Genomic DNA, 57,671 nt, shown 5'->3' with positions numbered 1-57,671 from the left:
ATAAAAATAAATCTTCTTTACTTTTAAAGTGATAATAAATACTTCCTTTACTTCGCTCTGTAATTTCACAAATCTCTTCCATAGATGTAGCTGCGTAGCCCTTCTGTGAAAATAGATTTTCTGCTTTAGATGCAATTTCTTTCTTTATCTCTTCTGCGCTTCTTCTCATATTCACACCTCTTTAAACCGACCGTTCAGTTTAATAATAACAAATCAAAAACCTCTATCGCAAGAGGCTATATTCCTTATTTAAGAAAACGTACTTTCAAACCAAGTTCGAATCATATGTATCGTTCCAAATTTAAATGCTAATTTAACAAGAAATACGCCTCCCGCAGCTAATAAAAATAACACTACTTTCCCCTTATTTTTCACTTTCGGTTCCCTTTTCATTTCCATTCCCCTTAGTATGTTAAAAATATTAATCAAACGTTTGTTTAACTGTGTTTATGCATATGTAAGCCGACTAATCAAACGTTTGTTTAAAAAGAAATACGCCTATATAAGGCGCATTTTCATCAATCACCACCGCCACCGCAGCTTCCTCCGCTATCTCCCCCAAAAGACCCTCCACAATCATGTGAGCCGCCATCATGCGAGCTATCATTATCAGATCCAGCAAAGAAAAATAATGGTGATGAGCTGTTAGATGAATTATGAATGTTATTTTGTTTTGTAAGATTTACCTTCTTTTTGTTCGATCGAACTGCTGTTACGATTATTCCAACTACAACAAATAATAGTATGACAATAATAAATTCCATATAAAAGCCTCCCTTATTCCTCAAATAATTGAATGGTTCTCTCTAGATTTTCAAGTGAAATGAAGCGCGATTCCCGAAGGATCTCTTTTCCATTATAAAATAATAAAATTGTCGGTCCTGTAAATACGGCATATCGCCCCGCAATCTCTTGCATGTCTTGTAGTAATATCTCTATTTTCTCTACGTAATCATAATTCTCTAATACGCAATTTACTTTTCTTAGCATAACATCACAAACACCACAATTTTCCGTTTTAATAAACAGAAGTACCAATTGTTGTTCTTCAATATATGTCGCTAATTCTTCTATCGTTTTAAATTTATGCATCTTATACCTCTTAACGCAATTTATGAAATACTCTATCTTGATACATACGAAAAGCTGAACTATCTTTAATCTTTCTCTTTTCCATTACTTGCTGAAAACGAAGCGTTTTTGCTGTTAACTCTTCTCGTAATTTCTTTCTCTCTTCTTCATCATAACAGCAAGCAATTAGATCCTCTATTTTTAATATATCTTTTTGTAGTTCCATTTCTGGTGGAATCATTCCCGCATTTTTTAAAATTTTATAACTCATTCTAAGTTCTGGAGGTACCATTGAAAAATCTTCTAATTGTAGTGGTTTTCCTTTTCCCGGAAGATAATCAAGATCACCATTCCGTATTGCTTGTCGAATTTTTTCTTCAGCAATGTTCAAAAACACATCCACACCATTCCCTCCTTTACATATTTTTACTATTATTTTACATGATATTTCCTTATCTTTCTACGTCTTTAATAATTGACTCCAAACAATTTTTTCTCAAATTTATTTATAATGAGCTTTTTCCTCCCATACCGATCTTTCATTTTCATATATAGTTTGTATTCAAGCCTTTTTGTATTGAGAAAGTATGTTTTAACTTAATAAAGCGTTTACACTAAATCTTACATTTGTTACGATTTAATCACCCCCAGCTCCCTTGTATAGACTTCGTGATGTCTGATCATTTTATCTAGACGTTTCATACGTCTAGATTCATTTTGATTTATTGGCGTATGCCTTTAAATATATTTTTTATTTTGAAAGGAGAAATGGCTATGAGGTCTCAAAAATTCACACTGCTATTACTATCTCTACTACTTTTCTTACCTCTTTTTCTCACAAATTTTATTACTCCAAATCTCGCATTAGCAGATTCACCAAAGCAAAGTCAAAAAATTGTTGGGTACTTTCCTTCGTGGGGCGTTTACGGACGTAATTATCAAGTTGCTGACATTGATGCATCAAAACTTACTCACCTTAACTATGCTTTCGCGGATATTTGTTGGAATGGAAAACATGGAAACCCTTCTACTCATCCTGATAATCCAAATAAACAAACGTGGAACTGTAAAGAATCTGGTGTGCCATTGCAAAATAAAGAGGTTCCTAATGGTACTCTCGTACTCGGTGAACCATGGGCTGATGTTACCAAATCGTATCCTGGCTCAGGGACAACTTGGGAAGATTGCGATAAATATGCCCGTTGCGGAAATTTCGGAGAACTAAAACGATTAAAAGCTAAATATCCTCACTTAAAAACAATTATTTCCGTTGGTGGCTGGACTTGGTCTAACCGCTTTTCTGATATGGCCGCTGATGAAAAAACAAGAAAAGTATTTGCTGAATCTACAGTATCTTTTCTTCGTGCATATGGGTTTGATGGCGTAGATTTAGACTGGGAATATCCGGGCGTTGAAACGATTCCTGGTGGTAGTTATCGTCCTGAAGATAAACAAAATTTCACTCTCCTTCTTCAAGACGTCCGAAATGCTTTGAATAAAGCAGGTACTGAAGATGGCAAACAATATTTACTAACAATCGCTTCAGGTGCAAGCCAACGCTACGCTGATCATACAGAGCTAAAGAAAATTTCTCAAATACTCGATTGGATTAATATTATGACATATGATTTCCACGGCGGATGGGAAGCTACTTCTAATCATAATGCAGCTCTATATAAGGATCCAAATGATCCAGCAGCAAATACGAATTTTTACGTAGATGGTGCTATAAATGTTTATACAAATGAAGGTGTTCCAGTCGATAAACTAGTATTAGGCGTACCCTTTTACGGACGTGGCTGGAAAAGTTGTGGCAAAGAAAATAACGGACAATATCAACCTTGCAAACCAGGTAGCGATGGGAAACTTGCTTCTAAAGGTACTTGGGATGATTATTCTACCGGTGACACAGGTGTGTATGATTACGGTGATTTAGCAGCCAATTACGTTAATAAAAATGGTTTTGTACGCTACTGGAATGACACAGCTAAAGTACCTTACTTATATAATGCGACTACAGGCACATTTATTAGCTACGATGACAATGAATCTATGAAATATAAAACAGACTATATAAAGACGAAGGGTTTAAGTGGGGCAATGTTTTGGGAACTAAGCGGGGATTGCCGTACAAGTCCAAAATATAGTTGTAGTGGTCCAAAATTACTTGATACGCTAGTAAAAGAATTACTTGGTGGACCTATTAGTCAAAAAGATACTGAGCCACCAACGAATGTTAAAAATATTGTAGTTACGAATAAAAATTCAAACTCAGTTCAATTAAACTGGACTGCATCTACTGATAACGTAGGAGTTACGGAATATGAAATTACTGCTGGAGAAGAGAAATGGAGTACAACAACAAATAGCATTACAATTAAAAACTTAAAACCTAATACAGAATACACATTTTCAGTAATTGCCAAAGATGCTGCTGGAAATAAATCACAACCTACCGCTCTTACTGTCAAAACGGATGAAACTAATACGACACCTCCTGATGGAAATGGCACTGCTACATTTTCAGTCACTTCGAATTGGGGCAGCGGTTATAACTTCTCGATTATAATCAAAAATAATGGAACGACTCCTATTAAAAATTGGAAATTAGAATTTGATTATAGCGGCAATTTAACACAAGTTTGGGATTCTAAAATTAGTAGTAAAACAAATAATCATTATGTAATTACAAACGCAGGATGGAATGGCGAAATTCCTCCTGGTGGATCTATTACAATTGGTGGTGCAGGAACAGGTAATCCTGCCGAAATTTTAAATGCCGTCATTAGCGAAAACTAGACGTAATATCCATTAATTATTTCACTAAAGTTTGAATTTAGGTTCGAGCAAGACTTCCTAAATTCAAACTTTTAATTTTATGAAAAATCAAAAATATCACAATAACCTATTATAATTATATTTAGTTTCTAATATGAAGTTTATATGAAGTTTATTTGAATTTTACATGAATTTCCTTTAATTTCTATTGTCTTCCTATAATATCCACATTATCCTTTACATATAGGAATTATTTTCATTCCGTTTTGAACTATCTATATATATATAAAGAAAGATAGTCACCTGTTAGGGAAAGGCTTTCGTATTATTATAAATATAACAAAAGAAAAAGCACGCTTATAAGCGCACCATAAGAGTGCTTCTTCATACAATTCTCATGTAAGAGTTCTCGAAAATCATGTTAATCACAAAGAAAAGGCATTAGCTCATAAAAGCTAATGCCTTTTCTTTATTCATATTGTTCAGCATTCCAATCTTCTATATTCCATACTTTTGTTATCCACGATTCATAGAAAGAAGGTTCATGTGAGACAATTAAAATCGTTCCTTTGTATTGTTGTAACGCTTCCTGTAAAGCCATCTTAGTTTCTACATCCAAATGATTAGTCGGTTCGTCTAAAATTAAAACATTGCTTTTCGTTACGATAAGTTCACATAAACGCACTTTCGTTTGCTCTCCACCGCTTAATAAACGAATAGGTTTTAATACGTGTTCTTCTTTCAATCCACACTTCGCTAATGCTTGGCGCGCTTCTTTCTTTGTCATATCTGGTCGTTGTGCCCAAACTTTCTCTAATGGTGTTATTTCTGAAGCAAACTCTTCCTGTGCAAAATAAGCAGGATTTACTCGGTCCCCAACAAAAATCGAACCGCTTAGCGGCTTTATTTGACCTAATAACGTTTTTAATATTGTCGTTTTTCCAATACCATTCTGACCAACAATAGCTATCTTTTCTCCTTTTTTCACTTGTAAATTCAAGTCTGGAAATAACGGCTCACTATAACCCACTCTTAGTTTCTCAGCCTGTAATATACGACTTACTGGTTCATTATAAACAGTAAAAGCAAAACAGGACTGAGGTACATTATTTACCTTTTCAACCCTTCGCATTTTCTCCAATACTTTCTCTCGACTTTTTGCCTGTTTTGCTTTTCGAATTTTATTTTTTTGAATAAATGTTTCTAACTGAGCAATTTCTTTTTGTTGTTTCACATACGCCGATTGTAATTGTTTCCTTTGCACTTGATAACTTTGTAAAAACTTTTCATAATCCCCTACATATCGCTTAACTTTTCGTTCTTCTAGATGGTAAATGACATTCGTAATATTGTTCAAAAACACTTCGTCATGCGAAATGATAATATAAGCTTTTTCATACAACTTCAAGTACGATTGCAACCATTCTATATGTGCTGTATCTAAATAGTTCGTTGGTTCATCTAGCAATAAAACATCAGCTTTTTCTAGAAGAAGCTTTCCTAGTAATAACTTTGTCCGCTGTCCTCCACTTAACTTTGAAACATCCTTTTCCAATCCTATTTCAAACAGCCCTAAACCAATTGCTACTTCTTCAATTTCTGTATGAATTTGATAGAAATTAGAGTTTTCCAATATAGTTTGTAACTCTCCATACCTTACTAACAATTTTTCTACTTCTACTGCCTCAGTCATCTCTTTTGCAATTTTTAACATTTCGTATTCAATTGCATACAAGTTAGAAAATGCACTTTGCAAGTATCCTTCAATTGTTATCCCTTCTTGTAAATCTATATGCTGCTGCAAAAATCCAACCTTCACATGTGGAAACCATTCAATGTTCCCATCATCATGTATAAGTTCTCCTGTTAAAATTCTTAGCAGTGTTGATTTTCCAATCCCATTTTTCCCTACTAACCCAACATGCTCCCCCTTTAATAATCGAAAGCACGCATTATATAAGATGGTTTTCTCACCATACGAATGACTTAAATTTTCTACTGTTAATATACTCATTTTTTTCTCTCCTTTACTTATCGTCCATAAGCTAAATAGAGAGACCAACAGTATGAAGCCTTATTTAATTATGCATATAAAAATGGGTAAGGTGAATACACCTTACCCATTACATATTATCGTAAAAAAGGATTAAGGTTCTTTACCTGCTGTCTTCAATTTAGCTTAATCTTAAAAAATGGGCAGACTTCTCCCATATCAAGCTAAAACCATTTGAAGAACAGTTGATAAAGTCATTTTATCCTTTCACTCCTTTAACATTTGTTATATTAAGAGTATAAACTACTCTGTTATATTCTATTCTCTATTTTCCCTTTTGTTCCTTCTCCATCTTTTCATATTCTAAAAAAAGCCTCTTAACAGTAATTATACTAAAAACTGTTAAAAGGCTTTTTCTATTTTTTCATATAAGGAGCTAACACACTTAAAATCTCTTCTTTATCCTTTTTTAATTCGAGTGATGTTAACATATCCATCGTTCTCGGTCTAGGTAATTTCACTTGTACCTCGCCAACAATTGACGCTGGTCTTTGAGATAAAATAAATACGCGATCTGAAAGCAAGATTGCCTCATCTAAGTCATGTGTCACCATAACGATTGTTTGCTTCTCTTGATGCCAAGAGTTTAAAAGCCAGCTATGTACTTCCATTTTTGTAAATGCATCTAACTTTCCAAAAGGCTCATCAAGCAGCATAATTGGCTTTTCACATAAATATGTGCGCAGAAAACTAATTCTTTGACGCATACCACCAGACAATTCATCTGGATAATGGTCTGCATATTCATCTAGTTCGAACTGCTTTAATGCTTCCATTCCTTCTGTCAGCCTTTGTTTTTTCGGCTTTCCTTCAATTTCTAACGGAAGAACGATATTTTGCAAAGCTGATCGCCACGGTAGTAATAAATCTTGTTGTGGCATATAACTAACAACATCTTGCTCTTGTACTTGCTTATCTTTATACATTACGTTCCCGCTTGTTGGTTTTCCAACATTTGCAATCATGTTTAATAATGTGCTTTTCCCGCAACCACTCGGTCCTACAAAAGAAACAAACTCTCCCTCTTGTATAGAGGCACTAATATTCTCTAATACATTCTTTCCGTCGAAAGATTTCACTATATTTTTTATTTGTAATCCGCTCATTTTTCACTTGGAAGGAATTCATTTGTAAAAGCATCTTTTACATCGATTTTCTTTTTAATAACTTTGTTGTCATATAAGAAATTCATGTAATTCGTCCAAATTTCTTCCTTCTGTACTCCCCATGCTTTCGCATCATCTTGATACTTCGTACTTAACCATTTCTGGCTTTCTTGAACTAAATCTTTATTTACATCTGGAACAGCTTTAATTAGAATATCAGCAGCTTCTTTCGGTTCCTTAATTGCAAAATTATAACCTTCTGTTGTTGCACTCATAAACTTTTTCACAAAGTCTTTATCTTGCTTCGTATGTTTTTCACTCGTAATAATAACAGGACTATAGAAATCAAGCGCTGGATCTAAGTCTTTCACCATAATCGTATTTAACTCTTTTCCTTGGCGCTTCGCTTCAATACCATCCCAACCGTAATAAATCCATTCAAAATCTGCATCACGGCCGATTGATTTAAAGAAATCTGTTTGTCCTAAGATGATTTTTTCAACTTTATTAAAATCAGCTTGATGCTTATCCATAATCGTCTTTAATGTCGCTTCTTCCGCTGGTCCTCCCCAGCCGCCATAACGTTTACCTTCAAAATCTTTCGGTGACGTCATATTATCTTTCTTAAGCGATGCAAACGCTGAAGTGTTATGCTGAATAATCGCTCCTACAGATACAACAGGAATTCCTTCCACACGAGCTAATGTTACATTTTCTTGTGCGCTTATTGCGAAGTCTGCTTTTCCTGATGCTATCATTTGCTCTGCTGTTACATTGTCACCTGGTTGAATAATTTCTACATCTAATCCTTGCTTTTTGTAATAATCTTTCGTTTGCGCTACATACAAGCCAGTATGATTCGTATTTGGAAACCAATCTAATACTACTTTTACTTTTTGATCTTTACTTGCACTTTCTTCTTTCTTCGCCGGATTACATCCAGCCACACCTACCGCTACTAAGGCAGCTAGCATAACTTTCAAACCTTTTTTCATTTTCTGCCGTCCTTTCTATATATCCATGGTGCTGTTATTCTTGCCATAAACTCTACGATAAAATACAGGCATAATGTCACTATAACGATGATTGCTGCAACACCAAATACTCGGGCAGTCAAAAAGGATTTTGTAGCCCTCGTAAGCATAACGCCTAATCCTTCACTTGCACCGAGCCATTCTCCGATAATTGCCCCCATTACGCTATATGTAACTGCAATTTTTAAACCGGAGAAAAAGTATGGAAGCACTGCTGGAAATTTTACTTTCTGGTAAACTTGCCATTTTGTCGCCTTCATTGTTTGTAACAGTTTCAGCATGTTTTTATCTACTGTTTGAAAACCTTCTAAAATACTAAGCGCAATTGGGAAGAAACAAACGAGTATTACGACCATTACTTTCGGCAACATCCCATATCCAAACCAAATAATAAATAGCGGTGCAAGTACAACAATTGGAATTGTTTGCGAAATAACGAGCAATGGATTTATTAGAATACGAAATAACGGTATAACGTCCATAATAATTGCGATGCTCGTCCCCAATAAAATCGCAAAGAATAGTCCAATTATAACTTCCTGCAGTGTTTGCATTGTATTTGGTAATAGTAAATCTTTCATCCCAATTAATTCTTGAACAATGGCAGAAGGCTTTGGTAAAATCCACGGTTCGATTTTAAATAATGAAACAGATCCTTCCCATATCGCAATGAGAAGGATAAGCCAAATAGTTGTAATAAGTTTAGATTGCTTCTGGTTTTGCATATTCATCACGGTACTTCCAAACCTTTTCATCTATCGTTACACCAGTGCTTGGACGATAATGGATTTTAATAGAAGTAATCACTTCTTCTGCTCCAGCATCGACGCAAGCTTGTTGCGCACGTTTAACGACATCAAGAAGTACATCTAATTCTCCTTCCAAAGTTGTTTCCATTGCCCCTACTTCATAACGAACTCCCGATTGTTGCACAACTTCAATTGCTTTATCGACAACAGAATATACATCTTTCGTTTTCGCTTGTGGTACTACTGAAAATGACATTGTAACTTGTTGTGACATAATAAAATCCCCCTTATAAAATTAAATTTCAAAAATAAGAAAAGGCTTTCCTACTGCGTAGGAAAGCCTTGTATGCAAGTTATTATAGAATAACATATGCTACATCACTTTAAGTAACTCCCTACGCTGGCATTATCCAGATCAGGTTGAGGGTCGATGTTTACTTACATCCTCTCAGCCAATTGGCTCCCCGGTCCTTAATTCGTTTTCATTGTAGCATGATTTATTTTATTGAACAAACAAAAGCATGCATAATCATTTTATTATTTTTGGAAAATAACCAACTTTTTCACCATGAGCTAATAACTGCTGAATAAATTCTTTATTAATTGTTGGTACTATCAATTCTTTTTTCTTAATCCATTCATTCGTTCTACGCGTACCCATTACAATTTCAGATTGCTGCGCTCCATCTCCTGCAACTTGAGAAGCAATTAACTCTGCTATTACTTCATTTCCCTTTGCTAATTCAAGTCCGGCATTTTCATATTCTGAAAGTGGAACCATTTCAAGATTGTATCCACACACTCCAATTAGCTGTATAAATTGTTCAAACTCAATTTGATGTGGATGACAGATGTGCAATGTTTCTCCATCTATTTGTGAATCTTGTACATACGTTACAATTGATTTACTAGCAAAATCAATTGGTGTGAAATCAACTTTCCACTTCACATTTGGTGCTTTTCCAATTAATAGCATTGTTTTAATAAGACGATAAAATGCGTTTCCTTCAATATTTTGTTGGAACGAACCTGTTTCTGAATGACATGCTAAATTACCTGCACGATAAATATTTCCGTGCAAACCATTTTTCATTGCTTCACGAACAATGTTTTCCGCTTGTAGTTTACTATTTGAATATACATTCTCTAAGTCTACACTGTAATTAAAATCACCAGTTTTCATGTATGTATCCCATTGATCTACTGCTAATTCTAACGGGATACCAATTGTAGAAATAAAATGGAATGTAGCATCTTTTTCCGCTAATGCTAGCATACGGCTAGTTCCTTGTACATTTATATTTTCAAATTGTTTTACATCTCCAAAATGTCTTACATCTGCACCGCAATGAATTATCGTATCCATCTTAGAACTGATGAACATAAATTCTTCTTCGCTCATCCCAAGATACTCTTCTCCCAGATCGCCAGCTACGGCCTGTATACGCTGTAACCATTCTTCACATATATCATTAAAGTAGCCTGTTAATGTATCTATAATTCTTTGCTGCACATCTTTGGTTGGTCTTACTAAACAATAAATAGTAGCAGATGTATCTCTCAGCAATTCATATAATATGTGTGATCCTAAATAACCAGTAGCTCCTGTTAAAAAAATATTTGAAATCTGGGTTTCTTCCAAAGCATTTGCATACGTAATAGTATCTGGTTCGTGAATCACTTTATATTCACGAAATACTTCTTCTTTCTCTACTTTTACTTCTCGCTCAATTCGAGCTAATCCATATATCGTTCTTTCTTTAAAGAAATCTTGAATGGTTAAATGTGAGAAATCTTCTTTTAACAATGTTAGGACTCGTAATACTTTTAATGAATGTCCACCAATTGTAAAGAAATCATCATGCACTCCAACTTTTGAAATTCCTAATACTTCCGCCCAAGCGTTCGCTATTTGTTTTTCTGCTTTATTAGAAGGTGCAACATATTCTTGTAGACGAACCGGTTCATACTTTTCTTCTAACTGAGCTAACTTCTTAACATCAATCTTTTTATTAGGTGTAAGTGGTAATTCATTAATATAAATTAGTTTAGATGGCACCATATAATCTGGTAATTGCTCTTGTAACTGATAAACTAATTCTGGTATTTCTTTTTTATTTAAAGTTGTATAGAACGCGATTAAATATTGGCTACCTTCCTTACTCTTCTTAGCAAAAACAGCATTTTCTTTTATATTATGATTTTGAGAAATTTTACTTTGGATTTCTCCTAGTTCAATACGATGTCCTCTAATTTTTACTTGATCATCTTTCCGATGTAAAAACTCTATATTTCCATCCTCTAGCAACTTAACGATATCACCCGTTTTATATATATTAACTATAGGATTAAAAGGGTTCGGAATAAAAGCTTCAATTGTTTTATTAGGCTTATTAAAATACCCTTTTGCTAATCCTACTGAATCTATATATAATTCACCAGGTACACCTATTGGACAAAGATTCATATTCTCATCCAAAATCATAACTTGATAATTAGAACATGGTTTACCAATGGGAATACTCGCAACATCCTCATTTAACTGACTAGGTATTTTATAAGTTGTCGTCACTACTGTACATTCTGTCGGTCCGTATACATTATGAATTTCAACATTTGTACCTATTCTTTCTCTCCACAATTTAATAACCTCTACAGGCAACATTTCACCGCCAATCGCAATTCTTTTTAGGGAAGCTAGCTTATATATATCTTCTTCTGCTAAATAAGTTGCTACTTGTCGAACAAAAATTGTTGCTAATGCCAAGATCGAAGTTGCTTTCACTTTATAGATTGCATGTGCAAATGCTTCTACAGACAATCGCTCTTCCTCTAATAATACATACAAGTTTCCTCCGCAGAATAAAGAAGCAAATGACTCCCATACAGAAGCATCGAAACTAAAGGAAGGAAATTGGGCAAATACATCCTCTTCTGTCAATTCATATTGCTTTTGCATCCAAGTGTACAGATTAACAACGCCTCTATGTGCTAACATCGTTCCCTTTGGATTCCCTGTTGAACCAGATGTATAAATCATATAAGCTACATCATCACAATGAATAGACAACTTTACATCTATATCTTCACAAGTTTCACTATCATACATTGAAACTGTTTGAACCCCATCACATGTTATAGGCGTCTCTTTCATCAATATAACTTTCGCTTGGCTATCTTGAATAATGTACTGTATTCTACTTTCCGGATAATCTGGATCAATCGGAACATACGCTGCACCAGCTTTTAATATAGCTACCATACTTACTACTGTGTCTATGCTACGTTTCATAAATATTCCAACATAGTCTCCTAATTGGACGCCGTTTTTAATTAACATATGAGCTATTTGATTACTTTTTTTATTTAGCTCCTCATAAGTTAAAGTACCTTCCCTTGAAGATAAAGCTATACGATTTGGAAATTGAGTAACAGTATTATAGAACATATCGACGATACTTTTCTCAGGATATACTGCTGTCGTATCATTCACTTGACTATAAAGTGCCATCTCGGCCTCTGTAATAACATTAAAATTTTTTATATAATTATTCGTATTTTGTGATGTATCGATTAAAACACCTTGTATTTGTTGTACATAACGAGTAATCGTTGTCTCTTTCCAATTAACACTATTAAATATTATTTCTACGCTTTGCATATTTTTACTAAATACAAATTGTAATGTATTCGTGTCTTGTAGCTCATAATATGTTTCACCAATAATAATAGGTGACATTTCATATAATGTATTACCGTTTTGAAACTCTTCTATTTCTTCCTCATTCATTTCTTTAATTTGTTCCAGTTGCTCTTCAATCTGTAAATTCAAACTTTCATAGGAGAGAAAATTAGAAATTTCAATAGTAATCGGAAATAAACTTCCTCTTACATGATAAAGCACGACAATATGTTTTTCTTTAGAAATATGATATAACCACGTTGCAGTCGCTCCTATTAAATCTACAATGTGAGTCAAATTTGGAAATAGTTCAGTTTTTCTTTTTACCCCAAATTCTGTTCCTTGCACATCTTTAGGTATTTTAATACTTCCTTCTACTTTTCCTAAAAATTCTTTTACCATCTCATTATAAGAAATTGCTAATTTCATATTTATGTAAATTCCTCTCTCAAATATAATAAAGGTGTGAAAATTCACACCTTTTTCATCCCTTATTAACGGGCAAATTAGTTCAATTCATAATCAAAGGGGGGGATCCCCCTTTGATTATAATTGATCTTTCTTCTTATTCACTTTTAAACTCACCAATTAGCTCTTGTAATTCCTGAGAAAGCCAACTTAAAGAAGTCGCTAATTCTGCAATATCTTGTACTGATATTTCTTGCTCTTTCATGCTTTCTTCAACATTACTACTGCTGCTGGCATAAGTATTTGCAATATGTGATAATTCATTTACGACTTGAACAATATTCTGGCTATTTTGTAAAATGTCACTCGAATTACCAGAGACAGCTTTTACTTGATCTGTAACAGATTGCGCTGATTTTGAAATTTTTTCAAAGAAATCTCCACTACTTTGAACAAGTGAAATTCCAGTTTCTACTTCTTTTGAACCTTTTTGCATTGAAACTACAGCATCTTCTGTCTCAGCTTGTGTTTCACCAATTAATTTCGCTATATCTTTTGCAGACGCTTCAGTTTGTTCTGCTAATTTTCGTACTTCATCAGCAACAACTGCAAACCCTCTTCCAGCTGCTCCAGCACGTGAAGCCTCAATAGAAGCATTTAAAGCTAATAAATTTGTTTGATTTGAAATACCTGTAATTACAGTTACGATATCACTAATTTCTTTTGACCTTGTTTCTAACGAATAAATGATGGAAGATAAATCCTGTACTGCATTTTGGATTAAACTCATTTGATTAATAATTTGTCCAATCACTTCATTACCTTCAATTGAATGTTGCTCCATACCTTCAGAAGCAACCGCAACTTGTTTTGCAGCCCCAGTTATCTCTTCTACCTTATCTTCCATTCCATGTACAATTCCTAAACATTGTTGTACTGAAGTTTTTTGAGACTGTGCCCCTACTCTTAAACCTTCAATAGAACTTGCAATCTCTTGAACTGCCATACTGTTTTCCTCTGTACTCGCCGACAATTCTTGTGAAGAAGAAGAAACTTGCTCAGCAGTTTGCCTTACTTTATCTATAATCCCTTTAAATTTTTCAATCGTGTTATTGAAATAAACATTAATAATTCCAATATCATCTGGTCTTTCTTTTAATTTAATACTTAAATCACCTTCACCAATTTTACGTAATCCTTCTCGTAAATCTTTTAATGGAGCTAGCGAGTGACGCACGATAAAGAATTGAGTAATAGTCGCAATTGCTAATGAAATAATGATAAAGAGTAAGCCCTGTATCATAAACTTCTCTTTTGTAATAGGAACAATGGAAGCATCTAAGTCAGCCGCAATAATTGCAACAATATTGTTTTCTCCATCTGTAATTGGTTCTAATATTGTCACCCACGAACCTATTTCATCTTCATATACTTCTGTCATTTGGGCCTTTTTCGTATCAATGACCTTATCGTATGCCTTCATCCAATGAGCGGGTTGTTCATAATAATCTCCCGGCTTTATAGGGAATGCATTTGTTAACTCTGTAGTCAAACCAACGAGTTGTAATTCTCGCTTTTCATTCGGCTTTGCTCCTGTAACATACGTTTGTCCAACACTTTTCAATTCTTTTGACACTTCATCTAATTTCTCTGTTAACTTTTCTTTTTTCACTTTTTCGGCTGTAGGATCTTTCGCCATGTCTCTAACTAATTCTACATCCAATTTTTTCAACACTATTTCTCCTGTTTCAATAGACTGTCTTTCAAATAAAGACATCATACTATTTTGAAACATGTTGAAACTTAACGCGCCCATACTTCCAACAAGTGTCAAAATAACTAATACGGTTAATAAGACGTTCTTTTGAAGGAACGATAACTTATGCCAATATTTTTTCATTAATATCCACCTTCCTTAATGATTCTAAACAAAAAAACAAAATATATGAATATTTTGTTTAAAGATGTTTCTCAATATGTTCGAGAATAAAAAAAAGCCAATGTAAACGCATTGGCCAAGACCAACCCTATCCGTCCGGTAACTGGCTAGCATAGCCTTTCGACCTTAGCTCCTGTAGTTTTGCGTCCTCATGTTTCCATCAGTTTGCCTTTCTCGCTGAACGAGTTGAACGATATGGGAGTTCTATGAGAATCATATATTCTCTATCAAAGGTTACAACATATAAATCAAAATGTCTACTTATTTAGAGATATAAATACAAATTTTTAACGAATTGCTTTTTCGAAATAATTTCAAAAAGTACGTGAATGTTACTTTTTTTGTGTTATATAATAAAAAATGTATAAATAACAAGGATTTCTTCGGGTATTTATTTAATTTTCATTCAAATTAAACTATTCGAATATATCTTAACTAATGAATTTCGGAGGTAGTTTATCATGTTTTGGCTACAATTTCTTACCTTGTTACTCTGTATTTTTATTGGTGCACGCCTAGGCGGAGTTGGTTTAGGAGTAATGGGTGGAGTTGGTATGGCAATACTCGTTTTTGTCTTCCACTTACAACCGACCGCGCCTCCTATCGATGTAATGCTTATGATTTTGGCAGTAATTACAGCCGCTGGTGCTTTGCAAGCCGCTGGAGGAATGGACTACCTTGTTCATCTAGCTGAAAAGGCATTACGAAAAAATCCAAAACGCATTACATTCTTTGCTCCAATTGTTACTTATTTATTTACACTTTGTGCAGGAACTGGTCACGTTGCTTATTCTGTACTTCCTGTTATTGCAGAAGTCTCTCGTGAATCAGGGATTAGACCGGAACGCCCAATGTCGATTGCCGTAATCGCTTCTCAACAAGCAATTACAGCTAGTCCAATTTCAGCTGCCACAGTTGCTCTTTTAGCAATGTTAGCTGACTATAAAATCACTTTATTAGATATTTTAAAAGTGAGTATTCCTTCTACTTTCATTGCTTGTATGTTAGCAGCATTCGTTGCTAGTAAGATGGGAAAAGAATTAAATGAAGACCCTGAATACTTAAAACGATTAAACGAAGGAATGATTCCTAAGCTTGAAGAGAAAAAAGAATTTGTAGGTGTAAAGGGCGCAAAATTATCAGTTATCCTTTTCCTTGTAGGAACCTTCCTTGTTGTACTTCTTGGTTCATTTGAAGCACTTCGTCCAGGATGGATAGTTGATGGGAAGTTAGCTCGTCTTTCCATGCCGAACACAATTGAGATGGTTATGTTAACTATCGCGGCTCTTATTATTATTTTCTGTAAACCAAATGTAGAAAGCATTGTGTCTGGTAACGTCTTTAAAGCAGGTACAACAGCAGTTGTTGCTATTTTCGGTATCGCTTGGATGGGAGATACTTTCTTTAATGGAAACTTAAATATGATTCAAGGATCCATTCAGCATTTAGTAACAAGTGCCCCTTGGCTATTTGCCATCGCACTATTCATTCTATCTATTTTACTGTACAGCCAAGCAGCAACAGTTCGTGCCTTAATGCCACTTGGACTATCTCTTGGCATTCCACCAGCGCTACTGATTGCGATGTTCCCTGCAGTAAATGGATATTTCTTCATTCCAAACTATGGAACAATCGTTGCTGCCATTAACTTTGACCGTACTGGTACAACAGGTATCGGTAAATACGTATTAAATCATAGTTTTATGATTCCGGGCCTAATTGCAACATTTACTTCTATCGGAATTGGAATGCTCTTAATTTCAATTATGTTTTAAAGAAAAAGCACAAACCTTTATTTAAAAAGGTTTGTGCTTTTTTAATCAAATGTTTGTTTAAATTTTGGGGCAGTCTATTTCTCCATGTAGCACTTAAAATACTACACGTCCTTCTCTACAAACTTCTCTTTACTTCTTCAGCTAATTTTCTCGTACTTTCATACGCAGATTCAGCTAAACTAATTGCTGAAATAACTGAAACACCGTCCGCACCCGCTTCTATAACTGCCGCTGTATTTTCAATTGTAATCCCACCAATACCAACGATTGGCACTGTAATTCCTTGTTCTCTAAAATAAGCTAATCCTTTCGTTCCTTGAACCGCTTTTGTATCTTTTTTCGTACTCGTTGGGAAAATAGGTCCAACGCCTAAATGATCTGCTCCGTTTTCGATTGCAAAGCGTGCTTCTTCAATTGTATGAGCAGATACGCCGATAATTTTATCTCCCATTTTTTCACGAACAGATGTAATTCCTTCATCATCTTGTCCTACATGAACACCATCTGCATCTAATTCAATGGCTAATTCTACATCATCATTTACAATGAAAGGAACACTATATTCCTTACAAAGCGTCTGCAATTCTTTTGCAAAGCGCACTCTATCTTCTCCGATTAAAGAACCTTCCCCCTTCTCGCGAAACTGAAAAATTGTCACTCCACCATCTAACGCTTCTTTCAATACAGCTAAAGGATCCCTCGTGCAGTTATTACTTCCCATAATAAAATACACTTGCAATAGCTTAGACATTTTATCTATTTCAATGCGTGCCATTTCTTTCACTCCCTCTTACTCTAACTCCTCAATCTTTCCATACTTCTCAATATCACCAGAAGTAGTATTCGCTAACTGATTTAAAAATTCAATTTGGAAACTACCAGGTCCCTTTTCCACTGTCTTAGCAGCTGCCAGTTCCGAAGCTACACCATAAAACGTTAATGCGGCTACTGCTGCTTTTACATAATCTTTTTCCACTGCTACAAATGCTCCTATTACAGAAGTTAGTAAACAACCTGTTCCCGTAACTTTCGTTAAAATAGGGTGACCATTTCGAATAACAATAGTTCTCTCTCCATCTGTAACAACATCTTCTTTTCCAGTAATGACCGCAACTGTATTTAGTTCATCTGCTGCCTGCCTTGCAATACTTACAACATTGCCATTTCCAGTACCAGCGTCTACCCCTTTAATTTCCCATTTCTCATTAATAACATTTGCTATTTCAGCTGCATTTCCGCGGATAATTGCTAAATCGATTTCAGCCGGAATATGTCTCGCAACTTCTGTTCGATACGAAGTTGCTCCTGCACCAACTGGATCAAATAGTACTGGCACATTGTTCGCATTTGCTGATTTACCCGCGAGTAACATCGCTTCTACTTCTTCAGGACGAAGTGTCCCCATATTTAATACTAACGCTCCAGCAATGCTAGCCATTTCTGCTACTTCTTCTTTTGCATACGCCATTACAGGCGATGCCCCAAGTGCCAACAAACCGTTAGCAGTAAAATTTGTTACAACAACATTTGTAATATTATGAACAAGCGGATTAGATTCTCTCACCAAATCCACTACTTTACTAATTTCTTTCATATTCATCCTTTTCATCTCCTAACTATAATGATGGGAGATACACAAAAAGACACTTTGCGCGTACGCAAAGTGCCTGAACATGTGCTTTTACACTCTCCCTACGCTGGCATTATCCAACAGGTTCAAATGGTCAATGACGGACTAGTAGTCATACTCTCAGTTTGTATCCACAAACTCCCATGTGTTTCTTATTCATCTATTTCAAAGTCTACTCTTATTCTAGTAAAATAACAAGTTCTTTACTTTTCAATACGGAAAACAAAGAGTGCTAGGAAGCTCGTCCTATCACTCTTTTACATTATTATTTTAGACCTTTTGATATTTCTTTAACCGTTTCTGATACAGAGTCAAGTCCGTCAACAACAGCGCCTCTATCTACTACAAAGATATAATCAGGATTTTTCTCAAGAATGTATTCGAATGAAACTTTATTACCATGTGTATCTGCTTTAAGGTCTGCTTCAACGCATACACTTAAAAATCTGAAATTTATATCAATCTTATTTTTATATTTGTAAAACCCTTGTTGTTAATTGAAGCAAGAAGCATACAAACCTTGAGGACAACTGAATCTCAAGAAGATGTATGCTATATTTAACGTATGGAAATTTGAAAGGATGTTTTTAATATGTCAAAAAGCGTTGTAATCGCTGAAAAACCTTCCGTTGCACGAGATATCGCTCGTGTACTGAAGTGTGATAAAAAAGGAAACGGCTATCTTGAGGGTAATAAATATATTGTAACTTGGGCTTTAGGTCATCTCGTTACATTAGCTGATCCAGAAAGCTATGATGTGAAATATAAACAGTGGAATTTAGAAGATTTACCGATGCTACCAGAGCGTTTGAAATTAACAGTGATTAAACAAACTGGTAAACAGTTTAATGCTGTAAAGAGTCAGCTACTTAGAAAAGATGTAAATGAAATTATTGTAGCAACAGACGCTGGACGTGAAGGAGAATTAGTCGCACGCTGGATCATCGATAAAGTTAAGCTAAGCAAACCAATCAAACGTTTATGGATTTCTTCTGTAACCGATAAAGCAATTAAAGATGGTTTTGCAAATTTAAAACCAGGTAAAGCCTATGACAATTTATACGCTTCAGCAGTTGCACGTTCAGAAGCTGACTGGTATATCGGTCTTAACGCAACTCGCGCTTTAACGACTCGCTTTAATGCTCAGTTAAATTGCGGCCGTGTACAAACGCCTACTGTCGCTATGATTGCTAGTCGTGAGGATGAAATAAAGAACTTCAAAGCTCAAACTTACTACGGCATCGAAGCTCAAACAATGGAGAAGCTCAAACTTACTTGGCAAGATGCAAATGGCAATAGCCGTAGTTTTAATAAAGAAAAAATCGATGGTATTGTAAAAAGTTTAGATAAACATAATGCTACTGTTGTGGAAATTGATAAGAAACAGAAGAAGTCATTCTCTCCTGGTCTTTACGATTTAACTGAATTGCAACGTGATGCAAATAAAAAGTTCGGTTACTCTGCTAAAGAAACATTAAATATTATGCAAAAATTGTATGAACAGCATAAAGTACTAACGTACCCTCGTACAGATTCACGCTACATTTCATCTGATATCGTTGGAACACTTCCAGAACGTCTAAAAGCATGTGGTGTTGGAGAATACCGTCCCTTCGCACATAAAGTATTACAAAAGCCTATCAAACCTAACAAATCATTTGTTGATGATAGTAAAGTAAGCGATCATCATGCGATTATTCCAACAGAAGGATACGTTAACTTCTCAGCATTCACAGATAAAGAACGCAAAATTTATGATTTAGTTGTAAAACGTTTCTTAGCTGTTTTATTCCCAGCATTCGAATACGAGCAACTAACATTACGTACCAAAGTTGGTAGTGAAACGTTCATTGCACGCGGAAAAACGATTTTACATGCTGGTTGGAAGGAAGTATACGAAAATCGATTTGAAGACGATGATGTAACTGATGACGTAAAAGAGCAGCTTCTGCCTCACATTGAAAAGGGCGATACATTAACTGTAAAGTTACTTATGCAAACATCAGGCCAAACGAAAGCACCTGCACGCTTTAATGAAGCAACTTTACTTTCAGCAATGGAGAATCCTACAAAATATATGGATACGCAAAATAAACAACTTGCTGATACGTTAAAATCGACTGGTGGATTAGGTACTGTAGCGACACGTGCTGATATTATCGACAAGCTATTCAATTCGTTCTTAATTGAAAAACGTGGCAAAGATATTCATATTACTTCAAAAGGCCGTCAGTTACTTGATTTAGTACCAGAAGAGTTAAAATCCCCTACACTAACTGGTGAATGGGAACAAAAACTTGAGGCTATCGCAAAAGGTAAGCTGAAAAAAGAAGTATTCATTTCTGAAATGAAGAACTATACGAAAGAAATTGTTTCTGAAATTAAATCGAGTGATAAAAAATATAAACATGACAACATTTCAACGAAGTCTTGTCCAGATTGCGGTAAACCAATGCTAGAAGTAAACGGCAAAAAGGGAAAAATGCTCGTATGCCAAGATCGTGAATGTGGTCATCGTAAAAATGTATCTCGTACAACAAACGCTCGCTGTCCACAATGTAAGAAGAAACTAGAATTACGTGGTGAAGGTGCAGGCCAAATTTTCGCATGTAAATGTGGCTATCGTGAGAAATTATCAACATTCCAAGAGCGACGTAAAAAAGAATCTGGAAACAAAGCCGATAAACGCGACGTTCAAAAATATATGAAACAACAGAAAAAAGAAGAAGAACCATTAAATAACCCGTTCGCAGACGCATTAAAAAAATTAAAATTTGATTAAACAAAAAGGTTCCTACCTCTATCGGTAGGAACCTTTTATTTTAGTGAATGATTTTACTTCCTTTTGCATTCTCAACAAATTTTTCACTTGATTTGTTAATTGGTGTTTTCAGTAATAACGCAGCAACAATCATAACTACTACGAAAGCACTTAACACAAGTAAATCTCGCGTTACGATATCCCATAGCATTCCGCCTACTGTTTCACGAATTGCACTAATTGCATATGTGAACGGTAAGAACGGATAAATTGCTTGGAAGAACGCTGGTGTCATTTGGATTGGGAATGTTCCGCCCGATCCTGCTACTTGTAGTACAAGTAAAATGATCGCCATCGATTTCCCAACGTTTCCGAAAATAGAAACGAGTGAGTATACGATACAAACGAAGACTCCACCAATAAATAAACTAAATAACACAAACCAGAACTTATCGACTACGTACGTACCGAGTAAGAATATATCTCCCATCGATACGATAAACGCTTGTGAAAGACCTATCGTTAAGAATGTTAATAAACGTCCGAAGTAAATTTCATGGCTCTTATAATTCGCGCCCTCTTCGTGTACTTCTACTGTTAATAATGAAACCATTAATAATGCGCCTACCCATAATGCAAGCACTGTATAGAATGGTGACATTGCTGAACCGTAGTTCGGCATCGCAAATAATTTATTCTCTTTTAAATTTACTGGATTCGCAAAGTAATCACTTTGCTTTTCAACATCATTTTTCAATAAACGTATGATGTCTTTTAAATCCTCTTCAGATTCAAAATCACGAATTTTATCTGCTAATTCTTTAATCTTTTTCTCAGTAGCTGGCATTTCAGCTTTAATGTCTGCTAATTTCTTTTTACCATCTACTAAGCCTTTTGATGAATCTTCTAGTAATTTTTTAACATCTGGAAGCTTTTTGTCTGCCTCTTTTAAAATTTGAGATGTGTTTTTAGACATCTCTTTTGTGCGAGCAATTGCTGCATTGAAATTTGGAGTGATTTCTGAGTCATATTTAGCTAAAATGTCACCAATTTGACCCGAAACACTTTTAGACACTTGATTAATACTTTCAATAACATCAGCTGCTGGTTTTTGACCTTTATTAATAGCGTCAATTCCTTTATCAGTTAACTCCATTCCTTTTTGCAAACCATCTTTTGCTTTATTTAACTTAGAAATTGTACCATTAAGGTTTTTATCACTATTCACATCAGCTAACACTTTATTTGTACTTTCCAGAACTGGAATCATGTCATTAACTAAATTCCAACTTGCTTTAAACTGCCCATTTAATTCATTTAAGGCTACTTTTGTAGAATCTAAGCCGTTAACACCTTTATTACTTAAATCTTCTTTTGCCTTTTCAAGACTGGTTTTTAGTTTTGCATAATCCGCTACAGCCTGATCATAGTTCTCTCTACCATTGTTTAATATCTCATTAGCCTTATTTATATCTTGATTTAAATTGCCTCTAAGCTGCTGAGCATCTTCTTTTACATTGTCAGCCTTATTTTTCAATTGCTCAGCTGTGCTTACTGCTTTTTCAAAATCTGCTACAAACGTCGCATTATAATCTGCTTCTGCTTGATTTACCAAGTTATTTATTGCATCTAACTTTTTATTAGCAGCATCTCTGACATCTTGTTTCACTTCTTGCCCTGTACCAATAATATTAGCGATATCTTTAACGCCGCCATTTGCATTTTCTATAGCTGATTTAAGATTCGTTAATTTATCTATTCGTTTTTGGAAGAAGTCTTTTCCAGAATCAGTTGGTGCAAATTCCTTAAATTTAGTAAAGACATCAATTAAATATGAAACACTATCTGCACGACCTTGAAGATTTTCAGAAACCTTATTAAGGTCTTGTTTTGCTTTTTCTGGATCAAAATTACCATTTTGCAATCCGTTTATAACGCCTTGTGCATAAGTTGTTCCGACACGTATTGAACTAAAAACATTATTTACAGTTTGATTAATATTTTTAGCAATATTTTTATATCCCTCGCCATTCACTTGCGGTAACTCTGGAAGTGTTGGTATTTGCGGAATGGTTATATTCGGTAAGTCTGGGAACTTGGATGGATCTGGAAGTGCCAGATTGAAATCCAATGATGGATTCTTTAAGAAATCCGTAATTGCCGCGGCACCATCTAAACCTTTTTGCATTACCATTAAATTATTCTTAATAGTTCCCGGAGCGCGATTCAATGTTTCATCATTTCTCGCAAAGAATTTATCTAAATTCCCTAACGCTTCTTGCCCATCATTCATAACACTCTCTACAACTGGCAACTCTTTTTGCGCTACTTTCACAACATCTTCTGCTCGAGTTGCATCATCTAATGCCTTATCCATAAGTGTATTCATTTCTGGGAACTGCGCTTCTAACTTAAATACAAGATCTTTTACTTTTTCGATACTTGGTAAGTTTGTTTCTAAATCGATTCCAAGGTCATTGAAAATTTTAAAAATCTCACCGTTTGCTGTTTTTACAAAGTTTTTACTAATTTCTTCTGTAATACCTGATGCACCTTTTGCTGTAATCTTCGGTGCAATCGCGTTTACTTTTTCATTCACATAGTAATCCAGTTCTGGTTTTTTAGGATTTTCATCCAGAACAGTTGCAATTTTTTCAGAGAAGTCTTTTGGAATCGTAATACTTGCATAATAATCCCCACGCTCAACTCCGTAAATCGCTTGTTTTTCATCTACAAATTTCCAGCCAAGATTTTTGTTTTTCTTAAGGGAGTCTACAATCTCTTTCCCGATATTAATATCTTTCCCTCTTAAATTAGAACCTGCATCTTGGTTAGAAACTGCAATGGGAACCTCTTTTGTATTTCCATACGGATCCCAAGAAGCTTTAATGTTAAACCATGCATATAACGATGGTAAAATCATTAATCCTAAAACAATAACAATTGCAGCCCAATGTTTGGCTACATTCCGTAAATCTGTCTTATAAATACGCCAAATCTGTTTCATAGAAGTTATCACCTAATTATATATTTTTCCTTCTTTAGAAAATGATACATGCATTTTGCAATTATATCACTTTCTACATCGTGTATTAACCAAAAACGTACTATTTTTTCCCATTAACTTTCACTTACTTTATTATATAACGAAGTGAGTCAAAGTATGAATACAAAATGACCAAATCGGTTTTACATTCAATAATAACAAATATATATGAAATGTCATAAAAAATACAAGTATTTTCTCTTGGAAATACTTGTATTCCTAAAAAAAATCCTCACAGCTTTTATTCTCTGTGAGGATTTCTTCTATTATATATCCAATTGAACCTCTACACCGAAATGATCTGAAATTACATTTCTGTTTGTACCATTAAAAATAACTTTTGAAGAATGAACTTTTTTACTTTGGTTACACAATATTAGATCTATTCGCAAATTATGTTTATTTTCATCCCAACCAGCAATCTCGCCTTGGACAGTCGTTCCTTCATCCTTCTCTATTGCTAATTCATATGTGTCATACAACCCTTTTTGCATCATATACTCATAACCTTCGCCTTCCAAGCGAGCATTGTTATTAAAATCCCCCATTAAGAAGGCGAGCTTATTGCTATCTACACGCCCCATCAAACGATTGATTTGACCTTTGAATGACTCTTCTTCATCATTCCACCAACCGAGATGGCAAGAGTAAAACGTTATATCTTTACCATTATAAGCAATTGTTGTACTTACAATTTTACGCGTTTTCCAATACGTTGTATCCTCGTTTTCTGAAATGAAGAACGTATCTTCTTTTATAATATTATGCTTCGTTATAATCGCTAATCCTTCTTCGTACACGTCATAACCAATATGAGAGAAATCCCAAGTAATATTGTAATCTTTTACATGTAGCGCTTTTAACTCTTCTAATAGTAAAAGTCCAAAATTATCTTCTTTCTTGTTACCGCATACATTTTCAGCTTGTATGGACTGACTTACTTCTTGCAATGCGATGACATCGTACTCTTCTTCTTGAATTACTTTAGCAAGGTATTGTATCTTTTCTATTTGATTCTCTTCTTGCCAAGAATGACAGTTTAAAGTTAGCAATTTCATATTATTACGCACCTAACATATCTTGAATGTCTGACTTTAATACGTCAGCTTTCGGACCATATACCGCTTGTACACCTTTATCTTTTACAATAAGCCCTAAAGCACCATTTTGTTTCCACTGTGCTTCTGGTGCAACAACATCTAAATCTTTTACTGTTACACGTAAGCGTGTCATACAAGCATCTACGTCAGCAATATTTTCTTTTCCACCTAATAAATCGATAACTTTTGTTGCTAATGAACCGTCTTGTACATTTCCTGTTCCTTCTGATGCCTCATCTTCATTATCAATATAGTTACCTGCACGCCCTGGTGTTGGTAAGTTGAATTTTTTAATTAAGAAATTAAATAGTGTAAAGTTAAGACCGAAGAACAATAATGAAACAATAACAAAGTTGATTAAGTCTCTTGTTAAACCTGCGTTAACCATCATTGGTGTACGAGTAATTAACTCAATAAATCCAAATGCGTGAACACGTAAGTTAATTAAATCAGCTAGCGCGAATGCAAGTCCTGTTGTAATAGCATATACAACATATAATACTGGAGCAATAAACATGAACATGAATTCAATTGGTTCTGTTACACCTGTTAAGAATACTGCTAATGCTGCTGATAAAAACATTGGTTTATATTTTGCACGCTTTTCTTTATCAACGTTACGGAACATCGCAAATGCAATACCCATTAACGCTGCTGTTGAGCCGATAACTTGTCCAGCTTTGAAACGAGCTGGTACAACGTTATTTAATAAATCGTTATATGCCTTCGTATCTCCATTTGCTAATAAATTATTTAAATCTGTAATCCATGCAAGCCATAATGGATCTTGTCCTGCTACAACTTGTCCAACTTTTGAACCAGTTAGCATCGTATATGTTCCGCCTAGCTCTGTATAGTTCATCGGAATCGTTAACATATGGTGTAAACCAAATGGTAATAATAAACGCTCTAACGTTCCATATACAAACGGTGCAACAACTGGTGCACTATCTTTTGAAGCTGCAATCCAGCGACCAAATTCATTTAACCCACTTTGGATGAATGGCCATAGAAGTGATAATACAATTGCAGTAACTGTAGACCAAAGAATTACAACGAATGGTACAAATCGTTTTCCATTAAAGAATGCTAATGCCTGTGGCAGTTTATTATAGTTATAATATTTGTTATATAGATTAGCTCCTAAGAAACCTGTGATAATCCCCACGAAAACTCCCATGTTTAATGCTGGTGCACCAAGTACAGAAGTAAAGTAATCTTTTACAAGTAAATCTCCTGCTATTACTGAAGAAACTGTCGCTTTTGAATCCGCTAACATTTGAGCGTTTACTCCAAATATAGCTCCTGTAATTCGGTTTGTTAAGACGAATGCTAATAGCGCTGCAAATGCACCACCTGCACGATCCTTCGCCCAAGATCCCCCAATTGCTACTGCGAATAAGATGTGTAGATTTGTAATGATTGCCCAACCGATGTCTTCCATTACGCGAGCGATTGTATGAACTGCGTTAACATCCCCAGCAGACATCCCAATTAACTTACCGATGGAAATCATTAAACCAGCTGCTGGCATTACAGCTACAACAACTAATAAAGCTTTCCCGAACTTTTGCCAAAAATCAAAAGACGTAATTTTCATCTGTTCTTCCTCCCCTTTATTTATAAAAACATAATGATTTAAATTATAATTTCTGTCCCTTTCATGAAAACGATTCCTTATATCACTTTTCTCTCTTTACGCAACCGTTTTCATAAATCTATTTTAATAAAAGCGTTTTCACATTGCAATAGAAATTTATTTTTTTTCATAAAAAAAGATGCTCAAAGAGCATCCTTTTTTATTACGAAATGCGATAAATCCTTGTTTCATAAGGTTTTAAAGCAATTGTTGTTACTTCTTCATGTTCCGCAACTTCATAGTTATTTAAAAGCAAACGTTTGCGTTCTAGTGCAAATGAACCCTCATTATACACAGCTTCCTCTTTTGAGATATTACTAATTACAATGACTTTTTCATCCTGTAACGTACGTGTATATGCATAAATTTGTGGGTCGTCTTCTAAAAGTAAATCGTACGTACCATAGTTCAGTACATCGTGCTCTTTTTTCAGGGCAATCATTTTCTTATAGAAATTGAAAATAGACTTTTCTTCATTTTTTTGCTTTTCAACATTAATTTCTTTGTAATTTGGATTCATGCTAAACCAAGGTGTACTTGTTGTGAAACCAGCATTCACCTCATCATTCCACTGCATAGGTGTACGTGAATTATCGCGGCAAGAAGCCCATATAATCTCCATCATATCTTGATGTGGTACACCCTCTGCAATTTTCTCGCGATATAAATTTTTAATTGCTACATCATCGTAATCTTCAATATTTGGTAACTGAACATTTGTCATACCAATTTCTTGTCCTTGATAAATAAACGGTGTACCGTGCATAAAGAAATACATCGCTCCTAGAGCTGTTGCACTTTCACGCCAATATTGTTTATCATCTCCCCACGTTGAAACGATACGTGGTTTATCGTGATTCTCAATATATAAAGCGTTCCATCCTTTATTTTCTAATCCTTTTTGCCATTTCGTTAATACTTTTTTCAATCCTACAACATCAAGGTCTTTCTTCTTCTCTGCATCCCATAAACTTAAATGTTCAAACTGGAATACCATATTGAACTTACCTTGCTCTTCTCCAACCCAAAGCTCAGCATCTTCAACCTTAACGCCATTTGCTTCACCAACAGTCATAATATCGTACTTAGAGAATGTATTTTCTTTTAGCTCTTCTAATAAAGGTTGAATACCTTTCACATTCATATGTTTATCAAAAGATGGCACATATTTTAACTCTTTTGGATTGGGCATATCCTTGAGGCCTTCTTCTTTTTTAATATGACTGATCGCATCAACACGGAAACCATCAATACCTTTATCAAGCCACCAATTAACCGTATCATATAGTACTTCGCGAACTTCTTTATTCTCCCAGTTTAAATCTGGTTGTTTACGTGAGAATAAATGTAAATAATATTGTTCTGTTTCTTCATCATATTCCCATGCCGAACCATTAAAAATACTTTCCCAATTGTTTGGCTCCGCACCATCTTTACCATCATGCCAAATATACCAATCACGCTTCGGATTATCTTTAGATGAACGTGATTCAATAAACCATGGATGTTCATCACTCGTATGATTAATAACTAAATCAATAATAAGCTTCATATCACGCTTATGAACTTCATCTAGTAAAGCATCAAAGTCTGCCATTGTACCAAACTCATCCATAATATCTTGATAATCACTAATATCATAACCATTATCATCATTAGGTGACTTATACATTGGACAAATCCAAATTACATCTATACCTAAATCTTTTAAATAATCCAGTTTTGCAATAATACCTTGTAAATCTCCAATACCATCACCATTTGAATCCATAAAGCTTCGTGGATAAATTTGATAAGCAACTGCTTCTTTCCACCATGTCTTATTCATAGTCCTTCTCTCCTTTTGCATCCCATCGGAATTTTATGCAAACGTTTTCGTAACACTATCATAACAAAATATGAACAGTTTGCAACTGTTTTCATTGAACTCTATGTAGATTCTTTATTCTTATGCTTTATTTATTTCTCACAAAGGTAAATCTCATTCTTCACCTCTCCTTGTCCACGCGTATTACAGACATTTTTCATATATTAATAAAAAATCTCTGATTATTTTAGAAAGGAGTAATAAATTGAAGCAAACAAAATTAACAGGTCGTATCGTTGTTCCCGCAGATTCTGACTACGACGTAGCCCGAATGAATTTAAATTTAAGTATTCCAAAACTCCCTTGTATTATTGTTTTTTGTCAAAATAACAAGGATGTCTGTAACGCCTTAAGATGGGCACGTGAACGTCATATACCATTTCGGTTAAGAAGTGGACGTCATAGCTATGAAAATTTTTCTCTTTTAAATAGAGGACTTATTATTGATGTGAGTGAAATGCATCGCATTACTGTTAATACAGAGAAATTAACAGCAACAATTGAGGCTGGTGCAAATCTTGGCACTGTTTATAAAGAACTTTGGAATTACGGTGTTACAATTCCTGCTGGTACAAGTGCAAGCGTTGGCATTGTTGGATTAACACTTGGTGGTGGCATCGGTATGCTTTCGCGCTTATTGGGATTAACATGTGATCAATTAATGGAAGTGGAAATGGTACAAGCGTGCGGAAAATTTGGTGCAAAACTCATTCGTGCAAACGAACAAGAAAATTCTAACCTTTTTTGGGCGTGCCGTGGTGGTGGTGGTGGAAACTTCGGAATTGTTACTTTCTTAACTTTTCGAGTCCACCCTATAAAAAATGTATCAATTTTCTCAATCACATGGGAATGGGAAGACTTTATTGATGCATTTCAAGCGTGGCAAAACTGGGCACCTCATGTAGATGAACGTCTCACTTCATCGATCGAATTATTCGCCAAACAACGAAATAAAATCGAAGCACAAGGCGAGTTTGTCGGTTCTCCCTCTGAACTCTATTCCCTATTATCCCCTCTTCTTGAAACTGGTAGCCCCTCTCTCTTTATAGAAGAAGTTCCTTATATAAAGGCTGTTGAATTTTTTAATGGCGGTAACATCCCTGAAAATTTCAAGCGCTCTGGTTCCTATGTCTATAAACCTATTCCCCTTAAAGGCATTCAAATCATGCAATACTTTCTTTCTCATGCCCCAAATAAAGATGCTAGTATTTGGCATCAATCGCTCATAGGTGCTGTTGAAAATATTTCGCCGAATGAAACGGCTTATTTTCATCGTAAAGCAATTATTGCTCAAGAATACATTACCTCTTGGAAATGCGATGATGAAGAAAATCGAAATATACGCTGGGTTAAAGATTTACGAGAAAGCTTAGATCCTTATACACTAGGTGACTATGTGAACTGGCCCGATATCAACATTAAAAATTGGGAAACTAGTTATTATGGCTCTAACTTTCACAGATTGCGTAAAGTAAAAACCATGTATGATCCTTTTAATGTTTTTCATTTTCAACAAAGTATTCCTCCTTTTCATACGTGAAAAAAGGGGATAACATAAAAAAAATCACCCAATATACAGTTACCTCGCAGTATGTTGGATGATTCAAGTTGATTTTCTATATCGTTTCAAATCCTTGCTCCTACTCTTAAACTTTTACTTACAGATTAATTGTATTTCGTATCATTTTCATGCAATGAATGTAATTTAATATTTGGTACTTTATCTTTTTCAATACCTCTATTATAAGAAACAGGAACTTGAAATTCGAATTGCTTTGTCTCATGTTTTTGTAAATAGACTGGTTTCGGTACTGGATAGCTTTTTGAATTCTCGTTTGCATTATCATATAAAACAACTTTTAATGCTTGTGAATGATTACGATAATTTTTTAAAGTAACAATGCACTTCGGTTGGATATTCTCTCCATTTTTCTCCATTCTACACTGGCTATCTTCTTTTTTATATTCTATTGCTTCTACCCCTGTTTTTCCTGCGTAGTACCATGTTTTATTCAATGTCTGGAGGATTGTATTTAAAATAAACGGCATCATTAAAATCAAAATACTAATGCCTACTACTTTTATCTTATTCATTTTTCTAAATGTACTAGACTCCTTTTTTCCTAGCCATTTTAAAAATAATATAAATGCAATTACATGTAGTATGAAAGAAACAATCCATATATTTGAGACTTTATAATCCATATAAACATACGTATGTATCGGAATCTTATAGACATTGAATAGTTTTTCCCCAATTAATTCATTATCATTTGGAATTTTTAATAATAACAAAACCCCTATACTGTAACAAATAGCTACTAATCGATCATACTCAATACGAATCATTCTTTCTCCCCTTCACTTTGTTTTTTATTATCGATTTTAGCTATTATTACCATACTATACAATCTTTTTATAGAGGATAACGTAAAAAAGTTCCTTATAAATATATAAAGAACCTTATTAATATACATTATGAATTAAAAAATCAATATACAATATTCACATAGAGATTTCTTCAAAATATGTTGGATCATGTATTGTAATTTTTTTATCTAAAATTGTAACAATGCTATCATTTTTTAATTGTTTTAATACGCTGCTAACTGTCTCTCGAGATGTTCCAGATATTTTGGATATTTCAATTGTTGTAAGTGGACATGAAATTACAATCTTTTCCCCACTCTGTTCTCCTAAATCCTGCATTAAATAATTTAACGTTTGGATAACCCGATCTTGTGCATTAGGAATTGTAATATTTTGCACTCGATTTTCGTTCAATTTTAATATAGATGATAATTGCTGAACAACGTACATCAATTGCGTTCTGCTGGATTTTACCATATCTTCAAAGATTACCGTTGGAATATAATATACTTCCACATCCGTCATTGCTTCTGCTGTATAGTTATATCCTCTGTCTGTAAACATACCACCATAAGGAAAAATAGAATACCGCTTTACATAGTCATCGTATAATAAGTTCCCATTTTGATTAACCCGCTCTAACTTTACAAACCCCTCTAACATGAAGTAAATTCTTTCCCTTGAATCTCCTTCTAAAAATAAAAATTGACCTTTTTTATAAGTTCGCCAATAAACAAACTCTGTTAAGCCTTTCAATTTTTTTTCTGTTAAATGAGCAAATAATTCGAACTGCTTTAAGTCTTTCACTACGTTCCGTCTATTCATAAAATTCCCTCTCTCTTGCTGTATGTTGGAGCGACAAATCAAGAAAGCGTATTCAATTTGAATTTTATCATAATTAACTTATATATTCAGATTTCATCATGAAAACTTTATGAACAATGAGTACAAAAAATATTAATAAATAAAAAGAATGAAGTTATTAACCTCATTCTTTTTTTACTACTAAGTAGCGTACATAATAATTTAAACATACATGCATATATTCTGTTTTGAAATAATAGTACCAGCTTTTTCTTCTAGTGCTTCATATACTTTTTCTAAAGACGTAATAATTGTTTTTCTTTTTGGATTTGTATTAACAAAATTAATAGCAGCTTCAATTTTTGGAAGCATGCTTCCCGCAGCAAATTGTTGTTCTTCAATATATTCTTCTAATTGATTCACTGTGACATGCTCTAATTTTTTTTGATTCGGTTGATTATAATTTACATACACATGATCAACTGCAGTTAAAATAACGAGCGTATCGGCATCTACTAATTCTGCTAATTTCTGCGCAGCGAAATCTTTATCGATAACCGCTTCAGTTCCTTTTAACCCTTCTTCGGAATCAATTACTGGAATTCCACCTCCGCCAACAGCTATCACTATGTTTCCATCTTCGACCAAAGAATTAATCACTTTATGTTCATGAATACTTACAGGCTTCGGTGATGGAACAACACGTCTCCACCCTCTACCAGCATCTTCTTTAAACACTGCTTTTGTTTCATCCATTAATCTTCTGGCCTCTTCTTCTGTATAAAAAGGACCAATTGGTTTAGTTGGATTTTTAAATGCCTCATCTTTTTTATCCACAACAACGCGTGTTATAACCGTTGCTACATCTTTGTTTATATTCCGTTTTTTCAATGCCTTTTCAATCGCATTTTCCATCCAATATCCAATCATCCCTTGGCTCATTGCCCCACAAGTATCTAATGGCATTGCAGGTGTCTTTTCCGTTTCTGCAGCTTTTTGCTGTAATAAAATATTCCCCACTTGTGGGCCATTTCCATGCGCAATTACTATATCCACATCATTTTCCATTATTTTCACAAGTTGTTCCGCCGTTTTTTCCAACGCTTCTTGCTGCGCTCCCGCAGTAGCTTCTCCAGACTGTATCGCATTTCCCCCTAGTGCAACTACAATTTTTCTTCGTGCCATATTTCAGCCCTCCAGTTGATTTCGCTTTCACAGCGCTTTATAAAGTAATACTGCCTGTAATTAATCCATAAATCGCAAAGAATGCTAAAGCACCAATTGCTACGGATGATGCTAATTCCACTCGAGTAAATATTTGCTTCGAACTCTTTTGCTTTTGAACATTGTAAAAAATAAAAATACCTGGCGCATATAAAGTCATTGTTAATAATAAATACTCTAAACCAGCTGCATAAACTAACCACACACCATAAATACTTGCTATCAAACCAATTATTATATTTTTATTTCGATCTACTTCTTCAGATTTTAAGCTATGCTTCAGTTGATAAAATGCTGAAAAAGCATATGGGATTAAAATGGCTGAAGATGCTAAAGAGAATGCAAAGTTATACGCCTGATCAGAAACGACGAATGTTAACAAGAATATTTGAATTAAACCATTTGTTATCCATAATGAATTTACTGGAGCCTTATTTTTATTTTCATTTGCGAACCATTTTGGAAATACTCCATCTTTAGCCGCTAAATATGGAATTTCAGAAGCGAGCAAAGTCCAACCTAACCAAGCACCTAATACAGAGATGACCAAACCTAAATTTATAAAGATAGCACCCCATTTTCCAACAACACTTTCAAATAAATAAGCCATAGCTGGATTTTTCAAACCAGCAATATCTGCTTGCTGCATAAGTCCAAGAGACAATAATGTGATTAAAATGTAAATGATGAGTGTACCAATTAAGCCAATAACCGTTGCTTTCCCTACATCACTTCTATTTTTTGCTCGACTGGATAAAACAACAGCCCCTTCTACACCAATAAATACCCATAGAGTTACAAGCATTGTACTTTTAACTTGGCTGCCAACTGCTCCCCATGAAAAAGAACCAGTTTGCCCCCAAAATCCATCTAAGAACGTATCAATATGAAACGCGAAGATTCCTATGACAATAAATACAAATACAGGTACTAATTTTGCGATTGTAGTTACTAAATTCACAAGTGCTGCTGATTGAACTCCACGTAAAATTAACATGTGAACACACCACAATAATACGCTTGCACCAATAATGGATTCTACATTTTGACCGCCTTCAAAGATCGGGAAGAAATATCCTAATGAAGAAAATAATAATGTACCGTAAGCTACATTCCCAAGCCAAGCAGATAGCCAGTATCCCCACGCACTATTAAATCCCATAAAATTACCAAATCCTGCTTTTGCATAGCTAAAAATACCACCATCTAAATCTGGCCGTCTTACAGTTAGATTTTGAAAAGATAATCCAAGTGCAATCATCCCAATTCCTGTTATAACCCAGCCAATAATAATGGCTCCAGCACCAGCACCTTTTGCCATATCACTCGCTAAATTAAAGGCTCCACCGCCAATCATAGACCCAACTACAAGAGCCGTTAGTGTAAACAACCCTAATTTCTTATCTTCACCCATTCCACTCACCTCTCTTTAATTGCAATAACAATACAAAAGCAATAGTGAATGATAGTGTCTAAAGGAGGAGAAAGAAGAAAGGAAGACTCCCTTTCTTCTTTACTCCATGTTTCCTAAAGTAGCTGCCATAACCGCTTTAATTGTATGCATTCTATTTTCAGCTTGATCAAATACTTTTGAATGTTTACTGCGGAATACTTCGTCAGTTACCTCCATTTCTTTCAATCCATATTTCTCATAAACTTCTTCGCCATACATCGTTTCAACATCATGAAATGCAGGTAAACAATGTAAGAAAATCACGTTTTCATTCCCTGTTTCTTTAATCATTTTCATATTTACTTGATAAGGTTTCAATAACTCGACACGTTCAGCAAATTTTTCTTCTTCCCCCATAGACACCCATACATCTGTATAAATTACATCTGCACTCGCAACAGCTTCTTCCACATTACTTGTTATCATTACCTGTTCATTATATTTTTTTGCTAAATCAATTACTTCTTGTGCAGGCCATAAAGATTCCGGTGTACAAATACGTACATCCATTCCAATGATTGCTCCACCAACTAGTAAGCTATTAGCAACATTATTTCGTCCATCTCCAACGTAAACGAGCTTCACATTTTTTAATTTCCCTACATGTTCTCTAATTGTTAATAAATCTGCTAGTGTTTGTGTTGGATGCCACATGTCTGTTAATCCATTCCAAACTGGCACACCAGAATTTTGTGCTAAAGATTCTACAGTTTCATGACTAAATCCACGAAACTCAATTCCGTCAAACATACGCCCTAACACTTTCGCTGTATCCTCTACGGATTCTTTTTTCCCAAGCTGAATATCACCTTTCCCTAAATATTCAGGATTCGCCCCTAAATCTGTACATGCTACTGTAAATGCACAGCGCGTACGAGTGGAGGTTTTTTCAAATAAGAGCGCTACATTCTTATCTTCTAAATAATGATGCGGGATACCATTTTTCTTTTTCTCTTTTAATTCTGCTGCCAAATCTAGAAAATATAACAATTCTTCTTGTGTAAAATCTTTTTCTGCTAGAAAGCTTCTTCCTTTTAAATTTGGTCTAGTCATTAACATACTTCATCCCTACTTTCTCCATTATTTATACTAAATATCTTTACGAACAATTGGCATACTCATGCAACGTGGACCCCCACGCCCACGAGATAATTCCGAACTTAGCACCTCAATCACTTCTATACCGTGTTCCCGTAATAACGTATTGGATACATAGTTGCGATCATATGTAACAACTACACCTGGCGCGATTGCTAATGTGTTCGAGCCATCATTCCATTGTTCACGAGCAGAAGCAATTACATCTCCTCCTCCACATGGAATAAGAACTAATTCACTTAAGCCTAATACCTCTTTTAACGCTTCCATTAAAGAATTACGATGTGTAATTTTAAGAGTTTCCTCATCTGTTCCTTTTTCTAAAATATAAATATTCATATTCCCTTTTGGCCCTTGAATGGCTGGGTGAATTGTAAACTTGTCATAATCAACCATTGTAAATACTGTATCTAAATGCATAAATGCTCGGCATTTTGGAATTTCTATTGCTAACACTTTCTTAATTTTATTTTGTCGGCTAAAGAGATTTTTAGCTAAACGTTCAATTGCTTTAGCTGAAGTACGAGCAGATACTCCAATCGCAATTGTTTCTTCATTTAAAATTAGCTCGTCGCCACCTTCAATTGGAAATTTATAATCACGATCTAACCAGATTGGTACATTATGTTTTACAAATCTTGGATGATATTTAATGATGTACTCCATGAATAATGATTCACGTCTACGCGCTGGTTCTCTCATCTTATTTATCGTTAAACCATCGCCCACGCTAGCTGCTGGATCACGAGTAAAATATAAATTAGGCATTGGATCTAAGTAAAACGGATAGTGATCTTCCATTAATTCATATAAATGTGTCTTCTTACTTGTTTCAATTTCGTTTTTCCGTACACCGCCCATAATTTTTTGAATTAATTCTTCATTTGAAAAGGAGAGTAAATATTCTTTTAAAGTTTGATGTGCAACATTTACGTCGGCCTGTCCTTCTTTTAAAATACGATCAACAAATTCTTCTCGAAGTTTTTTATCTACTAACGCCTCAGCAGCTAGTTTTTCTAAATATAGAACTTCAACACCCCGATTGCGTAACGTTTGTGCAAAATAATCATGCTCTTTTTGAATAATTGGCAAGTATGGAATATCGTCAAATAATAATTGCTGCAAATAATCTGGCGTCAAGTTTTCCACTTCTTTACCCGGTCGTTTTAATAAAACCGTTTGTAATTCCCCAATTTCTGAAGTAACATGTATCGGATGTTTCATTTGTTGTACCTCCTTTTAAATATGTTTGATGTCTTACAAGTACATAATAAATGCTCTGCACTTTCATCTTTGTGAAAGCATCCACATTATCATTGTGAAATATTAAACAAGTAATTTTTTTAAAATCATACGAATATGTATTTTTATAACAAACTATCTCGCTTTCTCAATAAAAAATACATATATTACGCATATATGTTGAATATTTAACTTCCGTATTTAAACAAAAATCCTGTTTTTAATTTTATTAAAAACAGGATTTTTTTATCTAAATAATTAAATTTAATCTTTCTTCTATAATCTCCCTATCTGATTTCGACTGTGAAATTATAAGGCATGTATCATTTCCACATATACATCCTATTTTTTCTTTCCAATCTAACTCATCAAATAAAACACCAATAACATGTGCATTACCAGGTAATGTTTTAATAACCATTAATTGATCTACACAATCAATTTTTACAACAACCTCTCGTAATTTTTTCTTTAACTTTATATCAGTTTGTAAATGCTCTTCTGTGAAAACTTTATATATCATTAATCCTTCTTGAGAAGGTACCTTCGTTAAGTTTAACTCACGAATATCGCGAGAAACCGTAGCTTGTGTTACTAATACATCTTTTTTTGCTAACAATTCTACTAATCTTTCTTGCTTATCTATTTCATACTCCTTTACAAATTGTTTAATTAACCGTTGTCTTTTTTCTTTTTTCATAAAAGACACCCCTTTTAATATTATAGCTCGCTATAATTTTCATCCGAAAGGGACAGAAAAGAATGTTGCGGAAACGTTCATAGTTTAACTGTAAATATTAAATCAAGCTAAATAAAAAAGAGAAGAACAGCATTCTGTTCTTCCTTTTACATCGAAAATCGTTCAATTGTTTGTTTCAAATCAGTTGCTTGCTTCTCTAAATCCTTTAATAATTGATCGATTACTACCATATTTTTAGACTGTTGTAGCGTCACACGCGCCACTTCTTGCGAACCGGCTGACGTTTCTTCAGCAATTGCTGCTACAGCTTTTGTTTGTGCTCCTGTTTGATGAATGTGGCTCACTTGTTCATTCATATAACTACTGATTTGCTGAGTTGCATCGGCTACTTCCATAACACTTGATGACATTTCTTTTAAAATTAATTCCGTAGCTTCCCCACGTTTCGCCTCTTCTTTAGCTATTTTCACTTGTTCTGTCATTTTCATTGCAACTTGTTGTACTTCATCTTGCATATTTCGTAATAACTGCGATATGTTTCTTGCAGAATGATCGCTTTCATCAGCAAGTTTCCGTACTTCTTCCGCAACAACCGCAAAGCCTCTCCCATGCTCTCCTGCGCGAGCTGCCTCAATAGAAGCATTTAGTGCTAATAAATTCGTTTGGCTAGCAATCGCACTCACAACAGACACAATATGTTCTACTTGTTTCATTCGTTCTTCTAACTTCTGTACATTTTGCATTGAATCTTCATTTTCTTTTGCCAATGTTTGAATACCTTGAATTAAAGACGTAAAGACACGAGTACTATGCCCTAAAGCTTGAACCATTTCTGAAGACAACGTATCAGACTGCTTCGCTTTTTCTTCTACTTCACTTGCAATAGACGTCGTTGTATCAACAGCAGAAACAATTGCTTGAATTGATGCCGCTGATTGCTCAGCGCCTGAAGAAATCTCTGCAAGTGTCTCAGATACACCTTGCGCTTGTCTCGTTGCTTCGCCTGTTTGTTTTCTAATCTGCTGTACTTGATTATTTGTATACGAAAATGTTGTATCAATATTTTTTACCATGCCCCTTAAGTTTCCTAACATCATATTAAATGCAACACTTAAAGATTTAATTTCATCATCTGTCTTCGGTAATGGAACATCTTCACGAATATCACCCTCAGCTGCTTTTCTTGCCGCTTCCTCTAACTTGCGAAGTGGTTTAATTAAAAATACGGCTGCTCCATATGCTAAAATTCCAGACCATACTACCCCTAATAACATAACGATAATATTATATACAGTTTGACTTACATAACTTTGAAAATAATCGTATATCACGTAAATAAAAAATATACTTGTTGAATATGTAATGAAAGCTAAAACTGTAGTGAATAGCATAAGTTGTGTACGTAATCCAAAAGAAAATGTTTTCCTTTCTTTTTCCATCTTCCCTTTCCCCCTTTTTATAAGCAATATAAATACTACCTATATATTATTATCCATATTTTCATTATAGAAGGATATAGAGATTTTAAAAAATATTATTTCTTTGAATATCAAATTGCATGAAAAAAATAAAGGATTCTGACAATTTATGACTAATAACAGAAATAAGGGGCAACATTTGTAAAATATATTTTTAACTGGGGGATTTGTATGATTCAGGTTCGAAATCTAGTAAAGTCATTCGGTTCACTTGATGTGTTAAAAGGAATTGATTTAGAAGTAAAAGAAAAAGAAGTTGTTGTTTTAATTGGTGCCAGTGGTTCTGGTAAAAGTACATTACTTCGCTGTCTTAACTTTTTAGAAATGTACGATGAAGGTGAAATCCACTTACAAGGTGAGCGAATTGATCCAAAGCATTCAAATTTAAATAAAGTCCGTGAAAATGTCGGTATGGTTTTTCAGCACTTTAACCTCTTTCCTCATATGACCTCACTAGAAAACATCATAGAAGCACCTATTCACGTAAAAAAATTAGAGAAAGCAAATGCAAAGGATATTGGAAATCAACTTCTCCAAAAAGTCGGCCTTCAAGATAAAGCGGATGTAACTCCTCATCTTCTTTCAGGTGGTCAAAAACAGCGCATTGCCATTGCACGAGCTCTTGCAATGAGCCCTAAGATTATGCTATTTGATGAGCCTACCTCAGCTTTAGACCCTGAACTTGTTGGAGAAGTATTGCAAGTTATGAAAGAACTTGCTGAAGAAGGGATGACAATGGTTATTGTTACTCATGAAATGAATTTCGCAAAAGATGTAGCTGATCGCGTCATCTTTATGGACGATGGAAAGATTGTAGAAGATGCTCCGCCAGCACAATTCTTTTCAGCTCCATCACATGAACGAGCAAAACAATTTTTACGCAACGTTTTATAATGTAACTTCTGTTTCAAACGAAAAGGAATACATTCATACGGTGCACAACTAATCATCCAAATAAAATATTTCAATAACATACTGAAAACCATCCGTATGATCAATATATAGGAGGGGTTTTATGAAAAGAAAACTATTAACCATTGTTGCGAGCATTACACTATGTACATCCTTCATACTAGGAGCTTGTAGCAAAGAAAGCTCTACTACTTCATCAAATGGTGAAAAAGAATTTCGCTATGCGATGAGTGGATTATACAAACCTTTTAACTATAAAGAAAATGACGGCAAACTTGTCGGCTTTGATGTAGAAATCGGTGAAGCTCTTGCTAAAAAGATGAACATGAAGGCTACGCCAGTTACAAACCCATGGGAAACGCTAATTCAAGGTCTTCAAGCGAAGAAATATGATGTAATACTGGGTAGTATGGCAATTACAGAGGAGCGCTTAAAAGCTGTTAGTTTCTCAAATCCGTACTATCGTTCTGGCGCCCAAATTTTTGTGGCTAAAAAGAATACCGCTATCTCTTCTCCAGAAGATTTAAAAGGTAAGAAAATTGGTGTTGTAAAAGCTAGTACCTTTAAAAATCTTGTTGCAAAATATACAGATCAAATCACAGAATATGACAGTGATATTACTGCTCTTATGGATTTAGAGCCTGGGCGTGTTGATGCAGTAATTACGGATCAAATGGTTGGTCTACGTATGATAAAAGAAGGAAAATCGAATATAAAAGAAGCCGGAAAACCATTAAATCTTGATGAAATGGGAATTGCTATTCGCAAAGATGATAAAGAAATGGTTGAGAAAGTAAATAAAGCGTTAGATGAAATCATTAAAGATGGTGCGTATGAAAAGATCAGTAAAAAATGGTTCGGGCGTAATATTCTTGGTGAAGAGGAAAAAACGAAGTAAGTTAGCCATTCAAAAGATTCATAAACAGTGCCCCACTGATTAAGTGTTCATTTTATGTGGGGCATTTCATTCTCTACTAAAATCTATACAATATGAGGTGAAACGCATGTTTGAAATTTTTATCTCTTCCTATCCCACACTCTTAAAAGCTACTATTGTCACATTACAATTAACATTAACTTCCCTAGTACTCGGTTCATTAATTGGATTATTATTCGCTTTCTTTCGAATCTCTAACAATAAAGTTTTAAATAGTATCGCTCATGTCTACATTGCTATTATTCGTGGTACACCTTTAATTGTTCAAATTGCCATTCTCTATTTTGGAATTACATCCGTTGTTGTTTTCACTCCTTTTTGGGCAGGAGCAATCGCTTTAGCAATTCATAACGGTGCATATATTACGGAAATTTTCCGGGGATCCATTCAATCCGTTGACCGGGGACAATTAGAAGCAGCTCGCTCTTTAGGCATGCCTTATCCTTTAGCTATGCGACGAATTATATTACCACAAGCATTTCGTCTGTCTCTTCCTCCTCTAGGAAACCAATTTATTATCGGATTAAAAGATTCTTCACTTGTTGCTTATGTAGGAATGTCCGAATTATGGGGATCGGGTTTATCAATTGCAGCAGGTAACTTCCAACAATTAGATACTTACATAATCGTTGGTGCATACTATCTCGTACTTGTTCTTCTATTTACTTATTTTGTTAATCTTTTAGAAAAACGATTACAACGAAAAGAAACTAACTCCTTCCAAGTCCATAAAAAGAACAAAAAGGATGTTTCTTTATAAGAAAAAGCAAGCCTGAGATGGCTTGCTTTTTCACTGCAAAAGTATATTAATTTTTACTGATTTATTTTTTTAATACTCTCTTTTTCTTCTATATGTTCCTCACGATATGAAATATTATGAGGGTCTAAGCCATTTCCTAAAGAACCGTAGAAATGCTCTCTATGCGGATCAACTAATTCACTTCCGTGATAATACACACGTGGTGTATTCCAAAGTGCTGCCAATGCTTTTGTCATCGGCATTTCGTGATAACGTTCCGGCCACATTTCTTTAATCTTCTCTTTTACTAACGGATAGTATTTAGAGCTCATAGCAGGGAACAGATGATGTTCTGTATGATATGAGAAATTGAAATGTAAAACGTCTACCCAGCGCGGCACTGTTACTGATAAGCAGTTTGCTAACGGATCATTTACTGGAACAATTGGATTTAAGCGGTGATTTGTTGCGATATATGCCATTACAATAAAGTTAGCAATTAACAACGGAATGACATATGCAAATAACCATTTTCCAGGTCCCATAATAAACAATAAACTAATCCAAACTGTCCAAGGCAAAAGAAGTTGAAGCCATACAGATTTTTGATTGGATGACTTGAACTCTTTTATAAAATGAAAGAACATTCGAGTCGAATGCAATGTAAATTGAATTGTTAGTGACAGAAAACTAAAGAATGAACGTACATGTAGAGGCATACGATATACCCAACTCAAAAACTTACTCTTCTTAAGTTTCTCAAGTGTCGGCCATGCATCCGGATCATTCTCTTCATGCTGTGTATGAACATGATGCGTTGCATTATGCCACTTTCTCCAAAGCTTTGGCCCTGTTGATAATGGCATAAATGCAATAGCGCCTAAGAAGTCGCGAAGCCATGCCTTTCTTACAACAGTTCCATGTAAAATTTCATGCCCTAAAAATCCTAGTGAAGCAAAACATAATCCAAGAACAATCGCAATTCCTAGATTCGCCCACACATTCAATTCAAATACACCAATCGATATTAATCCCGCCAATGCCACAAGCAAATAAGCCAGTCCACCAAATAAACGAGTAGGCACTGGTTTAAATGCTTTTTTCGGCAAATGTGGTGATACACGTGCTGCATACCACCCAAACGTATGAAGCTCCTTCATCCTTTTGCCCCTTTCTTATGCCGCGCCTTGCGCAACTTACATATATCAATTCTTGCTTCCAGATTGATTTTACTAGATGATCCAAAAAGCATCTATTATAAGGAAAATATACTCACTCTATCGTCACTTATTTTTCGCTTTTATTATCAATGAAAAACATTTCTCTTTTTACCCTCTATCAACCTTTCCACATGATGAATCATAACAATAGAATTTCTATATTGTCAACAACTTTTATGACCTAGTAATAAAAGTTGGTTATATTTTTATAATCATACTTTATTTCACTAAAGAAAACGTATAGATTTCATAAGGATTTACCCACTATATATAGACATTTTCTTAAACGGCATAGACTCTATCTCATTCAATAACTCTCTATGTAATCAACAAACAGAATCATTTGAATTTAGTTTTATATAAATCCTACTTCTTCATAATGCCCCACCTAATTAATTATATTAAAATAATTTATACCCTCTTTTAATAAAAATAGACTTCCTCTAAAACAACACACATGAATTTCATATAATATGGAAATATTAAAAGGAAAATTGTTCTAAAATCAGGAGGTTTCCGCAATGACAAGTGATACATTTCCACAACTGCCGCTATCTTATTGGATTGAATCTACTCAATTTCCTACTTTCCCTCGTTTATCCGAAAATATAAAGACGAAAGTTGCTATTATCGGTGCTGGTATTACAGGTATTACTACTGCCTATTTACTTGCAAAAGAAGGCATCGATGTTGTTTTAATTGATTCTGGTCGTATTTTAAACGGAACGACTGGGCATACAACAGCGAAAGTAACAGCACAACATGATCTTATTTATGATGAATTAATAAATCATTTCGGTGTAGAAAAGGCCCGGCTTTACTATGAATCAAATAATAAGGCTCTACAATTCATAAATAAAACTGTTCAAACATATAAAATCGACTGTAATTTCTCAAATGAAGATTCATATTTATATACAACTACTGATAACGGATTAAGAAATTTATCGAAAGAATATGAAGCTTATCAAAAATTAAATATACCTTGTGACTATGTTCAATCTCTATCGATTCCTATTCCAGTACAATCTGCGCTTGTAATGAAAAATCAAGCACAATTCCATCCCCTTCTTTATTTAAAAACACTTTTAGAAAAGTTTGTGGAGATGGGCGGAAAGGTCTACGAACAAACAACAGCTATGGATGTGGAAAAGGGCGATTATCCACAAATAATTACAAAAGAGGGCCATCATATCACTTGTGAATATGTCGTCTCTTGTTCACATTTTCCTTTTTATGATGCGAATAGCTTTTTCTTTACGCGAATGTACGCAGAACGCTCCTACGCTCTTGCAATAAAAGCAAAAACGGAGTATCCAGGTGGCATGTATTTAAGTATTGATGATCCAAAGCGCTCCTTACGCTATATAACAAACAATGGAGAAAAATTAATTTTGATTGGCGGAGAGAGTCATAAAACAGGTCAGGGAATAAATACGATGCTTCATTATGAAGCACTCTATTCTTTTGCTGAAGCCACTTTTGGAATAGATGAAGTTCCTTATAGATGGTCAGCACAAGATTTAATTACTCTAGATAAGCTTCCTTATATCGGACATATTAACGAAAGAAATCCAAATATATTTGTTGCAACTGGATATCGCAAATGGGGAATGACAACTGGAACTGCTGCCGCTCACCTACTGAAGGACTCCATCCTAAAAGTTCACAGTCCCTATAAAGAACTGTATGCACCATCACGCTTCCATGCAAATCCAGATATAAAAACGTTCCTCTCCCAAAACATTGATGTTGCGAAACATTTAATTGCAGGAAAGATTGAAACCGCATTACGTAAGCCAGAAGATCTCGAAGTTGGTGAAGGATCTGTCGTACATGTTAACGGTAAACGAGCAGGTGCTTATAAGGACAAAGAAGGAAAATTACATATCGTCGATACAACTTGTACACATCTCGGCTGTGAAGTTGAATGGAATAATGGTGATTGTACTTGGGATTGCCCTTGCCATGGTTCTCGTTTTTCAATTGAGGGAGACGTTCTTGAAGGCCCAGCAGATCAACCGTTAAAACGAGTTGATAATGAGTAAACAAATAAAGAAGTTCAACAGAATTACTGTTGAACTTCTTTATTTGTTATAAACCCTTTTCAGATAAAATTCGACACAAGGAGGAAAATATTAACATTAAATAAAATAATATATTCATCTACAAATTAAAAGGGGTGAATATTATGCAACCTTCAGCTCCACCTCATCTAGAATCTACAGAAACTATCTTTCCAAGCTCTATTACAAAACTTGTTGTTTTTATTTGTTGGCTAGCCATTTTAGCTGATGGATATGATTTAGGTATTTACGGTGCCGTTCTACCAAAGCTCCTAGAAGACAAAAGCTGGGCGCTATCACCAGCGCACGCTGGTACAATTGCAAGCTATGCTTTATTTGGGATGTTTATTGGGGCTATTCTAGTTGGAACGATTACAGATCTAATTGGGCGTAAATGGACGCTTATATGCTGTTTAGCACTTTTTTCTATCACAATGGGTTTAGCGGCTATCGCTCCTTCTCCTGAGTTATTTGGATTATCTCGATTTATAGGAGGAATCGGATTAGGCGGTGTTATCCCTACGGCTTCAGCACTCACTGTTGAATATTCACTCAAAAAAAGGCAATCTTTTATTTATGCTCTTATGTTTACTGGCTATCCTTTAGGTATCGTGTTAGGTGCTATTTTGTCCATGCTTATGTTAGAAGATTTCGGATGGAGAATTATGTTTGGTATCGGAATGATTCCACTACTCCTCATTCCTTTCATTATTCGCTATTTACCTGAGTCCATTCAATTTTTATTATCACGTAATCGCCAAGAAGAAGTGAAGCAAATTCTTAATCGTTTTCAAGTTGAATTTCATGTAAAAGATAAAACTCATCAAGACCCATCTACTATACGAAAGAAAAATGGATTTTTTACTTTATTCTCAAAAGAATACATAAAAGCAACGCTACTTTTTTGGATCACTTATATAATGGGAATGTTTTTAATATACGGTTTAAACACTTGGTTACCACAGATGATGCGCCAGGCGGGATATCCTCTTGGATCTAGTCTGTCTTTTCTACTTATGCTAAATATTACCGCAGCTATCGGCGCATTATTTGCTGGAGCAATTGCTGATCGTATAGGCGCAAAAATTGTTATTAGCATCTCTTATCTTATGGCAGCCATATGTATCGGACTATTAACAATCAAGCCATCCGTTACAATCATTTATCTTTTAATTGGCCTTGCTGGTATTGGATCGGTCGGTATTACTCAAATATTAAATGCATATGTAACACAATACTTCCCATCACATATCCGAGCTACCTCCTTAGGCTGGGGACTGGGACTTGGCCGAGTTGGTGCAATTGCTGGCCCTATTCTCGTCGGTATTATTATGACAATGCAATATGACTTAGCATGGAATTTTTACTTATTCTCCTTTGCAGGTCTTATCGCAGCTATATCTGTTTTCTTCATTCCTACAAAATAAAAGAGCACAAACTTACTTGTGCTCTTTTTCATATGCTTCAAACAACATATCTCGAAACAATGTATTTAAACTCTCAATATCGATTCCTGATCCCTTTTCAATTCCTTTTACATATTCCTGATAGTAATGAATTTGTTCTTCTAAAAATTGATTTAGCACCTTAATTTTCAATCCAACATCTAATTCAGTACCTGCTTTTTTCTTTATTAACAACTTTTCAATTTCATCTAATACGCTACGTTCTAATGATAATTCTGTAATCAATCGGTCAAATTCTACAGGAGGTAAAGTCGCTTTCTCTTCTAGCCACTTACAAGCTAAAATGGGACGTAATACATAAAAGTACTTTTTCAGCTTTACATTCTCACCTTGCAAAAATTCACGATAATTTTTCGACGCCATATGTAAATAATGATATATCGTTGCTTTTGGATCAAAATTCTTCTCACTCATCTGTTGAAGTAGTTCTGGAAAATTAGAGTTTTTCGAATAAAAAATTGGTGATTGAATCCACTCAAGTAAAGCAGGATTCGACTTCGCGAATAGTTGCAACGCCTTTTTAATATCCCAACCACTTATATCTAAATCATCACTAATTGGATATTCAATTACATCTCGTTTGTCATGAATTGATAAATACCATTCTACCGGATGTATATAAACAAACCTAACATCATAATCGCTATCTTTCGATGGAAAACCCCAAGCACGACTCCCTGATTCTACCGCAAATAAAATTTTCACATCATTCTCTTTTTCAATTCTTTCTAACTCCAACTCGATTTTCTCTCTCATTGCATAACACCTCCATTTTTTGATTATTTCCTTGGAAATTCGACAAATACAATACTAATTTTACTACATACCAAAAAAACTGTCAGAAATTACTGACAGCCTAATGAAACGTCTATTGTTGCTTTTCGATTACAGTAGTAGCAATTCGTTCAAACTCTTTTTGAATCTCCTCTTTATATGCATCTACTATTGAAAAATCCATAGCAGCAATATAAATTCGTTCTAATTTATCACGAACCGATTTTGCTTTCCCTAAGAAAGACATCGCCTCATTCATTTTTGCTTTATATTGAATGGAGACATCACGAATTTCCTTCGCATATTTCTCATCCGTCCCTGGCGTAACAATAAGGGCATACATATCAATAATTTCATCACCCTCGCGACTTGGAAAATATTCATGTGGTGCAGTGCTATCAAAAATTGCAAAGCCTAATTCTCTTACGATAACCATATCAAGACTATTCGGGTCAAATCCGCAATGATATACTTCAACTTCAAACCCTTTTTCTTCAGCTGCCTTAGCTAACTTTTTGAGCATCGTTGATTTTCCAGAACCTGGGCGCCCTTTTATAAAATAACGATGTGGTAACCCTTCTGTTAAATTAGGGACAAAATCAACTGCTCCTTTCGGTGTAGCAGCTCCTAAAAAACGATGTTTTACAAGCGATTGTCTCCCGCTTTTATCTGCAAATAATTTCTGGATTAGCTGATTGGTTAGTTCATTTGCTTTATTAAAATCTATATTATCAATATATATCTTCTCCCACTCATCATGTATAACCAATGCCTCTTTAAAACGTGCGTAAGCAGAATGAAAAGCTTTGCTTGCTTCTGAAACAAATCTTTCAATTTCTAACTTCTGCTTTCTTAGTTTATCTGAGTCCCAAGCAATTCCTAAATTTATATACTCTTCAACAACTCCTGGCATTTTTGGCTCAATAACATGCGGCGATGTCCCATCAACAATTCCTGCTTTTAATTTTGGGATAATTACACCATCAACCGATTTATTGTCAGAAGAACAATGTAAAAATTCAATATCATATCCTTTTTCAACCCATTCACGACCGATTGCCTTTATTAAAGAAGATTTCCCCGTTCCTGGGCCACCCTTTAAGATAAATAATCTGTCTAACCCTTTTAAATTCTCTTCGTATAAATTATGAAATCCCCTAGCTGTATTACCACCAGCATAATAATTCAATACATTTCCTGTCACTGCACTCACTCCTTCGCAGCATTCTATTTACATAAGCTACAATATGCGCGTAGCTTTATTTGGGTGAATACCTATTTTGTATTGCACGCAAAAAGGAAATGAATTACAATTTAACTATCGGAAAATTCCAATTTCAAAAATTAAATACTTCTTTATCCAGAGAGGCAGAGGGACCGGCCCTTTGAAGCCCAGCAACCTCAGTTTATACAAACTGAATAGGTGCTAATTCCTGCAAAATGCATTGCATTTTGGAAGATAAAACTCAACTAGCATGTAAAGCTCACCTTTCTTGATATTGAAGGGTGAGCTTTTTATTATTTGAAAAACATATATTGGAGGTATGTAAAATGAAAGTAATTGATCTATCGCAAACATTTGAAAATAATATGTCTCAATTTCCTGGAACACCTAAAATACAACTAGAAGCTGTTACAAGTGTTGAAGAATCAGGATATCAAGTTACAGATTTTCATTCTGTCGTTCATGTTGGCACGCATTGTGATGCCCCTGCGCATTTTATTTCAGGCGCAACGACCATCGATCAATTACCGCTGGATCAATTTGTAGGCGAAGCTGTTCTTATAGATGTAACACATATTCAAGAGCGAAAATTACCTAAGGCAGTATTGCATAATACTGACATAAAAGAAGGTGATATTGTTATTTTTCATTCTAATCTATCCACTAAATGGAATACAGAAGCTTATGAGAAGGAAGCATTTTATCTTTCTGAAGAATTAGCTAAAGAACTAGTGCGATTAAAGGTAAAATCTATCGGTTTAGATTTCATTTCTCCTGATGAAGTCACAACAGAAACATCACCGATTCATCACATATTACTAGGGAATAATATTTATTTAATCGAAAACTTAACAAATCTAGATGCTATCGAAGCAAAACGTTTCTTTTTCTCAGCCGCACCTTTAAAAATTAAAAATAGTGACGGTGCTTTCGCAAGAGCATTTGCTGTTATATTTTAAACACAACCTATAAAGTGAACCTTTAATCAGTGGGGGTTTTGTTCATCCCACACCTAACTTCTTTGCTTCCGCTGAATTTTGAGGTGGGGGTCTTACTGCCCGGCAAATAGCGGGATAAAAAAAGCAAAGGCCACTATTGGTCTTTGCTTCTATATTTTCTATTTAAATTAAGAAAGAATTGTTCCACACGGGGACGCACCCAAGCTAAACAATCTATCTCTTTCTTCTTTGTGCAAACTATCTCTTCTCCATCTACCATTTCAACAAGTTCTAGTTCTAACAGTTGCCTCGTGAATGCTAACATATTCACTTCTTCGGATGGATACTCTTCTTTTAATTTCTCCTCAATTTCCCCCAATAAAAAACCGTCACGCATCATTGCCAATGCATCAATCCAAAGTGGCGGCATTTCATATTTTTCTCCTGTAATTGTATCTTTTACAATATAATTCTTTTGCTCTTTTCGAAATTGAATCGTGTGTAAACATACAGTCGAATTTAATGTTAATTCCATCATACCACCTCTTTCATAATATCTGCATAGAAAAAAGGATGCGTGTGCACCCCTTCTTATCTTTTCATAACACCACTGAACCGCTACATGAGCAATCAATCTCATGTCGATATTTTCCTCCATTATAAACGAAGTATTTTATAAAAAAAACCCTTCTTGAAACATTTTATAAAATGTTTATATTTACACAACAAGAACACTTTTCTGAAAAATCTTTTCTCCCAATACATTAAACGGTCGGCAGAAAAATTTCTACTTTCGTTCCTACTCCTAGACTACTTTGGATCGTGATACTCCCTTGATGTTCCTTAATAATTTTATATGTAATCATTAACCCAAGTCCTGTACCAGTCTCCTTTGTTGTGTAAAACGCCTTGCCAATTTTTTCTAATTTTTCATTCTCTATACCAAATCCTTGGTCTTCAACAGAAATACACAAATGTCCTTGCGTTTTTTGATATGCACGGATATGAATTTCTCCACCCTCTGGCATTGATTCTATTCCATTTTTAATGATATTTAATAACACTTGTTTTAATTGCTTGTCATCACCGTTTATAGCCGGTAAATTCCCATCTACTTGTAAATGACATTTAACTCTATATTGCGTTGCATAACTTTCCATTAGATGCACAACATATAGAAGGATGTCTCGTATATTACACCTTTCATAATTTGTTGGCTTTGGTTTTCCTAACAACATCAATTCACTAACAAATCCATTAACCCTTTCAATTTCTTGTAGCATAATGTCGTAGCTCATCGTATCAGTTGGATTTCTTTCTTTTTGCATTTGCGTAAACCCTTTTAACGCTGTTAGCGGATTTCGAATTTCATGGGCAATTGTTGTAGACATAGTCCCAATCACAGCTAAATTTTCCGTCTCTTTCATATTGTTCATCATTTCAACCACTGTTCTTACATAAGATTGAAATCGTTTTAATAAAGAATGTGAAATAATGAAATAGAATATACATAAAACAAGTGGAATTACCACTTTTAAATCTTGTAATAGCAATGTGAAAAATACGTACTTTCCAATTACACTAAAGGACACTAAATAAAAGTATTTTCTATTCACGAAAACTGGGGCAAATAAAATTAATAACATTTCTACCATACTACCATGTTCAAAAGGTCTATCCGTTCGCAAATAAATCATTAAATTATTCACAAGATTGATAAACATGTACCCAAATAAAAATAAATATTTTACAGAATATACATACCCTCTTTTTTGAAGATATATAGAAATAGGAAATAATGCTATTACAAATATAGGCACACCTATCCCAAGACTACCTTCTGGCCAACCTACCGCTGTTCCACTAATATTCATAGCAGGATATACAAAATAATATATAGCGTCATATAAAAAGAATATAATATAAAATAATAATATAAATACCTTTAAGGCTCTTCTTTCTTCATAAATCAAGCTCTTGTATTTATTCATATAAAAACTCCCCTTGATCGATACAAAAAACTTTCATTGTTATCTCCTTAAAGTATAAGTATGAAATTGCTTTCAGGGCAATATTTAACCTTATAATAATGAAAGGAAGGAGATCTTTCCTTCCTTTTGGTAACAACTTACATCCATCTTACCCTGTCATGTAACAATCCATCCGTAAAATTATTATGCCCTATTACAAAATCCTTCATATATAAATTTAAATACTCACCGTACTTACTTTCTGTATTTAATAACAACTCCTCAACGTAATAAGCACCTTGTTCAAATTGATCTAAAAGTAAACTGGACAAGCCCGCATAAATCCCGCACCCTACTTGAAAATACGTTGCATTCGTTTTATATTTACGAAAAACTTGGCTACTATTCATCACATTATACATATATGTCTCACTATTTTCATAAACGAGTAACACACCGACCAAGTCCTCTCCAGCAACCTCTTCTTCCGCTGGATTAAACACTTTACGATTCCAGTTCCATAAATCTTCTACTTGATCTAAGTTCTGTCTAATTATATTTGTTGTATACTCATTAATTCGGTAAAGAAAACCAACTTCCAGATTAAAGTTTTTCCCTAAAATTAATACTTCCTCATGTGGCATTAAACAACCATAGAATTCTTTTTCTCCTAACTTCACTTTATACTCTGAAGCATATACATCTTCATAAAAGTAAAGAGGACGATGATGACTCATATACATCGGATAACTCCAGATTGCTTCATCTAAAAATCGCTCTACTGCCCATGAAGCATAAAGTGTATGTGGCTTTATAAGTGCTGTATCATTCAAAAACGATGTGTCATGTTCTACAATATAACATGCTCTTGGCCTTTCATTTGGTCGTGCCTTCATAAGCTCAACAACCATCCATTGAACAACACCTGGATTCATACCTGAACCTATAATCGCTTTTGTATTTGTAAATTTCTCTTTCTCCTTCTCAAACCTTGTATATCTTTCCGTAAGCTGAAAGCCGATTAAGCTATCGTCCTGATCTACTGCCTCATTTTCCAAGGCTGAGTTAATATAACAAATTCCTAGTTCATTACAGCAGCTTAATACTCTAATTGTATCTGCCCCTGAAACATCAATCACAACACTCGTTCTTTTTTCTTTTAAATGTTGTTTAAATTCCACTACATTTTGAAGGTTTATTTCATATAAATATAAGCGACCTTTCAAATTCGAAAACAACTCATCATAATAAGTCCTGTCTTTTTGTTTTATATCCACCAAATGAAATTTGGCATTCTTTAATACTTCATAAATTGGATCTTTTTCATTTGCTATCGCTTGATTTAAAATTGCTAAAACTGCTTTTGCTGCTCCACCAGCACTACCAAGCAATGTAATTGATAACGAATTCGGAAACTGCTCCACAAACAAAACCCCTTTAATAAATTAGTTGAGCAGCTCCTCCTCAAAAAATAAATTGAATACATAAAAGATAGCTCGTACATATTTCTTTATAAATTAGTACAAAATTATTTTTAAAAAGATCACACTATAATATATTTATATTCAATTCATTTTTCCCCTCATATCCAAATTAAACTAAATAAATAGGCTCGACCTTTTCTTCTGCATATAAAAGAAAAAGTCAGCCCTTTCAACTAATCTACGGACAATGGACGGATTTTACATGTTGAATATTCATATACATTTTTGCATCACGTGCTTTTGATATTTCAATATGACCTTCATCAATTTTCGCCATTTTTCCAATTTTATTGGACTCCTCACCTAAATCAAACACCATAATTTTCCCAGTCATTTTAATAAGCTGTTCTTCAAATGTTCTAGCTAACGTAATATTTAACGGATTTACGGGGAGTTCATTTTTATTGAGGGCGTACGGTACTTGGTTTTCTTTATACGGAATTAACCATTTTAAATGCTTTAAAGATATATATACCGTTTTATAAACCGGACTATAAAAAACAATATAGTCGTTCATCACACTTGTAACATAACCATGTATTGGAGCATTTCCTGCTACATAAACTTCTGTAAAAATACCTTTAGAAGTACTTAATACTTTTCTCAAAGAAATTGAAGGGGATTCCCTCTTAATTACAGAATCAACATCTGGTTTTGATATTTCTTCATCATATGGTCTTAAAAATTTATAGTATTGTACATGATATAAAGATATATATACGTAATCTTGTCCATTGTAAAGAACAACGATATCATTTCCTACATCAATTAATACACCTTTAAATCTTTTTTCACCGATTAATTTAACATATATATTTTCTCCAATACTTTTGTTTAACTCATTCATCTATATCCTCCTTCCTATGAATTTCTTCTTACCTGTCTTCCATTTCTAAAAAAATAATCAGGGCAAAGTTCTGTTTTAATAGTAAGTAATTCCTTTTCATACTATCGAAATAAGAAATTGTTCTTCTCTTTCCCTCATAATGCCCCTCTTATTTATTAAACATTATTCATCTTCATTCTTTTTACATTTCACTACTTGACTCACACTCTTAATATGATAATTAATGATATAAATAACTTCATCACCGTTTACTAGCGTAATATATTCTTCATGCACTTCACTTAATAGGCCTTCTACACACTCTGGGCCGCCACGATTAATCTTTACCCACTTATACTTCAAGTCACGTAATACATCGACAAAAGTATCATCATCAGAGCAGAAACATGAAACATAGCCATCGCCACATTTACTTTCTTTCACTTTCTTAACTAGACTCTTCACATGTTTCAATTGGTAATATACTAATTCACCAAGAGGGAGTTGTAATGTAAGGTAATCTCTTCCTAACGATACAAGTACCCCCACTCGACTCTCTGGTCCACGAAGATTTACTTTTACAGTCTCACCGACTAAGCCTTTAATTTGTTCACAGCATAATATACTTTCCAAATTTGTATCCTCCTTTCTTATTATCTTCCTCTACTTGACTGTCTTTGTGCGCGAGCTCGACCCGAATTATTACTTTCACTATCACTATCGCTTTCACTGTCGCTTTCTTCGCTCTCTCTACAAGGTACTGTTACACTCTTAATATGAGATACTGCAACTAATATAACTTCTTCTTTTACAATTAGTGTCACAAATTCACAAGAAACATCTTGTAAAATACCTTCAACTTTCTCTGGGCCACCACGATTAATTTTCACCCAGCAATATTTGAAGCTTTGAAGTAACTTTTCAAAGTCATCTTCACATTCACATTCAAACCATCTGCAATCATCTGCTTTACAATCTTTCGCATTTTTTGTAATACTTTTCAGATGACGAATCTGATAGTAATAGAGCTCTCCTTTTTCATTCTTTAATACAAAGTAATCCGAACATACAGCGACTATTGTCCCTTTTTGAGATTCTGGACCACCCCTGTTTACTCTCACAAAAGATCCAATTAAGTCTTTCAGAAAATCACAATGAAATAAACTCACGAGAAAACCCCTTCCATTAATTTATAAGCTTTTGCACTGATAGTATATGTATCTGTACAGGTTACGTTCTCTATGTTTGTCCTAGCTAGAAAAAAATATGCTTTTAACATGGTAGACTACTACCTATCAAAAATATAAGAAATTCTGCGTGCCCATTAGGATTTTGATACATTTAAACAAAAAATCCCGTATGAAGATACATTTCTGCATATCTTCATACGGGATTTCCCTAAGTTTAGTCTTCGTCTTTAACATCCATATCTTCTGGAATTGGTTCGTTTAATATTTCTTCCACTAACTGCTTATATTTCTCCATTTGTTCTAAATGCGTATTGAATTGTTCTTTATTTACTAAGTATTGCTCTCCATCGAATAGCGCACGAATTTTCTTTTGCTGAATTAACTCTTCAATATACGATTTTGGTAAATTCAAATACTCCGCAGTCTCTTCTACTGTTATATACAATGCGTTCATTCCTTTATTATTTTTTCATCTATACTGTATCTTACTTTACTTTATTTTTGTAAACAAATAAAAAAGATTTTGTAAATGCAGTTCAAAAAGCAGGTAGATGCATTCCATATATTGTATAGTATTATATAGTAAGAATTTTTTAAATATAGAATGGTATTACCCATTTACACAAAGGAGAGTTAACATATGGCTACTCGTCACATCATTACAATGTTAGAAAAAACACTACAAGTTGAAACAGAAAACACAATTTCTCATTTGAATGTATCTTTATCTGATCGTTTTCTTTCTCAAAGCACAGCAATACATGAAAACAATTGTTATCATACAATTGGTGAATGGTACAAAAATCATTTCTTATTCCAACAAGATGATTTCCTTTGGGCTAAATATGCTTTCTATGACGCATATTGTGAAGCCATCAAAAAACAAGGCCATCTTACAAAACGCGTCCGTCAAATATTAGAATCATTGGCTCGAAAACACGGAAAACAGTATATTGCTTCTATACTAAATATGCCATTTCCTAATGAACGCGCTAAAGGGACAGCGTAATTTAGCCATGTTCTGCGTAAGCAAAACATAGCTAAATTGTTGTCTAGGATGCTTTACCAATAAAATGTTCATATCATATGAACTGATGAAACCGGTGTCATTATAATGATTGAAAATATAGTAAACAGGAAAACCCCCACGTACATCTCTCATCCACTTGAATAGAGAAATACGTGGGGGTATACTTGTTCCTTATTATTTCATCATCTGCTTAATCAGTTCGCGATTTCTCTTCTTAAATACTTCATTATGAGAAGAAACCATTCCGTACTCACTTGCATCTGGTTGGATAAATTGTTTTGCTTTATTCACAGCATTTCCAGCATCTTGGAATGCACCTGCAATTAAGTGTAGTTTCCCTTCGTGCTTTAAAATATCTCCAGCAGCATATAATCCATCTACTGAAGACTCACTATTTGCATTACCTGCAATATAATAATTATCTATAATTGCAACGTCTAACTCACTATTTTCTAATAATGTAATGTCGCGTTCATATCCATGATTAATAATAACTTCATCAATAGGTAAATGAGAAACCTCACCTGTTTCATGATTTGTTAATTCTACATATTCGATCGCTTCATGATTATCACCAGCAATTAATTTTGTAATCGATGTATTAAAGAAACACTCCGCTGAGCTGTTCATAAGTTGTTTTACTTGTGCTTCATGACCAGATAATTCTTCTTTTCTATAGGTTACATACACTTTTTTCGCAATTGGTTCCAATTCATTTGCCCAATCAACAGCAGAATTGCCTCCACCGGAAATAATAACTGTTTTACCTTTGAAACGCTTTAAAGATTTAACTGTATAATTTAAATTCGATACTTCAAATCGCTCAGCACCTTCAATAGATAACTTTTGCGGTTTCAATATACCACTTCCTGTTGCGACGATAACTGTTTTTGAAAAGTGTTCTTCGCCAGTACTTGTTTTTAATGTAAAAGTACCATCTTGATTACGAATAATCGATTCTACTTTTGTATCTAATACAACTTCTGGCTTAAATGTTAACCCTTGCTGTACAAGTTGTTCAATTAACTTATCACCTGTAACTGGCAATAGTCCTCCTACATCCCAAATCATCTTTTCCGGATACACATGTATTTTTCCACCTAAATGTGGTTGAAATTCTATTATTTTCGTTTTCATTTCTCTGAGTCCACTATAAAAAGCTGAATAAAGCCCTGCAGGTCCTCCGCCTATCACGGTTACATCAAACAATTCTTCTCGATTCATTCGTGCTCACTCCTCAGCTATTAATCATTGATTATCATTCTCAATAAAATATAACCTGTTTCCGCAAAATTTACAATCAAAATTACTATTGACAATACACCTATATAAAATTATATTATTTAAAGAATCAATAGTGATAATCATTATCATTTTGTTAATAATTAGCAAATTTGAGATTACATCTTCTTTCATTAATATGGTTATTACTATATTATAAAATCTCATATTCAAGATTTTTAATAAATTATTTTGCATTACCACTACTATTTCAAAAAGATTACAGTTAAACAAATTATTGTATACACATATCATCTATGTTAAAGGAGAAAGACGATGAAAAAGTTATTTATTTCACTAACAGTCCTTTTCGTTCTTGTTATGAGCGCTTGTAGCAATGGCTCTACAGACAAAAAGAACGACGCAAAAGGTAGTAAATCAGAAACAATTACATACCAATCTGAAAATGGTAAAGTAGAAGTTCCTGCAAATCCAAAACGCGTTGTTGTACTATCATCATTCGCTGGTAACGTAATGTCATTAGGTGTAAATCTTGTTGGGGTAGATTCATGGTCTAAACAAAACCCACGTTTTGATAGTAAACTTAAAGATGTTGCTGAAGTATCAGATGAAAATGTTGAAAAAATCGCTGAACTAAATCCAGAT

48 protein-coding genes, 3 pseudogenes and 4 riboswitches (2 of these 55 cut by a window edge) are annotated in these 57,671 nt (G+C 34.4%); of the genes and pseudogenes, 12 read left to right on the top strand and 39 right to left on the bottom strand.

Annotation, left to right across the window (positions count from 1 at the left end):
- The 5 genes from JFU02_RS21645 to JFU02_RS21625 all read right to left on the bottom strand — a co-directional run.
- A protein-coding gene (locus tag JFU02_RS21645) for a TetR/AcrR family transcriptional regulator (RefSeq protein ID WP_201071654.1) crosses the window boundary here: on the bottom strand, positions 1–169 show its beginning. It extends 413 nt beyond the left edge of the window; the window shows 169 of its 582 coding nt (coding positions 1–169); the start codon lies at positions 167–169; its stop codon lies off the left edge, out of view.
- A gap of 80 nt (positions 170–249) precedes the next feature.
- A complete protein-coding gene (locus JFU02_RS21640) occupies positions 250–393 on the bottom strand; it encodes a hypothetical protein (protein ID WP_000817981.1) in 144 nt (47 codons plus the stop codon).
- Positions 394–518: 125 nt separating this feature from the next.
- Positions 519–764, bottom strand: a complete 246-nt coding sequence (locus JFU02_RS21635; protein ID WP_000394364.1) for a hypothetical protein — start codon at positions 762–764, stop codon at positions 519–521.
- A 13-nt stretch (positions 765–777) separates the two neighbouring features.
- Positions 778–1,092 carry a thioredoxin family protein gene (locus JFU02_RS21630; RefSeq protein ID WP_061666204.1) on the bottom strand — a complete coding sequence of 105 codons (315 nt, stop codon included), beginning with the start codon at positions 1,090–1,092 and terminating at the stop codon, positions 778–780.
- 10 nt (positions 1,093–1,102) lie between these two features.
- Positions 1,103–1,474: a DnaJ family domain-containing protein gene (locus JFU02_RS21625; protein ID WP_000382369.1), complete on the bottom strand. Its 372-nt coding sequence runs from the start codon at positions 1,472–1,474 to the stop codon at positions 1,103–1,105.
- Between the two features lie 371 nt (positions 1,475–1,845).
- Between JFU02_RS21625 and JFU02_RS21620 the strand changes: the two genes are divergently transcribed.
- On the top strand, positions 1,846–3,870 hold the full coding sequence (locus JFU02_RS21620) for a glycosyl hydrolase family 18 protein (RefSeq protein ID WP_201071652.1): 2,025 nt from the start codon (positions 1,846–1,848) through the stop codon (positions 3,868–3,870).
- Between the two features lie 448 nt (positions 3,871–4,318).
- On the opposite strand, the gene JFU02_RS21615 is transcribed toward JFU02_RS21620, so the two are convergent.
- The 7 genes from JFU02_RS21615 to JFU02_RS21585 form a co-directional block, all read right to left on the bottom strand.
- On the bottom strand, positions 4,319–5,863 hold the full coding sequence (locus JFU02_RS21615; protein ID WP_064532160.1) for an ABC-F family ATP-binding cassette domain-containing protein: 1,545 nt from the start codon (positions 5,861–5,863) through the stop codon (positions 4,319–4,321).
- Positions 5,864–6,258: 395 nt separating this feature from the next.
- Complete coding sequence (locus JFU02_RS21610; protein ID WP_201071650.1) at positions 6,259–7,008, bottom strand: ABC transporter ATP-binding protein; 750 nt, start codon at positions 7,006–7,008, stop codon at positions 6,259–6,261.
- Entirely contained in the window at positions 7,005–8,003 is a 999-nt protein-coding gene (locus JFU02_RS21605; RefSeq protein WP_000715573.1) for an ABC transporter substrate-binding protein, read from the bottom strand. The genes JFU02_RS21610 and JFU02_RS21605 overlap by 4 nt, the downstream gene beginning before the upstream one ends.
- Complete coding sequence (locus JFU02_RS21600) at positions 8,000–8,773, bottom strand: ABC transporter permease (RefSeq protein WP_001057164.1); 774 nt, start codon at positions 8,771–8,773, stop codon at positions 8,000–8,002. The genes JFU02_RS21605 and JFU02_RS21600 overlap by 4 nt, the downstream gene beginning before the upstream one ends.
- Complete coding sequence (locus tag JFU02_RS21595; protein ID WP_000082906.1) at positions 8,745–9,065, bottom strand: MTH1187 family thiamine-binding protein; 321 nt, start codon at positions 9,063–9,065, stop codon at positions 8,745–8,747. Before JFU02_RS21595 ends, JFU02_RS21600 begins: the two co-directional genes overlap by 29 nt.
- A 101-nt stretch (positions 9,066–9,166) precedes the next feature.
- Positions 9,167–9,268: riboswitch (TPP riboswitch) on the bottom strand.
- A gap of 52 nt (positions 9,269–9,320) precedes the next feature.
- The gene (locus tag JFU02_RS21590; RefSeq protein WP_201071648.1) at positions 9,321–12,902 is read right to left on the bottom strand and encodes a non-ribosomal peptide synthetase family protein; all 3,582 of its coding nucleotides are present in this window, start codon (positions 12,900–12,902) and stop codon (positions 9,321–9,323) included.
- Between the two features lie 136 nt (positions 12,903–13,038).
- Positions 13,039–14,781, bottom strand: coding sequence for a methyl-accepting chemotaxis protein (locus tag JFU02_RS21585; protein ID WP_000761082.1), 1,743 nt, complete (start codon positions 14,779–14,781; stop codon positions 13,039–13,041).
- Between the two features lie 134 nt (positions 14,782–14,915).
- A riboswitch (cyclic di-GMP riboswitch) is annotated at positions 14,916–15,000 on the bottom strand.
- Between the two features lie 281 nt (positions 15,001–15,281).
- Here JFU02_RS21585 and JFU02_RS21580 point away from each other — a divergent pair.
- Positions 15,282–16,595 (top strand): anaerobic C4-dicarboxylate transporter family protein, encoded by a 1,314-nt coding sequence (locus JFU02_RS21580; RefSeq protein WP_061666201.1) that lies wholly within the window; start codon positions 15,282–15,284, stop codon positions 16,593–16,595.
- A 115-nt stretch (positions 16,596–16,710) separates the two neighbouring features.
- Here the strand turns inward: JFU02_RS21580 and thiE are convergent, their stop codons facing one another.
- The 3 genes and pseudogenes from thiE to JFU02_RS32210 all read right to left on the bottom strand — a co-directional run.
- Positions 16,711–17,370: a thiamine phosphate synthase gene (thiE, locus tag JFU02_RS21575; RefSeq protein WP_000090959.1), complete on the bottom strand. Its 660-nt coding sequence runs from the start codon at positions 17,368–17,370 to the stop codon at positions 16,711–16,713.
- A 15-nt stretch (positions 17,371–17,385) separates the two neighbouring features.
- Positions 17,386–18,195, bottom strand: coding sequence for a hydroxyethylthiazole kinase (gene thiM, locus JFU02_RS21570; RefSeq protein WP_098222649.1), 810 nt, complete (start codon positions 18,193–18,195; stop codon positions 17,386–17,388).
- A gap of 72 nt (positions 18,196–18,267) precedes the next feature.
- Positions 18,268–18,380, bottom strand: a riboswitch (TPP riboswitch).
- A 110-nt stretch (positions 18,381–18,490) separates the two neighbouring features.
- Positions 18,491–18,655, bottom strand: a pseudogene (locus JFU02_RS32210) (ABC transporter); the annotation flags it as partial.
- Positions 18,656–18,817: 162 nt separating this feature from the next.
- Between JFU02_RS32210 and topB the strand changes: the two are divergent.
- Positions 18,818–21,007: a DNA topoisomerase III gene (gene topB, locus JFU02_RS21565; protein WP_201071645.1), complete on the top strand. Its 2,190-nt coding sequence runs from the start codon at positions 18,818–18,820 to the stop codon at positions 21,005–21,007.
- Between the two features lie 40 nt (positions 21,008–21,047).
- Here topB and JFU02_RS21560 read toward each other — a convergent pair whose 3' ends face one another.
- The 4 genes from JFU02_RS21560 to JFU02_RS21545 all read right to left on the bottom strand — a co-directional run bounded on the left by JFU02_RS21560 (position 21,048) and on the right by JFU02_RS21545 (position 28,599).
- Positions 21,048–23,993 (bottom strand): YhgE/Pip domain-containing protein, encoded by a 2,946-nt coding sequence (locus tag JFU02_RS21560; RefSeq protein ID WP_069354895.1) that lies wholly within the window; start codon positions 23,991–23,993, stop codon positions 21,048–21,050.
- 305 nt (positions 23,994–24,298) lie between these two features.
- On the bottom strand, positions 24,299–25,090 hold the full coding sequence (locus JFU02_RS21555; protein ID WP_097888750.1) for an endonuclease/exonuclease/phosphatase family protein: 792 nt from the start codon (positions 25,088–25,090) through the stop codon (positions 24,299–24,301).
- A 4-nt stretch (positions 25,091–25,094) separates the two neighbouring features.
- On the bottom strand, positions 25,095–26,732 hold the full coding sequence (locus JFU02_RS21550) for a PTS transporter subunit IIBC (RefSeq protein ID WP_000705567.1): 1,638 nt from the start codon (positions 26,730–26,732) through the stop codon (positions 25,095–25,097).
- Between the two features lie 202 nt (positions 26,733–26,934).
- On the bottom strand, positions 26,935–28,599 hold the full coding sequence (locus JFU02_RS21545) for a glycoside hydrolase family 13 protein (RefSeq protein ID WP_097888749.1): 1,665 nt from the start codon (positions 28,597–28,599) through the stop codon (positions 26,935–26,937).
- A gap of 244 nt (positions 28,600–28,843) precedes the next feature.
- On the opposite strand from JFU02_RS21545, the gene JFU02_RS21540 reads away from it, so the two are divergent.
- Positions 28,844–30,178 carry an FAD-binding oxidoreductase gene (locus JFU02_RS21540; RefSeq protein ID WP_201071641.1) on the top strand — a complete coding sequence of 445 codons (1,335 nt, stop codon included), beginning with the start codon at positions 28,844–28,846 and terminating at the stop codon, positions 30,176–30,178.
- Positions 30,179–30,303: 125 nt separating this feature from the next.
- Here JFU02_RS21540 and JFU02_RS21535 read toward each other — a convergent pair whose 3' ends face one another.
- The 9 genes and pseudogenes from JFU02_RS21535 to JFU02_RS32800 form a co-directional block, all read right to left on the bottom strand.
- Complete coding sequence (locus JFU02_RS21535; protein ID WP_086406861.1) at positions 30,304–30,987, bottom strand: ABC transporter permease; 684 nt, start codon at positions 30,985–30,987, stop codon at positions 30,304–30,306.
- 156 nt (positions 30,988–31,143) lie between these two features.
- Positions 31,144–31,833 (bottom strand): Crp/Fnr family transcriptional regulator, encoded by a 690-nt coding sequence (locus tag JFU02_RS21530; protein WP_001081913.1) that lies wholly within the window; start codon positions 31,831–31,833, stop codon positions 31,144–31,146.
- A gap of 201 nt (positions 31,834–32,034) precedes the next feature.
- The gene (arcC, locus tag JFU02_RS21525; RefSeq protein WP_086406863.1) at positions 32,035–32,997 is read right to left on the bottom strand and encodes a carbamate kinase; all 963 of its coding nucleotides are present in this window, start codon (positions 32,995–32,997) and stop codon (positions 32,035–32,037) included.
- Between the two features lie 37 nt (positions 32,998–33,034).
- Complete coding sequence (gene arcD, locus JFU02_RS21520; protein ID WP_097888747.1) at positions 33,035–34,450, bottom strand: arginine-ornithine antiporter; 1,416 nt, start codon at positions 34,448–34,450, stop codon at positions 33,035–33,037.
- 99 nt (positions 34,451–34,549) lie between these two features.
- A complete protein-coding gene (argF, locus tag JFU02_RS21515; protein ID WP_000930285.1) occupies positions 34,550–35,548 on the bottom strand; it encodes an ornithine carbamoyltransferase in 999 nt (332 codons plus the stop codon).
- A gap of 30 nt (positions 35,549–35,578) precedes the next feature.
- Positions 35,579–36,811 carry an arginine deiminase gene (arcA, locus tag JFU02_RS21510; protein ID WP_000682341.1) on the bottom strand — a complete coding sequence of 411 codons (1,233 nt, stop codon included), beginning with the start codon at positions 36,809–36,811 and terminating at the stop codon, positions 35,579–35,581.
- Positions 36,812–37,079: 268 nt separating this feature from the next.
- On the bottom strand, positions 37,080–37,529 hold the full coding sequence (argR, locus tag JFU02_RS21505; RefSeq protein ID WP_000711828.1) for an arginine repressor: 450 nt from the start codon (positions 37,527–37,529) through the stop codon (positions 37,080–37,082).
- 146 nt (positions 37,530–37,675) lie between these two features.
- Positions 37,676–38,248: pseudogene (locus JFU02_RS32805) on the bottom strand (methyl-accepting chemotaxis protein); the annotation flags it as partial.
- Positions 38,249–38,617: 369 nt separating this feature from the next.
- Positions 38,618–38,803 (bottom strand): annotated as a pseudogene (locus tag JFU02_RS32800) (HAMP domain-containing protein); the annotation flags it as partial.
- Positions 38,804–39,178: 375 nt separating this feature from the next.
- Between JFU02_RS32800 and JFU02_RS21495 the strand changes: the two are divergent.
- From JFU02_RS21495 to JFU02_RS21485, 3 genes are all read left to right on the top strand, one after another.
- Positions 39,179–39,901, top strand: coding sequence for an amino acid ABC transporter ATP-binding protein (locus JFU02_RS21495; RefSeq protein ID WP_000616920.1), 723 nt, complete (start codon positions 39,179–39,181; stop codon positions 39,899–39,901).
- Positions 39,902–40,022: 121 nt separating this feature from the next.
- The gene (locus JFU02_RS21490; RefSeq protein WP_097820813.1) at positions 40,023–40,817 is read left to right on the top strand and encodes an ABC transporter substrate-binding protein; all 795 of its coding nucleotides are present in this window, start codon (positions 40,023–40,025) and stop codon (positions 40,815–40,817) included.
- A gap of 43 nt (positions 40,818–40,860) precedes the next feature.
- A complete protein-coding gene (locus JFU02_RS21485) occupies positions 40,861–41,616 on the top strand; it encodes an amino acid ABC transporter permease (protein ID WP_116366276.1) in 756 nt (251 codons plus the stop codon).
- A 53-nt stretch (positions 41,617–41,669) separates the two neighbouring features.
- On the opposite strand, the gene desB is transcribed toward JFU02_RS21485, so the two are convergent.
- Positions 41,670–42,755 carry a Delta(10) desaturase DesB gene (gene desB / locus JFU02_RS21480; protein ID WP_000661220.1) on the bottom strand — a complete coding sequence of 362 codons (1,086 nt, stop codon included), beginning with the start codon at positions 42,753–42,755 and terminating at the stop codon, positions 41,670–41,672.
- A gap of 581 nt (positions 42,756–43,336) precedes the next feature.
- Between desB and JFU02_RS21475 the strand changes: the two genes are divergently transcribed.
- Entirely contained in the window at positions 43,337–44,863 is a 1,527-nt protein-coding gene (locus JFU02_RS21475; protein ID WP_000199984.1) for an FAD-dependent oxidoreductase, read from the top strand.
- A gap of 143 nt (positions 44,864–45,006) precedes the next feature.
- Positions 45,007–46,308, top strand: a complete 1,302-nt coding sequence (locus JFU02_RS21470; RefSeq protein WP_001183076.1) for an MFS transporter — start codon at positions 45,007–45,009, stop codon at positions 46,306–46,308.
- A 12-nt stretch (positions 46,309–46,320) separates the two neighbouring features.
- Here the strand turns inward: JFU02_RS21470 and JFU02_RS21465 are convergent, their stop codons facing one another.
- Positions 46,321–47,103, bottom strand: coding sequence for a nucleotidyltransferase domain-containing protein (locus JFU02_RS21465; protein ID WP_201071638.1), 783 nt, complete (start codon positions 47,101–47,103; stop codon positions 46,321–46,323).
- Between the two features lie 112 nt (positions 47,104–47,215).
- Positions 47,216–48,325, bottom strand: coding sequence for a PRK06851 family protein (locus JFU02_RS21460; RefSeq protein ID WP_097820811.1), 1,110 nt, complete (start codon positions 48,323–48,325; stop codon positions 47,216–47,218).
- Positions 48,326–48,474: 149 nt separating this feature from the next.
- Positions 48,475–48,587, top strand: a riboswitch (SAM riboswitch).
- An 85-nt stretch (positions 48,588–48,672) separates the two neighbouring features.
- On the opposite strand from JFU02_RS21460, the gene JFU02_RS21455 reads away from it, so the two are divergent.
- Positions 48,673–49,305 (top strand): cyclase family protein, encoded by a 633-nt coding sequence (locus JFU02_RS21455; RefSeq protein WP_000862977.1) that lies wholly within the window; start codon positions 48,673–48,675, stop codon positions 49,303–49,305.
- A gap of 133 nt (positions 49,306–49,438) precedes the next feature.
- Here JFU02_RS21455 and JFU02_RS21450 read toward each other — a convergent pair whose 3' ends face one another.
- The 7 genes from JFU02_RS21450 to JFU02_RS21420 form a co-directional block, all read right to left on the bottom strand.
- Entirely contained in the window at positions 49,439–49,819 is a 381-nt protein-coding gene (locus tag JFU02_RS21450; RefSeq protein ID WP_098013694.1) for a hypothetical protein, read from the bottom strand.
- Between the two features lie 229 nt (positions 49,820–50,048).
- Positions 50,049–51,275: an ATP-binding protein gene (locus tag JFU02_RS21445; protein ID WP_001046109.1), complete on the bottom strand. Its 1,227-nt coding sequence runs from the start codon at positions 51,273–51,275 to the stop codon at positions 50,049–50,051.
- A gap of 137 nt (positions 51,276–51,412) precedes the next feature.
- A complete protein-coding gene (locus JFU02_RS21440) occupies positions 51,413–52,678 on the bottom strand; it encodes an S-adenosylmethionine decarboxylase related protein (protein ID WP_097820936.1) in 1,266 nt (421 codons plus the stop codon).
- A gap of 238 nt (positions 52,679–52,916) precedes the next feature.
- Positions 52,917–53,585, bottom strand: coding sequence for an LSm family protein (locus JFU02_RS21435; RefSeq protein ID WP_001004280.1), 669 nt, complete (start codon positions 53,583–53,585; stop codon positions 52,917–52,919).
- Positions 53,586–53,747: 162 nt separating this feature from the next.
- A complete protein-coding gene (locus JFU02_RS21430; RefSeq protein ID WP_061666188.1) occupies positions 53,748–54,197 on the bottom strand; it encodes a hypothetical protein in 450 nt (149 codons plus the stop codon).
- A 20-nt stretch (positions 54,198–54,217) separates the two neighbouring features.
- Entirely contained in the window at positions 54,218–54,733 is a 516-nt protein-coding gene (locus tag JFU02_RS21425; RefSeq protein WP_097960254.1) for a spore coat protein, read from the bottom strand.
- A gap of 235 nt (positions 54,734–54,968) precedes the next feature.
- Positions 54,969–55,208 (bottom strand): helix-turn-helix domain-containing protein, encoded by a 240-nt coding sequence (locus JFU02_RS21420; RefSeq protein ID WP_001998970.1) that lies wholly within the window; start codon positions 55,206–55,208, stop codon positions 54,969–54,971.
- Between the two features lie 186 nt (positions 55,209–55,394).
- Here JFU02_RS21420 and JFU02_RS21415 point away from each other — a divergent pair, with 186 nt between their 5' ends.
- A complete protein-coding gene (locus JFU02_RS21415; RefSeq protein WP_000235474.1) occupies positions 55,395–55,763 on the top strand; it encodes a hypothetical protein in 369 nt (122 codons plus the stop codon).
- A 195-nt stretch (positions 55,764–55,958) separates the two neighbouring features.
- On the opposite strand, the gene JFU02_RS21410 is transcribed toward JFU02_RS21415, so the two are convergent.
- Complete coding sequence (locus JFU02_RS21410; protein WP_001078268.1) at positions 55,959–57,008, bottom strand: NAD(P)/FAD-dependent oxidoreductase; 1,050 nt, start codon at positions 57,006–57,008, stop codon at positions 55,959–55,961.
- A gap of 333 nt (positions 57,009–57,341) precedes the next feature.
- Here JFU02_RS21410 and JFU02_RS21405 point away from each other — a divergent pair, with 333 nt between their 5' ends.
- On the top strand, positions 57,342–57,671 hold the start of the coding sequence (locus tag JFU02_RS21405; protein WP_090978196.1) for an iron-hydroxamate ABC transporter substrate-binding protein. The gene runs 588 nt beyond the window's last position; 330 of the gene's 918 nt are visible here — the first part of the coding sequence; its start codon is at positions 57,342–57,344; the stop codon falls past the right edge of the window.

This window comes from Bacillus sp. TH13 (genome assembly GCF_016651175.1).
GTDB classification, from domain to species: domain Bacteria; phylum Bacillota; class Bacilli; order Bacillales; family Bacillaceae_G; genus Bacillus_A; species Bacillus_A thuringiensis_S.
This window is presented reverse-complemented; position numbering and strand designations above follow the sequence as displayed.

Excerpts from the sequence above, each read along its gene's own strand:
- topB (WP_201071645.1), top strand. The coding sequence starts at position 18,818 with ATGTCAAAAAGCGTTGTAATCGCTGAAAAACCTTCCGTTGCACGAGAT.
- JFU02_RS21545 (WP_097888749.1), bottom strand. The coding sequence starts at position 28,599 with ATGAATAAGACATGGTGGAAAGAAGCAGTTGCTTATCAAATTTATCCA.
- JFU02_RS21455 (WP_000862977.1), top strand. The coding sequence starts at position 48,673 with ATGAAAGTAATTGATCTATCGCAAACATTTGAAAATAATATGTCTCAA.
- JFU02_RS21550 (WP_000705567.1), bottom strand. The coding sequence starts at position 26,732 with ATGAAAATTACGTCTTTTGATTTTTGGCAAAAGTTCGGGAAAGCTTTA.
- JFU02_RS21560 (WP_069354895.1), bottom strand. The coding sequence starts at position 23,993 with ATGAAACAGATTTGGCGTATTTATAAGACAGATTTACGGAATGTAGCC.
- JFU02_RS21600 (WP_001057164.1), bottom strand. The coding sequence starts at position 8,773 with ATGAATATGCAAAACCAGAAGCAATCTAAACTTATTACAACTATTTGG.
- JFU02_RS21580 (WP_061666201.1), top strand. The coding sequence starts at position 15,282 with ATGTTTTGGCTACAATTTCTTACCTTGTTACTCTGTATTTTTATTGGT.
- JFU02_RS21555 (WP_097888750.1), bottom strand. The coding sequence starts at position 25,090 with ATGAAATTGCTAACTTTAAACTGTCATTCTTGGCAAGAAGAGAATCAA.
- JFU02_RS21450 (WP_098013694.1), bottom strand. The coding sequence starts at position 49,819 with ATGGAATTAACATTAAATTCGACTGTATGTTTACACACGATTCAATTT.
- JFU02_RS21615 (WP_064532160.1), bottom strand. The coding sequence starts at position 5,863 with ATGAGTATATTAACAGTAGAAAATTTAAGTCATTCGTATGGTGAGAAA.
- JFU02_RS21435 (WP_001004280.1), bottom strand. The coding sequence starts at position 53,585 with ATGAATGAGTTAAACAAAAGTATTGGAGAAAATATATATGTTAAATTA.
- JFU02_RS21495 (WP_000616920.1), top strand. The coding sequence starts at position 39,179 with ATGATTCAGGTTCGAAATCTAGTAAAGTCATTCGGTTCACTTGATGTG.
- JFU02_RS21410 (WP_001078268.1), bottom strand. The coding sequence starts at position 57,008 with ATGAATCGAGAAGAATTGTTTGATGTAACCGTGATAGGCGGAGGACCT.
- desB (WP_000661220.1), bottom strand. The coding sequence starts at position 42,755 with ATGAAGGAGCTTCATACGTTTGGGTGGTATGCAGCACGTGTATCACCA.
- arcC (WP_086406863.1), bottom strand. The coding sequence starts at position 32,997 with ATGGCACGAAGAAAAATTGTAGTTGCACTAGGGGGAAATGCGATACAG.
- JFU02_RS21635 (WP_000394364.1), bottom strand. The coding sequence starts at position 764 with ATGGAATTTATTATTGTCATACTATTATTTGTTGTAGTTGGAATAATC.
- JFU02_RS21445 (WP_001046109.1), bottom strand. The coding sequence starts at position 51,275 with ATGAATAAATACAAGAGCTTGATTTATGAAGAAAGAAGAGCCTTAAAG.
- JFU02_RS21620 (WP_201071652.1), top strand. The coding sequence starts at position 1,846 with ATGAGGTCTCAAAAATTCACACTGCTATTACTATCTCTACTACTTTTC.
- JFU02_RS21595 (WP_000082906.1), bottom strand. The coding sequence starts at position 9,065 with ATGTCACAACAAGTTACAATGTCATTTTCAGTAGTACCACAAGCGAAA.
- thiE (WP_000090959.1), bottom strand. The coding sequence starts at position 17,370 with ATGGCACGCATTGAAATAGATAAAATGTCTAAGCTATTGCAAGTGTAT.
- JFU02_RS21470 (WP_001183076.1), top strand. The coding sequence starts at position 45,007 with ATGCAACCTTCAGCTCCACCTCATCTAGAATCTACAGAAACTATCTTT.
- JFU02_RS21530 (WP_001081913.1), bottom strand. The coding sequence starts at position 31,833 with ATGAATAGACGGAACGTAGTGAAAGACTTAAAGCAGTTCGAATTATTT.
- arcD (WP_097888747.1), bottom strand. The coding sequence starts at position 34,450 with ATGGGTGAAGATAAGAAATTAGGGTTGTTTACACTAACGGCTCTTGTA.
- argR (WP_000711828.1), bottom strand. The coding sequence starts at position 37,529 with ATGAAAAAAGAAAAAAGACAACGGTTAATTAAACAATTTGTAAAGGAG.
- thiM (WP_098222649.1), bottom strand. The coding sequence starts at position 18,195 with ATGAATATGAAAGAAATTAGTAAAGTAGTGGATTTGGTGAGAGAATCT.
- JFU02_RS21585 (WP_000761082.1), bottom strand. The coding sequence starts at position 14,781 with ATGAAAAAATATTGGCATAAGTTATCGTTCCTTCAAAAGAACGTCTTA.
- JFU02_RS21630 (WP_061666204.1), bottom strand. The coding sequence starts at position 1,092 with ATGCATAAATTTAAAACGATAGAAGAATTAGCGACATATATTGAAGAA.
- JFU02_RS21475 (WP_000199984.1), top strand. The coding sequence starts at position 43,337 with ATGACAAGTGATACATTTCCACAACTGCCGCTATCTTATTGGATTGAA.
- argF (WP_000930285.1), bottom strand. The coding sequence starts at position 35,548 with ATGTTAATGACTAGACCAAATTTAAAAGGAAGAAGCTTTCTAGCAGAA.
- JFU02_RS21490 (WP_097820813.1), top strand. The coding sequence starts at position 40,023 with ATGAAAAGAAAACTATTAACCATTGTTGCGAGCATTACACTATGTACA.
- JFU02_RS21465 (WP_201071638.1), bottom strand. The coding sequence starts at position 47,103 with ATGAGAGAGAAAATCGAGTTGGAGTTAGAAAGAATTGAAAAAGAGAAT.
- JFU02_RS21605 (WP_000715573.1), bottom strand. The coding sequence starts at position 8,003 with ATGAAAAAAGGTTTGAAAGTTATGCTAGCTGCCTTAGTAGCGGTAGGT.
- JFU02_RS21420 (WP_001998970.1), bottom strand. The coding sequence starts at position 55,208 with ATGAACGCATTGTATATAACAGTAGAAGAGACTGCGGAGTATTTGAAT.
- JFU02_RS21610 (WP_201071650.1), bottom strand. The coding sequence starts at position 7,008 with ATGAGCGGATTACAAATAAAAAATATAGTGAAATCTTTCGACGGAAAG.
- arcA (WP_000682341.1), bottom strand. The coding sequence starts at position 36,811 with ATGAAACATCCGATACATGTTACTTCAGAAATTGGGGAATTACAAACG.
- JFU02_RS21640 (WP_000817981.1), bottom strand. The coding sequence starts at position 393 with ATGAAAAGGGAACCGAAAGTGAAAAATAAGGGGAAAGTAGTGTTATTT.
- JFU02_RS21535 (WP_086406861.1), bottom strand. The coding sequence starts at position 30,987 with ATGATTCGTATTGAGTATGATCGATTAGTAGCTATTTGTTACAGTATA.
- JFU02_RS21590 (WP_201071648.1), bottom strand. The coding sequence starts at position 12,902 with ATGAAATTAGCAATTTCTTATAATGAGATGGTAAAAGAATTTTTAGGA.
- JFU02_RS21415 (WP_000235474.1), top strand. The coding sequence starts at position 55,395 with ATGGCTACTCGTCACATCATTACAATGTTAGAAAAAACACTACAAGTT.